The sequence below is a fragment of the Vibrio scophthalmi genome (assembly GCF_040869025.1).
Lineage (GTDB): Bacteria > Pseudomonadota > Gammaproteobacteria > Enterobacterales > Vibrionaceae > Vibrio > Vibrio scophthalmi.
The window spans coordinates 2,362,985-2,420,655 of record NZ_CP134271.1 but is presented as its reverse complement, the minus strand read 5'-3'; the positions used below and the strand labels follow the sequence as shown (position 1 = coordinate 2,420,655).

General features: G+C 44.3%; 50 protein-coding genes, 2 tRNA genes and 3 pseudogenes (2 of these 55 running past the window's edge). 27 read left to right on the top strand and 28 right to left on the bottom strand.

The genetic code is table 11. The features are described from left to right. Positions 1-422, bottom strand: partial view of an aspartate-semialdehyde dehydrogenase gene (gene asd, locus RJD38_RS11165; RefSeq protein ID WP_005593950.1) — the start only. The gene continues 697 nt to the left of window position 1, outside the view; only the first 422 of its 1,119 coding nucleotides appear in the window; the start codon lies at positions 420-422; its stop codon lies off the left edge, out of view. Positions 423-998: 576 nt separating this feature from the next. Here asd and nhaC point away from each other — a divergent pair. Further along, the gene (gene nhaC / locus RJD38_RS11160) at positions 999-2,432 is read left to right on the top strand and encodes a Na+/H+ antiporter NhaC (protein WP_005593949.1); all 1,434 of its coding nucleotides are present in this window, start codon (positions 999-1,001) and stop codon (positions 2,430-2,432) included. 76 nt (positions 2,433-2,508) lie between these two features. Here nhaC and RJD38_RS11155 read toward each other — a convergent pair whose 3' ends face one another. The 3 genes from RJD38_RS11155 to yejK form a co-directional block, all read right to left on the bottom strand. Further along, the gene (locus tag RJD38_RS11155; protein ID WP_065545559.1) at positions 2,509-3,663 is read right to left on the bottom strand and encodes a chemotaxis protein; all 1,155 of its coding nucleotides are present in this window, start codon (positions 3,661-3,663) and stop codon (positions 2,509-2,511) included. Between the two features lie 200 nt (positions 3,664-3,863). After that, a complete protein-coding gene (locus RJD38_RS11150; RefSeq protein WP_005593946.1) occupies positions 3,864-5,207 on the bottom strand; it encodes an Hpt domain-containing protein in 1,344 nt (447 codons plus the stop codon). 201 nt (positions 5,208-5,408) lie between these two features. Then, entirely contained in the window at positions 5,409-6,407 is a 999-nt protein-coding gene (gene yejK, locus RJD38_RS11145; RefSeq protein WP_005593945.1) for a nucleoid-associated protein YejK, read from the bottom strand. Positions 6,408-6,493: 86 nt separating this feature from the next. On the opposite strand from yejK, the gene RJD38_RS11140 reads away from it, so the two are divergent. The 15 genes from RJD38_RS11140 (at position 6,494) to RJD38_RS11070 (ending at position 19,852) form a co-directional block, all read left to right on the top strand. Beyond that, a complete protein-coding gene (locus RJD38_RS11140) occupies positions 6,494-6,718 on the top strand; it encodes a YejL family protein (RefSeq protein ID WP_005593944.1) in 225 nt (74 codons plus the stop codon). Positions 6,719-6,743: 25 nt separating this feature from the next. Next, positions 6,744-8,543 (top strand): DUF3413 domain-containing protein, encoded by a 1,800-nt coding sequence (locus tag RJD38_RS11135; protein WP_005593943.1) that lies wholly within the window; start codon positions 6,744-6,746, stop codon positions 8,541-8,543. Between the two features lie 51 nt (positions 8,544-8,594). Beyond that, a tRNA-Pro gene (locus RJD38_RS11130) sits at positions 8,595-8,671 on the top strand. 329 nt (positions 8,672-9,000) lie between these two features. Further along, a tRNA-Ser gene (locus RJD38_RS11125) sits at positions 9,001-9,091 on the top strand. Between the two features lie 468 nt (positions 9,092-9,559). Continuing rightward, the gene (locus RJD38_RS11120; RefSeq protein ID WP_065545560.1) at positions 9,560-10,216 is read left to right on the top strand and encodes a helix-turn-helix transcriptional regulator; all 657 of its coding nucleotides are present in this window, start codon (positions 9,560-9,562) and stop codon (positions 10,214-10,216) included. Between the two features lie 27 nt (positions 10,217-10,243). Beyond that, complete coding sequence (locus RJD38_RS11115) at positions 10,244-10,627, top strand: RidA family protein (protein WP_005593941.1); 384 nt, start codon at positions 10,244-10,246, stop codon at positions 10,625-10,627. Between the two features lie 39 nt (positions 10,628-10,666). Then, a complete protein-coding gene (locus RJD38_RS11110; protein ID WP_065545561.1) occupies positions 10,667-12,079 on the top strand; it encodes a cation:dicarboxylate symporter family transporter in 1,413 nt (470 codons plus the stop codon). 76 nt (positions 12,080-12,155) lie between these two features. Beyond that, positions 12,156-13,478 (top strand): CoA-disulfide reductase, encoded by a 1,323-nt coding sequence (locus RJD38_RS11105; RefSeq protein WP_065545562.1) that lies wholly within the window; start codon positions 12,156-12,158, stop codon positions 13,476-13,478. 268 nt (positions 13,479-13,746) lie between these two features. Beyond that, positions 13,747-14,454 (top strand): acid phosphatase AphA, encoded by a 708-nt coding sequence (aphA, locus tag RJD38_RS11100; protein WP_065545563.1) that lies wholly within the window; start codon positions 13,747-13,749, stop codon positions 14,452-14,454. A gap of 579 nt (positions 14,455-15,033) precedes the next feature. Further along, on the top strand, positions 15,034-15,477 hold the full coding sequence (locus RJD38_RS11095) for a PTS sugar transporter subunit IIA (protein ID WP_005593936.1): 444 nt from the start codon (positions 15,034-15,036) through the stop codon (positions 15,475-15,477). 10 nt (positions 15,478-15,487) lie between these two features. After that, positions 15,488-15,754 carry a PTS sugar transporter subunit IIB gene (locus RJD38_RS11090; protein ID WP_005593935.1) on the top strand — a complete coding sequence of 89 codons (267 nt, stop codon included), beginning with the start codon at positions 15,488-15,490 and terminating at the stop codon, positions 15,752-15,754. A gap of 11 nt (positions 15,755-15,765) precedes the next feature. Further along, entirely contained in the window at positions 15,766-17,118 is a 1,353-nt protein-coding gene (locus RJD38_RS11085) for a PTS ascorbate transporter subunit IIC (RefSeq protein WP_009387825.1), read from the top strand. A 53-nt stretch (positions 17,119-17,171) separates the two neighbouring features. Then, positions 17,172-18,023: a transketolase gene (locus RJD38_RS11080; RefSeq protein WP_065545564.1), complete on the top strand. Its 852-nt coding sequence runs from the start codon at positions 17,172-17,174 to the stop codon at positions 18,021-18,023. Next, positions 18,020-18,961: a transketolase family protein gene (locus tag RJD38_RS11075; protein WP_005593932.1), complete on the top strand. Its 942-nt coding sequence runs from the start codon at positions 18,020-18,022 to the stop codon at positions 18,959-18,961. The genes RJD38_RS11080 and RJD38_RS11075 overlap by 4 nt, the downstream gene beginning before the upstream one ends. A gap of 162 nt (positions 18,962-19,123) precedes the next feature. Next, positions 19,124-19,852, top strand: a complete 729-nt coding sequence (locus RJD38_RS11070) for a GntR family transcriptional regulator (RefSeq protein ID WP_005593931.1) — start codon at positions 19,124-19,126, stop codon at positions 19,850-19,852. 29 nt (positions 19,853-19,881) lie between these two features. Here RJD38_RS11070 and RJD38_RS11065 read toward each other — a convergent pair whose 3' ends face one another. Next, on the bottom strand, positions 19,882-21,090 hold the full coding sequence (locus RJD38_RS11065; RefSeq protein WP_032073033.1) for an IS4 family transposase: 1,209 nt from the start codon (positions 21,088-21,090) through the stop codon (positions 19,882-19,884). A gap of 234 nt (positions 21,091-21,324) precedes the next feature. Here RJD38_RS11065 and RJD38_RS11060 point away from each other — a divergent pair, with 234 nt between their 5' ends. The 4 genes from RJD38_RS11060 to RJD38_RS11045 all read left to right on the top strand — a co-directional run bounded on the left by RJD38_RS11060 (position 21,325) and on the right by RJD38_RS11045 (position 26,871). Beyond that, positions 21,325-22,233, top strand: coding sequence for a glucosaminidase domain-containing protein (locus tag RJD38_RS11060; protein ID WP_065545565.1), 909 nt, complete (start codon positions 21,325-21,327; stop codon positions 22,231-22,233). Between the two features lie 214 nt (positions 22,234-22,447). Next, positions 22,448-23,599, top strand: coding sequence for a trans-sulfuration enzyme family protein (locus tag RJD38_RS11055; RefSeq protein ID WP_065545566.1), 1,152 nt, complete (start codon positions 22,448-22,450; stop codon positions 23,597-23,599). 3 nt (positions 23,600-23,602) lie between these two features. Next, positions 23,603-25,039, top strand: coding sequence for a Na+/H+ antiporter NhaC family protein (locus RJD38_RS11050; RefSeq protein WP_009387836.1), 1,437 nt, complete (start codon positions 23,603-23,605; stop codon positions 25,037-25,039). 209 nt (positions 25,040-25,248) lie between these two features. Further along, the gene (locus RJD38_RS11045) at positions 25,249-26,871 is read left to right on the top strand and encodes a diguanylate cyclase domain-containing protein (RefSeq protein ID WP_065545567.1); all 1,623 of its coding nucleotides are present in this window, start codon (positions 25,249-25,251) and stop codon (positions 26,869-26,871) included. Between the two features lie 37 nt (positions 26,872-26,908). Here RJD38_RS11045 and RJD38_RS11040 read toward each other — a convergent pair whose 3' ends face one another. After that, entirely contained in the window at positions 26,909-27,826 is a 918-nt protein-coding gene (locus tag RJD38_RS11040) for a histone deacetylase (RefSeq protein WP_065545568.1), read from the bottom strand. 394 nt (positions 27,827-28,220) lie between these two features. On the opposite strand from RJD38_RS11040, the gene RJD38_RS11035 reads away from it, so the two are divergent. Continuing rightward, positions 28,221-28,424 carry a hypothetical protein gene (locus tag RJD38_RS11035; RefSeq protein WP_005593921.1) on the top strand — a complete coding sequence of 68 codons (204 nt, stop codon included), beginning with the start codon at positions 28,221-28,223 and terminating at the stop codon, positions 28,422-28,424. Between the two features lie 52 nt (positions 28,425-28,476). Here RJD38_RS11035 and RJD38_RS11030 read toward each other — a convergent pair whose 3' ends face one another. Together RJD38_RS11030 and RJD38_RS11025 are read right to left on the bottom strand one after the other, a co-directional pair. Continuing rightward, a complete protein-coding gene (locus tag RJD38_RS11030; protein ID WP_065545569.1) occupies positions 28,477-30,420 on the bottom strand; it encodes a DNA topoisomerase III in 1,944 nt (647 codons plus the stop codon). 99 nt (positions 30,421-30,519) lie between these two features. Next, on the bottom strand, positions 30,520-30,855 hold the full coding sequence (locus RJD38_RS11025) for a Grx4 family monothiol glutaredoxin (RefSeq protein WP_005593917.1): 336 nt from the start codon (positions 30,853-30,855) through the stop codon (positions 30,520-30,522). Between the two features lie 377 nt (positions 30,856-31,232). On the opposite strand from RJD38_RS11025, the gene sodB reads away from it, so the two are divergent. From sodB to RJD38_RS11010, 3 genes are all read left to right on the top strand, one after another. Further along, positions 31,233-31,817, top strand: a complete 585-nt coding sequence (gene sodB / locus RJD38_RS11020) for a superoxide dismutase [Fe] (protein ID WP_005593916.1) — start codon at positions 31,233-31,235, stop codon at positions 31,815-31,817. A gap of 123 nt (positions 31,818-31,940) precedes the next feature. Further along, complete coding sequence (locus RJD38_RS11015; protein ID WP_065545570.1) at positions 31,941-32,444, top strand: VC2046/SO_2500 family protein; 504 nt, start codon at positions 31,941-31,943, stop codon at positions 32,442-32,444. A gap of 187 nt (positions 32,445-32,631) precedes the next feature. Further along, on the top strand, positions 32,632-33,294 hold the full coding sequence (locus RJD38_RS11010) for an SDR family oxidoreductase (RefSeq protein WP_009387848.1): 663 nt from the start codon (positions 32,632-32,634) through the stop codon (positions 33,292-33,294). 22 nt (positions 33,295-33,316) lie between these two features. Here the strand turns inward: RJD38_RS11010 and RJD38_RS11005 are convergent, their stop codons facing one another. The 14 genes and pseudogenes from RJD38_RS11005 to RJD38_RS10940 all read right to left on the bottom strand — a co-directional run bounded on the left by RJD38_RS11005 (position 33,317) and on the right by RJD38_RS10940 (position 44,847). Further along, positions 33,317-33,766, bottom strand: a complete 450-nt coding sequence (locus RJD38_RS11005) for a low molecular weight protein-tyrosine-phosphatase (RefSeq protein WP_005593911.1) — start codon at positions 33,764-33,766, stop codon at positions 33,317-33,319. Between the two features lie 172 nt (positions 33,767-33,938). Then, positions 33,939-34,385 (bottom strand): F0F1 ATP synthase subunit epsilon, encoded by a 447-nt coding sequence (locus RJD38_RS11000; protein WP_065545571.1) that lies wholly within the window; start codon positions 34,383-34,385, stop codon positions 33,939-33,941. A gap of 16 nt (positions 34,386-34,401) precedes the next feature. Then, positions 34,402-35,787 carry a F0F1 ATP synthase subunit beta gene (gene atpD, locus RJD38_RS10995; protein ID WP_065545572.1) on the bottom strand — a complete coding sequence of 462 codons (1,386 nt, stop codon included), beginning with the start codon at positions 35,785-35,787 and terminating at the stop codon, positions 34,402-34,404. Positions 35,788-35,807: 20 nt separating this feature from the next. Next, the gene (gene atpG / locus RJD38_RS10990) at positions 35,808-36,674 is read right to left on the bottom strand and encodes a F0F1 ATP synthase subunit gamma (protein WP_065545573.1); all 867 of its coding nucleotides are present in this window, start codon (positions 36,672-36,674) and stop codon (positions 35,808-35,810) included. A 38-nt stretch (positions 36,675-36,712) separates the two neighbouring features. Next, the gene (gene atpA / locus RJD38_RS10985) at positions 36,713-38,254 is read right to left on the bottom strand and encodes a F0F1 ATP synthase subunit alpha (RefSeq protein WP_005593903.1); all 1,542 of its coding nucleotides are present in this window, start codon (positions 38,252-38,254) and stop codon (positions 36,713-36,715) included. Between the two features lie 12 nt (positions 38,255-38,266). Continuing rightward, the gene (locus tag RJD38_RS10980) at positions 38,267-38,815 is read right to left on the bottom strand and encodes a F0F1 ATP synthase subunit delta (RefSeq protein WP_065545574.1); all 549 of its coding nucleotides are present in this window, start codon (positions 38,813-38,815) and stop codon (positions 38,267-38,269) included. Between the two features lie 17 nt (positions 38,816-38,832). Then, on the bottom strand, positions 38,833-39,303 hold the full coding sequence (locus RJD38_RS10975; RefSeq protein WP_009387855.1) for a F0F1 ATP synthase subunit B: 471 nt from the start codon (positions 39,301-39,303) through the stop codon (positions 38,833-38,835). 51 nt (positions 39,304-39,354) lie between these two features. Beyond that, positions 39,355-39,606 carry a F0F1 ATP synthase subunit C gene (gene atpE, locus RJD38_RS10970; protein WP_406734049.1) on the bottom strand — a complete coding sequence of 84 codons (252 nt, stop codon included), beginning with the start codon at positions 39,604-39,606 and terminating at the stop codon, positions 39,355-39,357. A 39-nt stretch (positions 39,607-39,645) separates the two neighbouring features. After that, positions 39,646-39,759: pseudogene (locus RJD38_RS10965) on the bottom strand (F0F1 ATP synthase subunit A); the annotation flags it as partial. 12 nt (positions 39,760-39,771) lie between these two features. Beyond that, complete coding sequence (locus RJD38_RS10960; RefSeq protein ID WP_032073033.1) at positions 39,772-40,980, bottom strand: IS4 family transposase; 1,209 nt, start codon at positions 40,978-40,980, stop codon at positions 39,772-39,774. Between the two features lie 138 nt (positions 40,981-41,118). Beyond that, positions 41,119-42,327, bottom strand: a complete 1,209-nt coding sequence (locus RJD38_RS10955; RefSeq protein ID WP_032073033.1) for an IS4 family transposase — start codon at positions 42,325-42,327, stop codon at positions 41,119-41,121. Positions 42,328-42,420: 93 nt separating this feature from the next. Next, positions 42,421-43,092, bottom strand: a pseudogene (atpB, locus tag RJD38_RS10950) (F0F1 ATP synthase subunit A); the annotation flags it as partial. A 219-nt stretch (positions 43,093-43,311) separates the two neighbouring features. Beyond that, positions 43,312-44,520, bottom strand: coding sequence for an IS4 family transposase (locus tag RJD38_RS10945; protein ID WP_032073033.1), 1,209 nt, complete (start codon positions 44,518-44,520; stop codon positions 43,312-43,314). Between the two features lie 39 nt (positions 44,521-44,559). Next, positions 44,560-44,847: a hypothetical protein gene (locus tag RJD38_RS10940; RefSeq protein ID WP_367971275.1), complete on the bottom strand. Its 288-nt coding sequence runs from the start codon at positions 44,845-44,847 to the stop codon at positions 44,560-44,562. Positions 44,848-45,282: 435 nt separating this feature from the next. On the opposite strand from RJD38_RS10940, the pseudogene RJD38_RS10935 reads away from it, so the two are divergent. Both RJD38_RS10935 and cobO read left to right on the top strand, forming a co-directional pair. Next, positions 45,283-45,360 (top strand): annotated as a pseudogene (locus RJD38_RS10935) (hypothetical protein); the annotation flags it as partial. Positions 45,361-45,388: 28 nt separating this feature from the next. Further along, positions 45,389-45,994, top strand: coding sequence for a cob(I)yrinic acid a,c-diamide adenosyltransferase (gene cobO, locus RJD38_RS10930; RefSeq protein WP_005593892.1), 606 nt, complete (start codon positions 45,389-45,391; stop codon positions 45,992-45,994). A gap of 110 nt (positions 45,995-46,104) precedes the next feature. On the opposite strand, the gene RJD38_RS10925 is transcribed toward cobO, so the two are convergent. The 3 genes from RJD38_RS10925 to apbC all read right to left on the bottom strand — a co-directional run bounded on the left by RJD38_RS10925 (position 46,105) and on the right by apbC (position 50,366). Continuing rightward, entirely contained in the window at positions 46,105-48,234 is a 2,130-nt protein-coding gene (locus tag RJD38_RS10925) for an AsmA family protein (RefSeq protein ID WP_065545576.1), read from the bottom strand. Positions 48,235-48,406: 172 nt separating this feature from the next. Then, complete coding sequence (gene udk / locus RJD38_RS10920) at positions 48,407-49,048, bottom strand: uridine kinase (RefSeq protein WP_005593888.1); 642 nt, start codon at positions 49,046-49,048, stop codon at positions 48,407-48,409. Positions 49,049-49,292: 244 nt separating this feature from the next. After that, positions 49,293-50,366 carry an iron-sulfur cluster carrier protein ApbC gene (gene apbC / locus RJD38_RS10915; RefSeq protein ID WP_065545577.1) on the bottom strand — a complete coding sequence of 358 codons (1,074 nt, stop codon included), beginning with the start codon at positions 50,364-50,366 and terminating at the stop codon, positions 49,293-49,295. A gap of 158 nt (positions 50,367-50,524) precedes the next feature. Between apbC and metG the strand changes: the two genes are divergently transcribed. Then, entirely contained in the window at positions 50,525-52,582 is a 2,058-nt protein-coding gene (gene metG, locus RJD38_RS10910) for a methionine--tRNA ligase (RefSeq protein ID WP_005593883.1), read from the top strand. Between the two features lie 438 nt (positions 52,583-53,020). On the opposite strand, the gene udp is transcribed toward metG, so the two are convergent. From udp to RJD38_RS10895, 3 genes are all read right to left on the bottom strand, one after another. Beyond that, a complete protein-coding gene (gene udp, locus RJD38_RS10905; protein WP_005593880.1) occupies positions 53,021-53,779 on the bottom strand; it encodes a uridine phosphorylase in 759 nt (252 codons plus the stop codon). Between the two features lie 299 nt (positions 53,780-54,078). After that, complete coding sequence (locus RJD38_RS10900; protein ID WP_005593878.1) at positions 54,079-56,385, bottom strand: zinc/cadmium/mercury/lead-transporting ATPase; 2,307 nt, start codon at positions 56,383-56,385, stop codon at positions 54,079-54,081. Between the two features lie 62 nt (positions 56,386-56,447). Further along, positions 56,448-57,671 carry the 3' portion of an MATE family efflux transporter gene (locus RJD38_RS10895; protein WP_040757849.1) on the bottom strand. The gene runs 237 nt beyond the window's last position, so only the last 1,224 of its 1,461 coding nucleotides appear in the window; its start codon lies off the right edge, out of view; it ends in the stop codon at positions 56,448-56,450.

The following is a 57,671-nucleotide window of genomic DNA, read 5'->3' as shown; positions in this document are numbered from 1 at the left end:
AGCATCAAGCTCACGGTACAGTTACCACCAACAAAGGTGTTGGTGCCGCCGAGAATACCTTGTTGGATCTGTGCGTGGTTGACAGGATCAAGAGTGATAATCGAATCAGATGCCATACGTAGCGTTGAAGCGGCATCAATCCAGTAGCCTTTCCAACCCGCTTGGCGAAGTGCTGGGTACACTTGCTCGGTATAACCACCACCTTGACAGGTGATAATGGCATCTAGCTGCTTTAAACTTTCGATATCGAAGGCATCTTGCAGATTTCCTGCATCTTTATTGGCAAAAACAGGTGCCGGAATGCCAATTTGCGATGTACTGTAAAATACCGGCTCAATGAAATTGAAGTCACCTTCTTCAACCATGCGTTGCATTAGCACAGAACCAACCATGCCACGCCAACCAACTAAACCTACTCTCATCATCTACTCTCCATGTATTCTTTAAAATGGGTATTTCTCAAAAACTTCTCTTTGTCCATATTTCAATTTTCAAACAAAAATCTCAAGTGAAAAATCATTCTTTGCTACAACTTTTACGATTATTTCTACAATTTAACCATAAAACGGTCATTTATAGTATGAATTGACAGCTTCCTTCCGCCCACTCAACCGCTCGCCTAGTAAAAAACACACGTTACATCTGTAACACATAAAGATCACACCACAAAAAAGTTAACGCATCACAGGGTTAACATTATATAAAATATTTAACTAAAAAGACCCCCATATTGAGCTAGATACAATACATAAATGAAACACACTCGATATATTCGTCTATTTAGGGTAAAGTCCGTGCTATCAAAAAGGAGTTAACACTCGTATCAATCACTTAGCGCAAACAGAATCATTCTGTAAGCAAATCGAACCCACAACCTTTACGCAATCACACGATTACGACCAAGTTAAAATCTTGGCCTCGGTGTCTGTTTGCCCTAAATTTTTGTCTGGTTTGCTGTGTTTTGTGATGAACGGTATTAAATAGCTAAGAGGCTCGCGATGACGCAACGTACACTTCGCCTACCAAGTTTGACACAAGTAATTGTTTCTCTTGGTTTATTCCTACTAATGGCATTTTCGTTTACCGCCAAGTTCAATTTGCCTATTCAGCTTGCGCTGTATATTGGCTGGTTCATTATTATCGTATTGGGCTTACGACTTGGGCATAAATACAAAGAGCTAGAACAAGCGGCTCTAAATGGCATTTCTAATGGTTTAGGCGCGGTACTGATCCTACTCGCCGTTGGTGCACTCGTCGGAACTTGGATTTCTGGCGGTATCGTACCGACCATCATTTACTATGGCCTAAAAGCGATCCATCCTTCTATTTTTCTACTCGCTACCATGGTGATCTGTTCTCTAACCGCTTTGGCCACGGGCACCTCTTGGGGAGCGGCTGGTACTGCGGGTATTGCGATGATGGGAATTGGCCAAGGGCTTGGCGTACCTGCACCGATTACGGCGGGTGCTATCCTTTCTGGTTGTTACTTTGGCGATAAGATGTCACCGCTGTCTGATTCCGTGATTTTAGCTTCTTCAATGTCAAACGTTGAAGTGGTCGAGCACATTAAAGGCATGCTACCTATCGCGCTTATCAGCTACATCATCACTGGTATTCTGTTTACACTGTTCGGCTTCCACTACGCGGGTAACATCGACATGTCACAAGTAGACGGTGTGATTGCCGCGATGGATCAACAGTTCTACATCACGCCATTCTCGTTTGTTCCGGTCGTTATTGTCTTAGCTTTACTCGCCATGCGCATGCCTTCATTCCCAGTGATCAGCTTTGGTTCTTTACTGGGTATTGTTTGGGCAGTGATGATCCAAGATGTGAATTTCCTAACTGCATTTCAAACCGCATGGGAACCGTACTCGATTTTATCGGGCGTAGACTTCATCGATTCAATCTTAAACCGTGGTGGCATGTCTTCAATGCTGGGGTCGGTTGCGGTTATCGTGTTTGGTTTAGGTTTTGGTGGCTTACTAGATAAAGTAGGCGTACTAGAAACGGTGGCGAAAATGTTTGAACGTCGTGTAAACAGCGCCGGCTCTTTAGCTACCTCGACCATTGCTACCGCGTTTATGGGTAACGTCTTTGGCTCTGCAATGTACGTGTCGCTTATCCTTACGCCAAAAATTTGCGCCAAAAATTACGACCGTCTGGGCTATAAACGTAAGAACCTTTCACGTAACGCGGAATTTGGCGGTACATTAACCTCGGGCATGGTGCCATGGAGTGATAATGGCATTTATATGGCAAGTATTCTGGGCGTCGCAACCCTCTCTTATGCGCCATTTATGTGGCTCAGCTTCGTTTGTATTATCGTGACCATCGTGACCTCGTACTTAGGCTTGTTCGTGGATAAATGCGAACCAACTGCACAAGCAAGCGAGGAAGAAGAAAGCGGCTTGCAGCAGCAAAACGCCTAACCTTTCCGTTACCGATGAAAAAAGAGCGCCTAGGCGCTCTTTTTTGTTATCCCACAATCGCCTGTTAGCGACTTATTTACTGCTTTGCTTTGACAGCAGATCGTTTACCCAGCAGATAGCCTAGACCCAGTGGGGCAAAGAAAATTACGCCAATAAACAGCACAAAGTAAAGGATGGTGCTTTTGATTAACTCGATAAGTTTATCCATCGCAAGGTTCACCACCTGTTGTGAAACGTGGTCTAAATCTTGAGCAAACTTCTCTCGCTCATGGCTAATAATTAGCGCTACTTCTTGCCGCTCTCTTGCTACCATCGCCTCTAACGCTTGGCGCTCAACACTCAATTGCGCCAATCTAGCCTCGGTTTTTTGATCAATGTCTTCCACGAGCGGCTGCAATTGCAATGCCATCTGCTCAGCTAAATCGCTCATGTACTCGGGGTTGTTTTGGATAAAATCGTTCAGTGCATCTGACGTCACTTTTAAACTATCTAAAGCTTGATTAACCTGCTCAATACTGGCCGTGCTATTTAACGCCAGTAATTGCGCTTTCCACGTCATGATTTTCGGTGTTTGCTCAGAGACTAAGCTAAGGCGATCAGAAACATCCCCTATCGCTTCAGGCATTGTGCCCAACGTCGTGACCGCTTCTTCTTCACTGATGTTATTGGCCTCGAGCCATGCGCGATAAGCGGGCGTACGAATTAAGCTAAGATCGGCGAAGGGGTAAGTCGCCACAAACTGGGTAACAAACTCATTTGATTGCGCATACACGCTCGGTTTGAGCAGTGCTTTGGCGAGCTTATCAATCTCTTTGGCAAGATGCGCTGAGACTTGTTTCGCTTCATCACCAATAAACAGGTCTTTTCCCCCACCTTGCGCGAAAAATTGATTCATTTGATGGGTAAATACCCATGTATCAATTAGCCCTGCCATTGGCGAGACTTGGTAAGCAGCTGCTTGCAAACCTTCTTCAGCGTTGATTTTCCATAACAAGATATAAGACTGATAGAGCTGATCTTTAGGTTCATACTGTTTATGCAGTACATCTGCCGCTTGCTCAACTTGGGCAAAGAATTGCTGAGCATATTCACGCGTCATGATACGCATATTGAGCTCTTGCTGGGTCAATGGAACGGTTTGGCTGTCAATTTTGACTTCCAATAATGAACACCCGGAAAGCGTTACCGTGAGCGATAAAAATGCGCCTAATAAACATCGACGGAGAAACATACTGTCACCTACAACTACTTTATCTAACTTTGAACAATGCCAACCGAATTAAGTAAACCCGTTCAAAGGCTTATTGATGGTGACATAAGCCTGTTTATACATCAGTTTGCTTAAGTTTAAGTCAGAGTACCTTTAAATCACTGAGTTATTTATCAACGAATGAGAGAATAACGTACGATATTTCAATATTGCTGTCAGACTCACGCTTCTTCCGTCAGAAATCCCTTTGCTTCTTTAATCGCTTGGCTCAAATAGACATCCAATGTCACTAATAGCTCGGCGACCTGAGTGCTGTCTTTTTGAATCGCCTCTTCTACCTTACCAGCAATATCGCGTAAACGATCGGCACCAAGATTGCCACCCACTCCTTTAAGGCTGTGTGCTTTGCGAATCGCTTCCTCTGGTGCATCACTGAGTAAGCGGGTTATTTCGGCGACATCGCGCTGATGATCTTCAACGAACACCTCCAACAACATACAGAGTGATTCACGATCATCGCCTAATGAGTCCAGCATCAATGGAAAATTAATTTGGCTTTCAACCCCTGCAGGTTCACTCTGTGAGATAGATTGCGGCTCTTGCTCGCCATTACTGGCCACAAAATTAACAATATTGGCTTGCTCTGGCTTGATAGCGACGGAAGGCGCTTGCTCTTCCAATTGAGATGATGTCATCGACTCTGTTTGTTGTTTTTGTGGCGAGACTTGAGTGCGACGAGTTTGTGTTTGCGACTCCGTCTGCGAATTAAGCGATGATGACGATACGACTTGTGCGGCAAACAAAGTAAAGCTGCGATACCACAGTGCCATTAATAGCAGCATCACACTGCCACTCAGCAGTGCGCCGATGATGAAATGTTTTTCCAGTAACAAATGATATTGGTCACCGATCGCGGTCACTTCATTATGCACGGAGTGACTTACCAGTTGAGAGACCAAATACGATCCTTGCGCATAGCTGCCCATGACCTGAGAGGTATTGGCTAAGATAACTTGCAGTTGCTGCTTATCTTCTGCCGCTAATGACAAGGATTGGGTGTACAAATTATCTAGGTCGCGATAGGCAACGGAAGCTTGGGAGGCATCAGAAAAGAGAGCCTCAAAAACATAAGCACTTAAACGGTAGTAATACGACTCAAGATCTGATTGCTCTGCATAGGCAAGACGCTTTGCTTGCACCTGAGTAATCAAATCAACCAAGGCGAGCTCTGTATTGATAAAAGCATGACTTTGTTCAACAAACCATTCCGTAGTAAACAACAATTGTTGGACATCTGGATTGAACCATTCTTTGGCTGACGCTTGCGATAATTGCTGGTGCAGCTGTTCAATCTTATTCAGATTGTTGACCTGCTGCTCGACAAGATTGACGCGATAAGGGGCGTCGAAAAAGAGCCGACTGCGGAACTCTTCAATACTGTCACCCAGTTGGGCAACCTTGACCATCTTTGCTTCCGTTTTATGGTAGTTCACCACTAAAGCGGTGAGCGCAATGGCCCAAATTAGAATTAATCCCCAGCCAAGCATCAGTTGTCTTTTTTGCATGTCCACCTACACATGGTTAATTCTCTAAAATACAAGAATATACGCAAAGTGGCCGTAATGCAGGTTAGGACGGACAAAATGTCGCCAAGCGCAGGTTATCGATAAGAAATGTAACAAGTACAAAGGTAGGCAAAAACCCTTAGGTAATAAAAAGCCCCGCATGAGAGGCGAGGCTAAATAATCATTATATAAAACGATTTATCATTTACGTGTCAGCTGATCACGTAGATTTGGCGGTGTGCCTTTAATGGTCAGTGTATCCGTTTCTGGATCATAAAATACGCGCTCACCTAAAAGCATGCTATCGAAGCTCATGTTAATACCACCGCCGGCACCCACGTATTTAGTGAGTTTGCGTACGGTTGAGCGATCGGCAGGGAAGCTCTCTTCCAGCTCATAACCGTGATCTTGAGTAAACTGTAAGAAGCTTGAGCCATCTTCTGCAGGTGGTAATTCACCAGACAACTCTTTGATTTGCACTTCATCGCCAGATTTAAGTTGGCCACTGCAGTAATCAAACACTTGTTTTTTATAGCTGTTTGCATCTGATTTTTCTAATTTAGAATCAGTACAAAAATCTTCTACCGCTTGCATCAATACTTGGTTTTGCTGCTTAGTATCAAGACCGATATCGGCTTGTAGGAAGTCGAGGAAAAAATCAGCCACTTTACGGCCAACACGACCTTTGATGTAAGTTAAGTAACGATTTGAATCTTGATCTGTTTCAAAGCTCGACAGATCAATGCGTGCGGCGATATCCATTTTTGAAAGGTCAAGATAGTCTGTTGCACTAATATCTAGGCCTTCTGTTACTTTCAAACTGTGGTTTGAAGGAATAATACCGACAAATAAATAATCCGTCGCCAATGACTGATATTCAGCAAAAACTAAGATACCTTCGTCTGCAAATGGGTACTTAGACAATTCATCTTTAAGACGATTTGCGCTAACTTGTGAGAAATCATAAAAATTTCGATCTTGCTTGCGAAGTTCTTGCAACCAGACTTGAAATTCGCTGTCTGATTTAAAGGAACCGAAACCTTTACCTGCTTTCGAGTTAAATACACGATGCAGCTCAGCAACAAGGTTTTCACTAGAGGTATCGTTCGCCAACGCGTCTGCGCGGAAGTTAACCACCAGTTCTTCGGATTCGTTTTTTTGCAGTTGATGTAGGATAACGTTAGAAAGATAGAGGCTCATGATGAAATTTATCGTCGTTCTAGGATTCAGTTGCTCGGCATTGTAGGTTATCATAAGCCGCTTTACTATTCTTCATTAGAGTCTTTATGCCGATTACATCTAAATACAGCGACGAAAAATTTGAAAACATTTTGACCGAAGTTGCGGCTGTGCTAGCTAAGCACGGTGCTGGTCCAGATTTATCATTAATGATCGCTGGTAACATTGCAACAAACGTAATCAATGAACGTGTTGGCCAAGGTCAACGCAAAGCAATTGCTGAAAAATTTGCTCAAGCATTGTTGTCTTCAATTGACGACAAAGCACACTAATTAGAACCGGAATTTAGAACAGTACATGGTAGATAACGGAAATACATACGGAGAGCGCGTTTCGCGTTTGGTTGGTTGGGGCCATTGGTTTGCGTTTTTCAATATTATCGCAGCCATGCTTGTCGGTACCCGATACATCACTCAATCTCCGTGGCCTGAGACACTACTCGGTCAGTTTTACCTCGCGGCTTCCTGGGTTGGCCATTTTGGCTTCTTGGTGTTCGCGCTTTATCTGCTGGTTCTATTTCCACTGACGTTCATCATTCCGTCACGTAAGCTATTTCGCTTAGTGTCGGTCTGTTTGGTGACTATAGGCTTGACGCTGCTGCTTATTGACACGCAAGCCTATCAAACCATTAATCTTCACCTTACTCCCGTAGTATGGGAAGTCCTATTTTCTGAAAACAGTGGTACCGTAAGTGCCGATTTACAGCATCTATTCGTTGTATTACCGCTGATTTTCTTAGTTGAGTTGGCGCTATCTGAATGGGTGTGGCGTAAGCAACGTAAACTATCGCACAAGCATGTCGGACGCCCGATTGCTGCGATATTTTTCATCTGCTTTACCTCAAGCCACCTGATCTACTCGTGGGCGGATGCGCATTTCTACACCCCAATCACCTCTCAACAGGCGAATTTCCCGTTGTCATACCCAATGACGGCGAAATCCTTTATGGAAAAACATGGCCTACTTGATCGAGAAGAGTACCTCAAGCGACGCGCTGAGAGCTTGGGTGAGTCAGAATTGGTTCGCTACCCACTAGAACAAATCGAATTTAGTCGCCGCGCCAACCCACTTAATGTACTGGTTGTAAGCGTCAACAATTTGCGTGCTGATGCGTTAAATGCTTCGGCCATGCCTAATACTTTCCAATATTCCTTAGATAACTTGAGCTTCAATAATCATTTCAGTTCAAGCAACGATAGCAATGGTGTTTTTGGCTTGCTCTACGGCTTGCCAACGAGTTACGCAAGCAGCATTAAAGAACAAGCGTCACTGCCAATCGTATTGTCAACTCTGCAAGATCAAGACTATCAATTTGGTCTCTTTAGTGGTGATAACTTTGAAGACCCACTGTACAAAGATATCGTCTTTAATGGTCTTGAACTGCAATCGATTGAAACGGCTAAGGCAAAATCTTCTGACATGTTAGCAATCAATGCTTGGGCCGATTGGGTGCAAGTGCAAGATGGCCAGCCTTGGTTTAGCTTTATTGAGCTCACCACGCTCGATAACTTTAATGATTATTCGCACTCTGCTGGTAACGCGAGTGAATCACTCAGTGCCAGCTATACGCAATCTGTTAGCATCGCAGATCAAGAATTAGCGACGCTGTATGCAAAAATTGAAGAGCTAAAGCTATCTGATTCAACCGTAATTATCGTGACGTCAAACCATGGTACTGAGTTTAATGAGACGGGCTCAAATAGCTGGGGTGCAGGCTCTAACTACAGCCAATACCAACTTGAAGTGCCGATGGTGATTCATTGGCCAGGTAAAGTTGCTGGCCAGTATAACCACCGAACCAGTCACCTAGATTTATCTGTCACATTACTGCAAGATTTACTGGGCGTTTCATCTAATCCGTCAGATTACAGCAGTGGTCGCAATCTGTTTGATGAACGTTCACGTAAGTGGATTCTAGCAGGCGATCATCACGAACTCGCGCTGATCACCAACAGCAACACCACTGTGATCGATAAGTTTGGTAACTATAAGCTCTATGATGCGAACTACCAGCGCTTACGTGATGAAAATCCCGCACTACCTGTACTGATGCAAGGCTTGACCGAATTGCAGCGCTTTTACACAAAAAGCAAATAAATCAGTTCGTTATATTGACGCCAGCAGACCGACTCGTTAAATTGAAGCAATCGGACTGTAGCGCAGCTTGGTAGCGCACCGTCATGGGGTGTCGGGGGTCGGAGGTTCAAATCCTCTCAGTCCGACCATACACCTTTAAAAAGAGAGCTTCGGCTCTCTTTTTTTGTTTTCTGCTCGTCCTAAAAACACCACTAGTCGAATCTCAATAACTTGTCAGCCGGACGACTCCCCATAACGATTGCTCCTGAGCCTAATAAATCCAGAAATCAGAGAACTAACCAGCTTCATCCATAACACTATCTGTTCAGCAAATAGGCTTGTTTTTATTTCAAAATCAAACATATAGAACACAAAACAAGCAAATAAAAAATAAAACCGTTAAATCGCTCAAAAACAAGGCAAACAATCAATTTAGGGGTTTACAAGGATCTCCGACCTATATATTATGCGTCTCAACGGAGAGATGGCTGAGTGGTTTAAAGCACCGGTCTTGAAAACCGGCGTGGGTTTATAGCCCACCTAGGGTTCAAATCCCTATCTCTCCGCCACATTTAGAAAAGCCCGCTAAGCAATTAGCGGGCTTTTTGCTATTTGAACCAATCACAAGACTCGGAGACTTTACCAACCAGAGCTCATAGCTCTGTTGTAAAAAGCACAGCCAGTCCAAGGCAATTTTAAGTGATGGTCTAATAAGAGGAATGTCTTCCTTTATGGTAAGCAACGATTTATAGGCGCGATAAGCCAAACTTTCAAACTTGCTGAAGATCATAAAATAAGTAGAAACCTCTCACTTTAGTGCTACTTTTTTAAACTATGATTTAGTTTAAAAAATTCAACCAACACCAATGAAAAATAGTGATATCGTTCGAAAAACAATCACACCAGCCACCCATTTGCGCCCATTTTAAGTGACCTAGGACACTTAATTTTCAGTTTACAAAAGTTTACTGCTATTGCCGAATTACCACTAAAGAGTTAGCTTAGCTGCATAAAGTTTAATTTTGTAAACCCAGACCATGAATGTAAAACAAGTTCGATTTACTGATGAAGATCGCGAGTACCTCAACAACTACTTTCGCGTAGCTGACACCATCGCAGATTTAATTGGCGCCCATTGTGAAGTGGTTATCCACTCCTTTGAAAGCGTGGATCATTCCGTGGTTAAAATCGTCAATGGTCACCACACCGGACGCAAAATTGGCTCACCTGTTACCGATTTAGGTTTAAAGGTTTGGCGCACATTCGATCAAACCGGTGAAGTATCACCTAAAAGTTATTTCACTAATGCCACCGACGGATCTCTTCTGAAATCGACAACTTGCATCTTGGCGGGGCCAAATAAAAAAGCCATCGGTATGTTGTGCATCAACATGAACTTGTCTTATCCGTTTCCTGAAATTGTCAAAACTTTACTGCCACAATCAGGTGCCTCTTTAGTGAACGAGAACTTCAGCAACAATGCTAATGATGTCATCAACCAAGCACTCGATACTGCCATTGCGGAAGTCGAACTCGATGAGTCCATTACGATGAAGGGACGTAACAAAGCGATCATTCGCTGCTTGTTTGACAATGGCATTTTTGAGCTTAAAGAGACGACCACACAAGTATCCGAACGACTTGGCATTAGCCGCCAAGCTGTTTACAAATTTATTCGCGAATTCAAATCATAAAAAAGTTAATCATTTAGGAGTTACATAGTGAAACAAATCATTGCGACTGAAAAAGCCCCTGCGGCTATCGGCCCGTACTCTCAAGGTACCGCATACAGCGACTTGGTGTTTACTTCAGGTCAACTTCCTCTTGTGCCTGAAACCATGCAATTTGTTGAAGGTGGTATCAAGGAGCAAGCACGTCAGTCTCTAGAGAACTTGAAAGCGGTGCTTGAAGCGAGTGGCGCTGGTCTAGACAGCGTGTTAAAAACAACTTGCTTCCTATCTGACATGGAAAACTTTGCCGCGTTTAACGAAGTATACACTGAGGTTTTTGGCACTGAGAATGCACCTGCACGCTCTTGTGTTGAAGCGGCAAGGTTGCCAAAAGATGCTTTGGTTGAAGTTGAAGCAGTTGCCTTCAAGAAATAACCATTATCAGCAAAATATGGGTATCAATAGGAGATTCTCATGAGTGTTTCGTTTATTGGATTAAGTGTTCTGTTTTTTGGCTTCTACGCCTTACTGTCAAACTTCAAAAAACAGAAGAAAAGTTTTAACTTCCGCGTACTGAGCGCCCTTGCAGCCGGCCTTTTATTTGGTGGCGCAATTCAACTTGTTTTCGGCGTGGGTAACGTCGCGACTAGTGGTTTTGCTGAACTAATTTCAGTGTTCGGTAAAGGCTACATCAAGCTGCTACAAATGATCGTTATTCCACTTGTTTTCGTGGCAATGATCTCTTCAATCATGAACGTTGAAGGTGGCGGCGCGCTGTCTAGAATCGCACCAAAAATCATTGGTATTCTACTTTTCACTTGTGCGATTTCAGCAGCCGTTGGTATTGCTGCCATTTACCTATTTGGTATCGATGCAAACGCATTGGTTAGCACCATGGGTACTAACAGCGCAATCGAAGCGCGTGGTGATTCACTGATCGCAACGCAAAACGCGATGGCGAACAGCGGTCTATCAGGCATGGCTCTGTCTATCATTCCAACCAACATCTTCGACATGCTAACCGGTTCTCAGCGTACATCAACGCTATCAACCGTTCTGTTCGGTATGTTCCTTGGTTACTGTATCCTACAAGTTAAAACTCGTAAGCCTGAAAAAGTACAAAACTTTGTTGATTTCATCAACGCGGCTAAAGAAGTGGTTCTTTCAATGGTTCGTGAGATTCTAAAGCTAACGCCTTACGGTGTGTTTGCTCTGATGACGACGTTCATGATGACCAACGATTTGTTCGCTTTAGCTGAAATGGGCCGCTTCCTAGTTGCAAGCTATGTAGCCATCGGTGTGATGTTCGCTATCCATTTCGTGATGGTGTCAATGTTTGGCTTATCTCCAGCTAAATTCATGAAGAAAACGTGGCCTGTATTAGTCTTCGGCTTTGGTTCTCGTTCAAGCATGGCCGCTATCCCTCTTAACGTTGAAGCACAAACACAACGTTTAGGTGTAGATGAAGAAACCGCAAACATGTCTGCCACCTTCGGTACCAGTATCGGTCAGAACGGTTGTGCGGGTATTTACCCTGCAATGCTTGCTATCATGGCAGCACAAGTGATGGGTATGCCAGTTGATATGAGTTTCATCCTGCAGCTGATTGCCGTTATCGCAATTGCTTCATTCGGTATCGCCGGTGTTGGTGGCGGTGCAACGTTTGCCGCAGTGGCTGTATTGACTATCATGGGTCTAGACATCACGGTAGTAGCGATTCTGGTTTCAATTGAAGCTCTGATCGATATGGCACGTACTGCGCTAAACATCTCAGGTTCAATGCTATCAGGTGTGTTAACCGCGAAGAAGAATGGCTCACTCAATCTTGAGCAATACAATTCAGACAATGGCGCTGTTAGCGCTAAAGAGAGCGAAGCGGCAGCTTAATCTCTTGGTTTAAGAAAGAGCATCCACTTTGGGTGCTCTTTCGTTTTTCAGAATTTCAGTTATTTAGGTAGTTAAAATGAAAGTTGTTGTCATTGGCGGTAATGCCGCAGGTATGAGCTTCGCTGCAAAATACAAAAGAAATCAACCATCAAGCGATGTCATCGTGATTGAAAAACGCGACTACATTTCGTTCGGCGCTTGTGGCCTACCTTACTTTGCAGGTGGCATGTTTGATGACACGGAACGTATGATTTCTCGTACACCTGAGCAAGCTATTCAATCAGGTTTAGATGTTCGCGTTAACACCGAAATGGTGGCGTTGAATCGCACTGAAAAACAAATCACGCTTCGCCATAACGAAGCAGAAAGCGTGTTGGATTACGATCTGCTGATTATCGCAACTGGCGCTCGTCCTATCCTACCTGCTTTTGGTGAATACAACCCAGAGCATGTCTACACTCTTACCAGTCAAGAAGATGGCCTGGCGGTTAAAGAAGCTTTTAAAGACCGCAGCAAACAGCGCGTTTGTGTGATTGGTGCAGGCTTTATTGGCCTTGAAGTCTTTGACGCAGCCCATGGTCTGGACAAACACGTCACCATCATTGAGCGTGAACAACACATCATGAGCCGCCAATTCAGCCCAGAAATGATCACGGTTGTGGAAGAGGCTATTCGTGAATCAGGTGCCGATCTGAAAACCGGTTGTAGTGTTTCCGCTATTGCTGATGCACCACAAGGCGGTTATATCGTATCAACAGACAATGGTGATGTTGAAGCGGATATCGTACTCCTATCACTCGGTTTTAGACCAAACACAGAAGCATTCGAATTGGCTAAAGCGACCAACGGAGCACTGCTTGTCGATGAGTTTGGTGCGACGGAAGATGCTCACATCTACGCAGTCGGTGACTGTGCGGTTGTTCATCATATGGCGCTTGGTCACTCAATGTATTTGCCGCTGGCAACAACAGCCAACAAACAAGCTCGTATGATGGCAGATAACCTTGCAGGCAAAGACACCCATATGACCGGTTTCTTAGGCTCATCATGCTTAAAAGTATTGGATTACGAACTCGCATGTACCGGTGTCTCTGAACTGTTGGCCAAAGAGCATAATATGGCCGTCAAAGCCTCGACGATTGCAGATAAAAACCAAACTGATTACTACCCGAACCAAGAAGATATTAAGGTTAAGTTAGTGTACCACCCGGAGACACACGTTCTATTAGGTGGTGAAATCATCGGTAAAAAAGGCGCGGTGGGTCGCGTGAATGCACTCGCAGTCGCGATTGTGGCCAAGATGACCACTGAACAACTCGGCTACATGGACTTCTGCTACGCGCCACCTTTCTCACGTACGTGGGATGCACTAAACGTGGCAGGTAACGTCGCTAAGTAAACTCATTCGACACTTAAATAGCATTCTAAATTAACCAATTAATACAGGGCCTTCTGGTTAGATGGCCCTTTATCTTTAGGCTCTTCAATGCCTTTTGTCATCCATTGACACGTCAAGAAAAAAACCAACAATATTACATTACGAATACACTACATAAAAATTGTGATCTGAACTGCATAACACCAATATCCTGAAGAGTAAGCTGCGGGCGTCAGGCGATACCGGCCTAGACATCCAAATTTAAATACGCTCATCCAAAGGAACAATCATGCGATTTACCAAACCTTTAACGCTTGCGATCAGTGCCCTTCTATTAAGTTCATCTTTCGTTTCAGCCGCACCACTAGAAACGATTGATATGCAGTCTTATATTGCTCAATCTCCAGCCACTGGAGCTTACCAAGATATCGATTGGGTAACCGTTTCTGATATTCAGAAAGAGCTACCTAAACACCCAATTACCGTGGGCTTAGATATTGATGACACCATGCTATTCTCATCACCTGCGTTCTACTATGGTAAACAAAAATACTCTCCAAACTCTTTCGATTACCTTAACAATCAAGAATTTTGGAATGAAGCTAGTACTGGTTTAGATCAGTTCTCTATTCCTAAAAAATCGGCGCTTAAACTCGTAAATATGCACCTAAAGCATGGTGACACGGTTTATTTTGTTACTGGTCGGACGGCCCCTGAAGGTCAAGAAACCGTAACCACATTGATTCGCAATCTATTCCCTGCTGAATACCGTGACCAAATCAAACCGGTTGTATTTGCTGGCGGTTTAGAGAAAGAAAAACAACTGAAAACGGCAAATATCACGATGTTCTACGGTGATGCTGATGCCGATATTACGAGTGCTCAGCACGTTGGTGCAAAAGGTATTCGTTTCCTACGCAATGCTCAGTCAACCAACAATCCAATGCCTCAAGCAGGCAAATATGGTGAAGCAGTATTGATTGATTCGAACTACTAATTCATTCGATTTTCGAGCCACCATTCATCAATTGATTCATGAATGGTGGCTTTTCATTTTGTCGTGTCTATTTCTGTATGGATTAACGGCTTAATAACATGATTGAGTCGCACATGGACCCGCGTACAATCACCCACCCTATGGAAAAAATACAGAGCAGATAGCCACAACCTCTTCTTAAACCGATCGCTTCCATTTAATTTATTCCTGTTCGCCGCTTTTATTTCTCTTTACATCTCCTTCTGTTGTTATTTTTATTAAAAAAAAATCAACACTAGCAACACTTATCCACCACCTAACTAGAACATTGAATTTAATTTTTAATTCAAATTAATACTTCCTTGATATTTCACATAGCACCAAGTACTGACGAATAAAACCCACACACCTCACAAGTTTACCCCCACATATTAGAGATAAACACAAAACTGTGATTCCAAAGACAGCAATGGAAATTAAATTTTAACCCTTGGATTATTGAGAGAATTATCACCTTATTTATTTTTTAACTCTTATAGCATTACCTGTATAGACAGCTTTGATGGTGTATATCAAGGTTAACGTAATAAAGGTAAACATATGCTTTCAACTCTCCTTACTGAACAGCGCATCTCTATTGTTGATGACATTTCAAACTGGCAGGATGCCATTCATCTGGTATGCCAACCATTAATTGAGTCTGGTGATATTCAACCTGAATATGTTGATGCCATCATCAATTCAACTCTAGAACTTGGCCCTTACTACGTTCTTGCCCCGATGATTGCTATGCCACACGCTCGTCCAGAGCAAGGCGTTAACAATAATGCTCTATCCCTACTTGTGGTTCGTAATGGCGTTGAATTTCACAGCGAAGATAACGATCCAGTAAAAATTCTTTTGTTGCTAGCGGCTAAAGATAGCAACCAACACATCGAGCTGATCACCTCTATTTCAGAATTCTTCTGTAGTGAAGAAGATGTATTAGAAGTGTCAAAGGCTCTAGAAAAACAACAAATTATTGAAACAATCAAAAAATTCTGAGGATAAAACTATGCGTATTATGGCTGTATGTAGCACTGGTCTAGGTTCTTCTTTCATGATCGAAATGAAGGTTAAAGAAGTGATGCGTGAATTAGGTATCGATGCAGAAGTTGAACATACCGATTTAGGCTCTGTAACCCCAGACATGGCTGATGTTTTTATTTGTACAAAAGATCTTGCGGACAGTATTCATGCTGGTGATGTTATTTCAATTCCAAACATTACCGACAAAGCAGCAATGAAAGAAAAAATCGAAGCTTACTTAAATCGTAACTAAAGGAACTTATTATGCTCCATTTTATTACTGATATTCTTAGCACCCCTGCAATACTGATTGGTTTAGTCGCCTTATTAGGTTTGGCTATCCAGAAAAAATCGAGTTCTGATGTTATTAAGGGCACGATTAAAACCATTCTTGGCTTCATTGTTATCGGCGGTGGCGCTGGTATTCTGGTTGCCGCAGTTACTCCAATGGGTGTACTGATGGAAGAAGGCTTCAGCCTTCGTGGTGTGATCCCAAACAACGAAGCAATCTACGCAACTGCAATGGCGGATTTTGGGGCGGCAACTTCAATGATCATGGCATTCGGTATGGTGGCAAATATCTTCTTTGCTCGTTACTCAAAATTTAAGTTCATCTTCTTAACTGGTCACCACACTCTGTACATGGCATGTATGATTGCCATTATCCTAAGTGTTGCTGGCTTTAGCGGCGCGATGTTGGTGTTCTTAGGTTCAGTGAGCTTAGGTCTAATCATGGTGTTGTTTCCAGCGATGGCACAGCCATTCATGCGTAAGATCACCGGTAGCGATGATGTTGCATTTGGTCACTTCTCAACGGTTGGCTATGTTGCTTCGGCTCTCGTTGGTCAAGTAGTCGGTAAAGGCTCAAAGAGCACTGAAGAAATGAATCTACCGAAGAACCTTGTGTTCCTTCGCGACTCTTCAATTTCTATTTCGCTAACCATGGGTGTGATCTACTTAATCCTTGTTCTAGCCGCTGGCTCTGAGTTTGTTACCGAAAACCTAAGTAATGGCCAAAACCCAATTGTTTACGCCATTCTGACTGCAATCGGCTTTGCTGCGGGTGTATTCGTTATCCTACAAGGTGTACGTCTAGTACTTGCTGAAATCGTACCAGCCTTTACCGGTATTTCACAAAAATTGGTACCAAATGCAAAACCAGCACTAGATTGCCCTATCGTATTCCCTTACGCACAAAATGCGGTACTTATCGGTTTCCTATGTAGTTTCTTAGGCGGCTTGGTCAGCATGGGTATCTTGGGTGTGATGGAGCTAACGCTTATCCTTCCAGGTGTGGTTCCTCACTTCTTTACTGGTGCAACAGCAGGCGTGTTTGGTAACGCAACTGGTGGTCGTCGCGGCGCTGCAATCGGTGCTTTCGTCAACGGTGTGGTTATTACGTTCCTAACACTATGGCTACTGCCTGTACTTGGCGACCTAGGCTTTGCCAACACAACATTCTCTGATTCTGACTTCGCAGTTACAGGTATCTTCCTTGGCTACCTAGCAATGATTGGTAAAGAAGCAGTAATCATCGGTATCGCACTTGTTGCTGGTGCTGTACTAAGCACTAACTTCTTAGGCAAGAAATCTGCTGATACTGCAGAAAACATCTAAATTCCTAGCGGGCTGTTCCCCCAGCCCGCTCTCTCCTATTTTCCGAGGTTATTATGCCTACTAATGAAATGCAGTCTCCACTCGACCTGCGTCAAATCGAATCGTTTAATTTATCGATTAAAAAAGAACTTTCTAAAGCATTATTAAATATGGGCTACGGCCACTTTGGTGGCTGCCTATCTGTCACTGAAACCTTAGCTTGTTTGTACGGTCGCTACCTAAAACACGACCCACAAAATCCGCAAATGAAAGACCGCGATCTATTTGTTCTTTCTAAAGGCCATGCTGGCCCAGCACTGTATGCCACACTCGCGCTACGTGGGTTTTTCGACCTTTCTTGGCTGCAAACTATCAACGCTAATGGTACTAACCTACCAAGCCACGCTGATATGAATAAAACGCCTGGCGTCGACATGACCACTGGCTCTCTGGGCCAAGGTATCTCATGCGCGACAGGTATGGCTGCGGGTTCAAAATCGAACGTTTTCACTATCGTCGGTGACGGTGAGCTACAAGAAGGCCAATGCTGGGAAGCGATTCAATTTGCTGCCCACCATAAGCTGAGCAATCTCGTTGTTTTTGTTGATAACAACAAGCGCCAACTAGATGGTGACATTTCTGATATTCAAGAATCTTTCGACCTACAGAAAAAGTTTGAAGCTTTTGGCTTCCAATCTCTGGCTGTTGATGGCGCAAATGTAGGCGCTATTTGTGATGTTATTGAACAAGCCCTCGCGACCACTGATCGCCCGACCGCCATCATCCTAGATACGGTTAAAGGCCAAGGCATTCAAACGGTTGTCAATATTTCAGCTAACCACCACCTACGTCTAGATGATGAACTTCGTGCCGCTATTGAAACTGACATCGCTCTGTTAGACAAAAAAATTGAGGAGCTAAAATGAACAAAGAACTTCGAGTCATTCATGCGGAAATGTTAATTGAATTAGCAGAGCAACACGATGACGTAATGGTATTAGAAGCCGATTTAATGGGCAGTATGAGCACACGTAAATTTGCCGATGCTTTCCCGAATAATTTCCTGCAATGTGGTATCGCAGAAGCGAATATGATCGGTGTTGCCGCTGGACTAGCAGCGGTAGGTAAAGTGCCTTTCGTTCATTCATTTGGCTGTTTCGCAACACGCCGTTGTTATGATCAAATCTTCCTTGCGGGTGGTTACGCGAAGCAACATATCAATATTTTTGGTAGTGATGCGGGCGTTACTGCAGTCACTAACGGTGGCACTCATATGCCATTTGAAGATACTGGTCTAATGCGCCTCGTGCCAAACGCTACTGTGATTGATGTGTCTGATGAGCATGTATTACGCGCTGCTATGCGTTACGCATACAACAACAAAGGCGTTAACTACATTCGTTCTACTCGAAAAGATCTTCCACACTTACATCAATCGGAAGCTGATATTGAAATTGGTAAAGGTAATGTACTAAAAGATGGTGAGACCATTACCCTTATCGCGTCTGGTATTTGTGTGCACGATGCAATGCAAGCCGCAAATATGATTGAAGCACAAACGGGTCATAGTGTTGCTGTAATCGACATGCACACAATCAAGCCACTTGATAGTGAGTTAGTCGCTAAATTCGCGGCTAAAACAGGCTGTGTGATTACCATTGAAAACCACAATGTCATTGGTGGCTTGGGGGATGCTGTCGCTTGTGAACTTCTTTCATCTGGTGTTGCGGTAAAACAGTTCCATAAACTCGGCGTACAAGAACAATATGGCCAAGTTGGCTCATTGGATTTCTTAAAAGAAACTTATGGTATCAGCGCAGCGAAAATTACCGAATTCTGCCTAGAAGTTCTAAATAAGCGTTAATCTTTGTTTCATTTAGGTTTCATTGATGAAATCTAAATGGCTTTTTTAAATGCTTAGTGTCACTTATACTGACGACTGGTTTTATCTAGACCCAGTCGTCAGTTTGATCTTAGCTCAAATTTTTCCTTATTTTCTAGTCGTATATAAATAAATAGAATACTTATGACGTTAGCGTTAACAGGCAAAAAGCAAATTGTTGTCGAGTTTATTGAAAGCAAAATTGCTGACAATAAAATACCGGCAGGTGAAAAGCTCGATACCGAATCAGGAATAGCTAAAGCCTTAGGTATTACTCGAGCGACCGTCCGAGAAGCAACACGTTATTTGGTTGAAAAAGGCAGTATCTATCGCGTTAACGGTTCAGGCCTTTACGTCGGTGCACCAAACAAACAAAGCAGCGGCAATTTCCATGTTCTCTCTCCATTCGACCACCAAGCTCAGCAAGCCGGGCAAAGCGCTGTTCGCCAAGTACTTTCCAGTGCGATTATTGAAGTTCCTTCGGTGCAAATCGCTCACGCTCTTAGAATAAAACCGAATGAAAAAATTTATTACCTTGAGAGGCTAATGAGTTTTGGCAACATGCCTGTTTCATTCGAAAAAATTCATATTCCAATCAACGTTTGTGATTCATTTGAATTCAATAAAGTCGAAGAATCAAAATACAGTTATATGGAGCAATTAACAGGCAAGAAAGTCCAGTTAAGAGAGCAAGATATTTCTGCCTTCAACCTTAGCGATGCTGGGCTCGCTCAATTACTCAAAGTCGACGAAGGGCAAGCAATGATTGAACTGCGTGAACTGGTTTCTTTTGATGATGGCACACCATTTGAATATACCGTCGCGACCATTAACAGTGATTTATTCAATATACATCAAGTGGTCAGAAGGTAGATAGAAAGGCATAACGCTGAGGGATCCCCTCATAATTTCCCCAAAGCACAACCATGTTTGAATAGATTTTGAGCAAGCAGGGTTGCAGCCGCGAGCAAGTCTTCCCTCGTTATTGTGTAGCCAGAATGCCGCAAAACTTCCATCCCTAAGCGCACTGTTGAGAGTACATTTCGATTTTTGACAGTGTTAGCTTGGAAGTGCTTATCCCAACCTTGTTTCTGACCATGAACTCCAGCAAGCCAAAATGTCAGTTGAAGCATTAGGGCGATTAGCAGCATGATATCAAAGCGCTCTGAGCTGCTAGTTCGGCTATGACGGAGGCCTAAACCGTAGGCTGGGCTTTTCAAGTCTCGGAAGGTTTCTTCAATTTGCATACGCTTCGAGTAGAGCCTAACAAGTTGCTTTGGTGTTCGGATTTCAACGGGCAAGTTAGTCGCTAAAACCCATGGTTCTTTTGTCGAAGCGGAGTAGATTTTAGGTGACGGATGATGACAATTAGTCCGTGTCGAACGCTGATTTTTTCGGCCTTTAGGACGTGATTTATACAGTGCAATTTGACATGAAATTGGGTTGCTCTTAGTCAACCTCTTATAGCCTAAAGTCTTTGAGCGACTTGAGGATATGCTATGTAAGTTGCTGATAGGTTGCCAGTTTTCCGCACCTAAATCTGCATATTGCACTTTCCCTCTGACTCGACTTAACCAGTACCAACCTAGCTTTTCAACGGATTTATACCATGGCACTTTAAAGCCAGCATCACTGACAATGAGCGGTGTAGTGTTACTCGGTAGAATGCTTGCAAGGTCGGCTAGAAATTGGTCATGAGCCTTCTTTGAACATTGCTCTGAAAGCGGAAAGGCTTTCTCATAAAGAGTAATAGAACGACCATGTAGTGCCACCGAAGCCCGCAATACCATAAGCCGTTTTTGCTCACGAATATCAGACCAGTCAACAAGAACAATGGGCATCGAATTACCTGAACAGATAAAGCTGGCATGCCAACGGTATACAGCGAGTCGCTCTTTGTGCAAGTGACGATTACCTAACAATCTGTCGATTCGTTTGATGTTATGTTTTGTTCTGGCTTTCGTTGGCAGGTTACGACCAAGTTCGGTAAGAGTGAGCGTTTTACATTCAAGTAATGCGTGGCAAGCCAGCGTTAAACTGTTGAGTCGTTTTAAGTGCAATTCAGGGCAGAATTGGTAAAGAGAGTCGTGTAAAATATCGAGTTCGCACATCTTGTTGTCTGGTTATTGATTTTTCTCAGAACCATTTGATCACATGACAAGATGTGCATCTACCTTAAATTTATGATTTTTATCAAAATCATTAGGGGATTCCTCAGGGCATAACGCTGACGAGCTCATCAACTATCTAGTAACTATTTGCATAATATGGAATTCTGGGAGGATAATGTTCGCCTATACTAATTTAGGTTTATAAGCCTAATGATAAACAAAGGAATGGTAACGATGTCCTTATTAAAGCCTGTTTTTGCAACTTTTGCTTGTTGTTCTCTGTTGGTTTCAACGTTCACTCTCGCTCACGATAAGCTGCCTCTTTCTCCTGATCAGCTCAGCCAACCTTACCCAAATATTGAAGTGCAAACGCTGCACTCAGCACCAGAACTGATTACGCTATTTAAACAGCACCATTACCAACTGGATAACGTCGCAAAGAGCTCAAGCTTACCGGCATACTTTATTGAAAACCTCCCAGATGATCTCAACAACCTGCCGGTAGAGCAAAAAACATCCGGGTTTATTCGCTTACTACTACCAACCATCCAAGCGGTTAACGATCAAGTTTTAGCCGTTCGCGATCAAATTGAAGCGCTTGCCGATAAACCTGCAAGCGAGTGGTCAAGCAGTGAAACGCAATGGCTCAATCAGCTCTATGCTTCATACAACGTCAAATCGAATAACATCCAAGATCTTCTGCTGCATGTGGATATTATTCCCGTCGGTATGGTGCTAGCGCAAGGCATCGATGAAAGTGGTTGGGGAACCAGTCATTTCGCCATCAAAGGTAATAGCTTGTATGGTGAACATCTTCCTGCTCATGGCGGTAAATACCTCACAACTCCAGGCGGACATGTCAAAGTTGCGGCGTTTGATAATCTTTATCAAGGCACGGCCAGCTATATGCACAACCTCAATACCACCGGTGCCTACCAAGAACTTTGGCAACTACGCCATCAGTTACGTGGGCAAAATAGGCTAACAGGCCATGCACTTGTGCAAGCCTTATCACACTACTCTACTCGTGGTGAAGCCTACGTAGACAATCTACGCGCACTCATCAAACACCACCAGCTCGACAGCTTCGATAATGTCAAACTCGATAGTCAGCAAAGTCTGCGCATTCGCTTCACCCACTAAGCCATCTCCGTTCCCACATAAAGCAGTACCCAGCACAAGTGAAGGTACTGCTTTATCACTCACACCTCTGTCAAAATTCGGTCATAAAAGCCATTCTTACCCTAACGGGAAGAATAAAACGCTTACTCCTTGCCACTGTTACAGATTAAAATAGCGACCAAAGCACCTACTTTATTTTTATGTTTACTCACACCAGAGTAAGCAAGGACGTCTTATGAAAAGCAATAAAATTGCCACCATTGCCATCCACGGCGGAAATCAGACAGATAAAGGCAACAATGCCATCTTTCCACCAATCGTGACCGCAAGCTCATTCATTCAACCGAATCTCGGTGAGAGTGGTGAGTTTTTCTATTCACGCTGCGGCAACCCAACACGCAATGCTTACGAAACGGCATTAGCCGAGCTTGAAGGTGGCATTTATGCTACGGCCACCGCGTCTGGCATGGCGGCAACATCACTTGCTTTAGAGGTGCTATCTAAAGATGCGCATGTGATTGTAATGTCTAGCGTTTATGGTGGAACGTATCGCTTATTTGAAAGCTTACGTACTCGTACCTCTGGCTTAGAATTTAGCTATGTGAACTTAAACGATCTCGATGCCGTTACTGCTGAAATTCGCGATAACACGGCATTGATTTGGATTGAAACGCCAACAAACCCATTGCTAGAACTGGTCGACGTTGAAGCGATCTGTGATCTAGCCAAACAACATAATATTAACACTTGTGTCGATAACACTTTCTCGACTGCGTGGAACCAACGCCCATTTGATCTTGGTGCTGATATGGTGATGCTCTCTACGAGCAAATACATTGGTGGTCACTCCGATGTTATTGGCGGCGCTTTGATTACCAATAACCCGGAATTAGCAGCCCAAATCAACGCTTATAAGACCACGGTCGGCGCTATCGCTTCACCATTTGATTCTTATCTTGCACTACGCGGCTTAAAAACCCTGGATGTTCGCATGGAACGTCACTGTGCTAACGCACTAAAAGTCGCAAAGTTCTTAGAAAATCACCCGAAGATCACGGAAGTTCATTACCCAGGTCTCGCATCTCATCCACAGCATGCATTGTGTCAACGTCAGATGAAAACCGGAGGGGCGGTTGTCACTATTCGACTTGCCGGTGGTGAAGAACAAGTAAGACAGTTCATCGCTAAACTACGTTATTTCGTGTTAGCAGAATCATTAGGTGGCGTAGAGAGCATGATCAATCACACCGCTTCAATGTCACATGGTTCGGTACCAAAACAAGAGCGAGAAGCGATGGGGATTTACTTTGAAACCTTACGTCTTTCGATTGGTATCGAAGATGCTGATGACCTTATCGACGATCTACAACAAGCATTAGAGGGTTAAGCAATGGTTGATTACGGTATTTGGACCATTATTACCCCCTTGGTTACGATTGGTCTGGCGATTGTGACCAGACAGGTGATTCTATCTTTACTGGCAGGTATTTTTGTCGGCTTCACTGTGCTAAATGGCTTTAATCCGCTACTCGGCGTGGAATCGACATTAGATGGTATTGTCGGCATTTTTGCCTCAGCCAGTTCAACAAGAACCATTTTGTTCTGCTTTATGGTTGGCGGACTGATCCGTCTTATCCAAGTCACAGGCGGCACTAAAGCGCTAGTGCGTTATTTGACCGAAAAAGCCAACATCATCAACAACAAAAAAGCAGTTCAATTACTGGCAATGTTCATTACCAGTGTCATTTTCATTGAATCATCAATTTCTATCATGGCCGCAGGCACATCCACCAGTGAGTTGGCCAAGCGCTACGGCGTATCACGCGAAAAGATGGCTTATGTTATTCAAGCTTCGTGTGTGTCTGTGTGCTCGAGTATTATGATCAATGGTTGGGGCGCAGCAATGATGGGCGTTATCGGCGTTCAAGTCTCGAAAGGATTTCTTGATGGCGAACCCTTTGCCATTTTAGCGGGTTCAATGGTGTACAACTTCATGGCCTGGCTATCGCTAGCGTCCGTTTTGTTTTATATCCTATCGGGTTTCAAATGGGGCTCAATGGGTGAATCGGAAGTCAGAGCCGCCAGTGGTAAAGAACTGCGTGACGGCGCTTTCCCGATCACATCGGAAGACGATGTGAGCATTGTCGAGTCGGCTCAGGATAAAGAATCACTGCTTAACTTTTTAGTTCCGCTGATTCCCACCATCTTGATGGTTCCGATTGGTTTGTACATTACTGGTGGAGGCGACATTTCCAATGGCTCAGGCTCAACCTCTGTCTTTTGGGGCGTGATGCTAGGAACGCTGTGCTCATTTATTTACTTCGTTGGTAAGAAGCTTTTGACCATCGACAGCTTTTTTACTCACTTATTTGATGGCTACGCCTCGATGATCCCACTTGGTGCGATCATGACACTGGCTTTCTTAATGGGTAACATCTCGGGTGATCTCAATACCGGTGCCTACATTACCCAAGCGATCGACGGCGTGATCCCTTCCGGTTTCTCAGCTGCCTTCGTATTTTTAATTGCCGTTGTGATGGGGATCTCTACCGGAACATCATGGGGCACCTTCTCCATCATGATCCCAATCGGTATTCAGATTGGCGCCGCAGTCGGTATTGAACCACAATTGATGATTGGAGCTGCCATCTCTGGTGCAATTTTCGGTGACATGACATCTCCAATCAGTGATACCGGTATTGTCTCTTCTATGGCGACGAAAAACGACCATATCGATCATATCCGAACTCAATTCCCCTACGCGATCGTGACCGGGATAATGGCAACGGTACTCTTTACCATCTGCGGTTTTAGTATGCTGGGCTAGCCCTCAACTGAGCCTCTACTAATAAAACCAGCGCTGAAATGCGCTGGTTTTTTTATAGGAAACGATTACTTCGTAAGATTCCAAAAACCAATAACTCTTTGCTATTGAGAATACTCAGTTTTTTGCATATTTCACTACCCAAACCCCAGCCTGCTACCTATAATCTTCTGCTTTTTCCCCACCCGCCAACGACAAACTATAACCACTGAATGAACCGTTTACCTATCTCTGAATTCCGTTTTTACATTTCTCGATTCATCGCAATCTTTCTCTTATTGAATTGCATGTTTATCGCCATTTTTTACTACGACCTAAATTCGGAGATGGAGACACGTGCCAGTAATATTCAAGTGCAACAAAAAGCGCTACTGGAAGGTAAAAAAGATTACATCGAGTGGGTAATGAGCTCAGTGGTAAAAGAAACCGCATTACTGGCAGATATTTTGACGCAGCGGAAGATCTATCAGACCGCGGCTCTACCAGATAGTGAACAAAAACAGTGGCAACTTCACCAGTTTGCCAATGCCCTTAAAGTGATTAGCCATCGTAAAGAGATCTATGACCAAATCCGCTATCTCGATATAAAAGGCAATGAAGTCGTTCGCATCAATTTCAATGATGGGGTACCGACTATCGTGCCTAAAGAGGCACTGCAAAATAAACAACACCGTTACTATTTCGATGAAGTACTGCGGCTCGGCTGCCGTAAGATCTATGTTTCCCCTCTCGACCTCAATATGGAACATGGTCAAATTGAAATACCATTCAAGCCAATGATTCGCATCGCAACGTCAGTATTTGATGAATCGGGTACTAAACAAGGTGTCGTGATCATCAACTATTTAGCACATTACCTGTTGGACGGGCTTGAGCTGTTTAATCTTAATAGTGGTACTAACTATATGCTGGTTAATAGTGCTGGTGAGTTTTTGTACAACCGTGCCAAACCTGAGCTTGAATTCGCCTTCATGTTCGACGCATCAAAATCAGCAACTATTTATGCGCAGTTTCCTACGGTTGCCGAACAAATAAAACAAACTCAAAAAGGTCAATTTGAAACCACAAACGGCCTCATGACAATCGAGTCTGTAGGCAGTCTTGGCCGTGATAACCCTTATTGTTTTCAGGAATATCACGTTAATGGCAATGATTCAACAAGATGGAAATTGGTTTCGTTTAGTCCGTTTAACCAGCAGTTAAACCTGCATAATGCACTGATTTCGCACTCTACGCTGTTTGTTCTTGGCCTTCTTATTAGCTCGATTCTTGCCGCCCTAATCACCCACTATCAACTGCGCAAATATCGTGACGACAAGCGAATATATCACCTTGCGCACTACGATAGCTTGACTAATTTACTCAATCGCTGGGCATTTAGGAGTAAATCTGAGCAGCTCATTCGTTCCTATACGAAATGGCAAAAGCCGTTATGTTTGATTTATATCGACCTTGATGATTTTAAATCTATCAACGACAGATACGGCCATGCGACCGGAGATAAGGCATTGATCCACGTTGCGGAGATGATGACCAAAACCTTTGGCAATAATGCACTACTTTGCCGATTAGGCGGAGATGAGTTCGCCGTGCTATTGCACAATGACAAGCATCTCAACCAGCCAGAACAATTGGCCAACAAACTCATCCAGACGCTGCAAGCTCCGATCGAGGTCGCACCACAGGTTTATGACCAAATAAACATTAGTATCGGGGGGATTGTAGAGCGCTCTGCACACACCCATCTCGATGAATTAATGCATCAAGCAGATATGGCGATGTACCAAGCCAAACATGCAGGAAAAAACTGTGCGGTCATTGTCACTACGAAATAGTTACCGCACAATTGTTACTGCCGCCTAAGCGGCAAATTTATAATAGGAAAAGATCTGCACTCGCAGACAACAATTGCATGTGCATTGGGACTAAATCTTGATGCACAGTGCGGTAACCTCCGCCCACCACACAAGCAATCGGAATGTTGCGTTGCTGCGCCAATGCAAGAATAAAGCGGTCACGTTGATATAAGCCCTGTGTTGAGATATTAAAATAACCAAGCTCATCATCTTGATGAATATCGACACCCGCATCGTAGATAATCACATCTGGCTGATACAAGTTAATGGCTGTTTCAACCACAGAGTAGAAATGCTCAAGAAATTCGTTATCTTGTGTCTCTCGTGCAAATCCAATATCAATATCCGAATTTGGTTTTCTAGCCGGGAAATTTTTGTCGCAATGAAAAGAGAGCGTGATAATACGTTCATCATCGCTACACATGGTTGCGGTACCGTCACCATGGTGTACATCACTGTCCACAATCAAAACTCGATCTATCTTTTCCAGCGTTAATGCTTGTTTGGCACTGAGAACCAAATCGTTAATTAAGCAAAATCCGCTACCAAAATCATAGTGCGCATGGTGATAACCACCACTTAGATGGATAGCGATCCCCTGCTCGATTGCCAGTTGCGTCGTCAACCAAGTACCACCCGCCGAAGTAAATGTGCGTTCAATCAACGCTTCACTCCAAGGGAAACCAATTCGACGCATTTTCACTGCTGGTAACTGGCCAGTTACCAAAGCACCAATATAGTCAGAGCAGTGATACTGGCTGATCGTCGCTTGAGTTAAAGGCTCAGGTTGATACACCATAAAGCGATCTGCCCACTCTCCTTGCATTTTGTCAGTAAGCGCATGATAAAGAAGACGATATTTATCGATTGGATAACGATGTCCCTCAGGGAGAGACAACTGAGAGTAGATCGGATGGTAGATGACTGGAATCATGGATAGGCAAGTATTCACATCAAAATCAAGATGAACTATGTTAACAGCTTGCTATTAATCGACAACTTAGATTTAATGTAAATAATTATCAATTAGATTTGTAAGTTATGCGCCCTTCTCGTTTAATGCTTTTGCTTGGCGTCATCGCCGGATCAATCGGTGCTGTGATGGCCTTTATTACCATGATGGTGATCTCTGCAGCAGTCAGTTATTGGTTGCTAATATATTGAAGGTTAAGCCTTATTCATACACCGCCAGTGACCTTTATACTTTCCGCTCTCTAATGCTGTCATGGCATTTTTAAACGTAAAATACATTATTTTTTTCTGATTGCTTGAATTTTTTGCGCTTCGCTCCAGACTTATTATGATTTCACTCAATAAGGAGCATAAGCATGGCTGACCGACATTTGGTTAACTTTAGTGAAGATCACGAACTAAATTATTGTTTGAGAAGTACAGGTAAACGGCAAACCCAAGCCAATAGAGATGCCCTTGTCGATTTAGGTCGACAGGTCAAAAATCAATTAGGCAAACGGGTATTAACACAAACAGACGTAAAAGGAGCCATCGTTGATAACGAAAACCTGTTTGATTGATCGATAAGCGGCATCATCACTATGCCGCTTTCATCAGCACAATATTATCGTTCTATGATTTCTTAGCGGATGGTGCTTTTTTTGTACTGCGCTTACGACGTTTGAATGCAGGCCTTTCCACCTTGGGCAAATAGCGCAAGGATTCTGGTACGACGCCCTGTTTTACGTGTCCCATCAATACATCCATTCTCGCGAGCAAATCACTCATAAAGGGTTGATATGCTTGATTACGTTCTGCCATCGCTTGCAACTGATGCTCCCAATGCGCCGTCATATCCGGATAGGTTGACTCATCGGGTAAAGCATTAACTAAGCCTCGACCGGCGGCAGAGCTTAAAATGCTTTTACCTTGGCGCGTTAATAATTGGCGCTTGAATAAGGTATCCAAAATACCTGCACGAGTCGCTTCTGTACCTAAACCGTCAGTATCACGCAGAATTTTTTTCAATTCTTTATCGGCAACAAAGCGGGCAATCCCCGTCATCGCTTGTAATAACGTCGCTTCAGTAAAATGCTTAGGTGGTTCAGTTTGGTGTTGTTTTAATTCGCCTTCACGGCAAGTCAATACTCGCCTTTTTTCCAATGGCGGAACGCTGTCAACACCGCTATCTTCATCGTCACTTTTCCCCATCAGGGCTTTCCAGCCAGCTGTCACTAATTGACGCCCTTTGGCGATAAATTTTCCACCAGCAATATCAAACACCAATTTGGCTTCCGCATAGATGGCTGCGGGATAAAACTGGATCAGATATTGTCTTGCAATCAGTTGGTAGACTTTCATTTCATAGGAAGAAAGCGCATTCACCGCGGCTTTTTTAGGGGTGGGAATGATGGCGTGGTGGGCATCGACTTTTTTATCGTTCCACGCTTTCGACTTTTGACTTAGATTGGCGCCGTTAACCGCGGTTGCCAACTCTTGGGCATTATTGGCAATCGCCTCACACACTGACGGTGCTTGAGCAAAATGTTCTACGGGTAAGTATCGACTATCAGAACGAGGGTAAGTGATCAGCTTATGTTTTTCATATAGAGACTGACACGTATCGAGTACCTGCTGGGCACTCATGCCAAAGCGTTTGGCGGCATCAATTTGCAGCGCAGACAAAGAATACGGAAGTGGCGCAGTTTGCTTGGTTTGCTTCTGCTCTGATTCAATCACAGTGGCCGGTTGATTGACAATCCGGGCGGCAACGTTTTCAACTAATTTTCGATTGAGCACGCGACCTTCTTCATCCTGCCATGGCTGACACGCTTCACTTGGTTGCCATTTAGCTCGAATATCGAATCCACCAAATTCGCCTTGATGAGGGATTAATGCATGTAAAGAGAAGTAATCACGCGGAATAAAGTTTTCAATTTCCTCATCGCGACGCACCACCAAACCTAATACCGGTGTTTGCACTCGGCCAACAGACAGTACGCCTTGATAGCCCGCTTTTTGCCCAAGCAAGGTATAAGCTCGGGACATATTCATACCATAAAGCCAATCCGCTCGAGAGCGTGCTAATGCAGAAACTGACAACGGAATAAAGTCACGGTTACTGCGCATGCTAGACAAGGCTCGCTTGACCGCAGGTAAGTTTAAATCGCTGATCAAAAGACGCTGAGCAGACTCTTTTTTGCTCTTAGTGACTTTGCAATAATCAAGTACCTCATCCACCAGCAACTGCCCTTCTCTATCAGGGTCGCCTGCATGAATAATTTGATCGGCATCTTTGAGGAGTTTACGCACCACTGTCAGCTGTTTGCTGGCGCTTTTACGCGGTCGGAGCTGCCATTGTTGCGGCACAATAGGTAAATCAGCCAGATTCCATTTTTTATAGCGCTCGTCATAAGCGTCTGGCTCAACCTGCTCTAGCAAGTGGCCAATACACCACGTCACCACGTCATTGTTACCACAGCGAATAAACCCTTGATCGTTTTTCTTTGGCCCGGGTAGAGCCGCCGCAATAGCGCGACCAAGGCTTGGTTTTTCAGCGATAAACAGACGAGACATAAATTAAATCTGCACAAATAAATAAGGCCACATTATCCAATGTGGCCTTAATAATTCAAGAAAAACTGTGAATTTAAACAGTATTTTCAATAGTAATGCTTATTCAGCGTCACCTTGTACGCGTGCTGCCGCTTCTTTCACTAATGGTTGAAGCTCACCTTTTTGGAACATTTCCATGATGATGTCGCAACCACCGATTAGCTCACCTTCAATCCACAATTGTGGGAAAGTTGGCCACTGTGCGTAAGCTGGAAGCTCAGCGCGGATATCTGGATTTTGCAGAATATCAACGTAAGCAAATTTTTCGCCACAGCCCATAAGTGCTTGTGCAGCTTGAGAAGAGAAACCACAGCTTGGTAGTTTTGGTGAACCTTTCATGTAGAGAAGGATTGCGTTCTCAGCGATTTGCTGCTTAATTTTATCAATAGTTTCCATTGCTTCCTCTTGATGGCGTTACTGCAATATATCGCCATATTCTAAACCATTAGCGCAGAATAAAAAGCACAGAATATTTAAGGAATTAGACTGTTTGTTTCCTAGCTATGACGAAAAGTCATCGTAAAAGAATGTGAATAGTGCCCACGTTTACAACATTTTGCTGCTAATCCCTTGTATTTTGTGTGCTTTAATAAACACTTAGATGCCAACTTTCGCCTAGATAATTTACATTTGCATGCTTTTATTCAGACAAAAACTTGCTAAACTAGGCGGCAAGTCAGTCGAATCGACCTAGGCCGATTCGGATAAAATAACAATTAATTGGAAGCAATCGAAAGAGGTCACTCTTTCCACCTATAATGGAGAACCGAGCAATGGCATTCGAACTACCAGCTCTTCCTTACGCAAAAGACGCGCTAGAACCACACATCTCAGCTGAAACGCTAGATTTCCACCACGGTAAGCACCACAACACTTACGTTGTTAAGCTAAACGGTCTTATCCCTGGCACTGAGTTTGAAGGCAAAACACTAGAAGAGATCGTTAAAACTTCTACTGGTGGCGTATTCAACAACGCAGCTCAAATCTGGAACCACACGTTCTACTGGCACTGCCTAGCGCCAAACGCAGGTGGCGAACCAACAGGCGCAGTTGCAGATGCAATCAACGCGGCATTCGGTTCTTTCGAAGAATTCAAAGCAAAGTTCACTGATTCTGCAATCAACAACTTTGGTTCTTCTTGGACTTGGCTTGTTAAAAAAGCTGACGGTTCTCTAGAGATCGTGAACACCTCTAACGCAGCAACACCACTGACAGAAGAAGGTACAACACCTCTTCTAACGGTTGACCTGTGGGAACACGCTTACTACATCGACTACCGCAACGTTCGTCCTGATTACATGGGCGGCTTCTGGGCACTGGTTAACTGGGATTTCGTTGCAGAAAACCTAGCAAAATAATTTAGCCTAAGCGCAAATTGATTAAAAAGCCTGCATCTAGCAGGCTTTTTTTATTCTGGTAACAAAATTACTTAAAGTTTCTCGCCCTCTCGCCGTTAATTTAACTGAGCAGAGAGGAACAAAATGCCAGTCGAAACCATTAATAACATCAGCACCATCAGCGAGCTTCATTTCAGCCGTGGTATTAACCACGCTGTCCATGAAGGGCGTCGTGCCGACTTTGCATTACTGGTCTCAATGTTCTCTAACGATGTGCGTGATAACACGCCGGTCGAACAAATTGACACGACTGAAATTACCGATTCCTCTTTGCGGCAACGCTTCGATCTGCAAGCACCGCAACAACTCAGGTCCGATCAAAGCTCTTACCAGATCTCTGCACAACAGGCACACCAGTTCCACCATGGTGGTTTAGCCAGTGCAAAGTTGGCGCACTATCTGGTGCCGGAAGTGCTGGTTTATCGGCCGGAACAAACTCACGATCTCCCCGAAGAGGTTTACCATAACCTTTCCGTTCACCAGCAGAGTCAACTCGGCAGTAAAGTGGCGAAAAAGCTGATGCCCTTTGATTTATATAATCAGCTGGTCACAGCTCAACGTACCTATCAAATTCAAACTCAAGCCTAGTCCTCGTTGCTCTCAAATAAGTGACACATACTGTAACGCGGTAACAGAATGTGAATAAACGCAAGTTATGGACACTTGGTGAAATATATACACAACTTATTTGACCTTATTCACATCTAAATAACATTTTATCTACCATTCTTTGTGAACAGAATTTTCGTCCAATTTTATATGGAGATGTTTGTTTATGAATATAGGAAGCGCGGTGATATTAGTGACAACCGCAGGATCACAAACTGGCAGCACCTTAGCGGGACACTTTTCATCACTTGGCGCAACGGTGGTTGTGTGTGATACAGATAAACGTCTACTCAACGAAACCTATCAACGTTGTCGTGGCGTAACCGATAATGTTCATCAGTACCCGTTAGACGATCATTCGATTCAATCTATCCACCAACTGTTCAACTTCATGGACAGCACCCTGAATTCATCGCCCGATGTATTGATCAACAGTTTCACAGCCGAAGCGATGCCGGACATTTTTGACCAAGGGGCGAGCCACGTATTTTCACAGCACCTTGCCATGATGGCCAATACTCTATTTAGCTTTGGTCAAGCCACAGCAGAGCGTATGCGAAATGAGAAAAAGAATGGCGTGATTGTGAATGTTATTGGCCATACCGAGAATAAGGCTATCACCGGATTTGATAATGCTTCCTCTATGGTGGCGGGATTTACCCAGAGCTGGGCGAAAGAATTAACGCCATTCAATATTCGAGTTGGCGGGGTCGTTCCTTGCAGCGAAAAAAATGGTCAGCACTGGGCTGAAGTACAAGATGAAGTGATCAGAAATACCGAATATATCGTTGCTAATGATTATTTCAGCGGCCGTGTCGTGGCCGCCTAATCGCCAAAATCAATAAACTAACTCATGACTGTTGCAGTATTTGCTCGGCCGCTTCTTCCAGCAGGTCGAGCACCAACTCAAAGCCCTGCTCTCCGCCATAATAGGGATCGGGAATCTCTTGATGTTCAGATTGTCCATAACTTAGATAGAGCTTAATTTTGTCTTGGTATGGCTCAGGACAAATTTCGTTTAGGTCGCTAACATTGGCACGATCCGCGGCTAAAATAAGATCAAAATACGCGAAATCAGCCACTTCAACTTGTCTCGAGCGAATCCCTTTAAATGAGTAACCACGGCGCTCGCCTGCTTCTCTTGAGCGCGCGTCAGGAAGGTTGCCTTGGTGATAGCCAATTGTGCCAGCAGAGTCGATTTCTACTTCTAAGCCAAGTTGCTTCGCTTTAGCGCGTAACACCGCTTCACCTGTGGGTGAGCGACAAATATTGCCCATGCAAACCACCAGTATTTTCTTCATCTTGAGTCCCTTGCCGTTATTCTTTAATGCCATTTCACTGGCCTGTCTTTATCATAGCGAGATAAGCCATCAGCACAAATGTCCTTTAGCGGAAAGTGAAGATAAGTGTTGTTTGCGATAAAAAAAGGATTGAGTTTGTACTCAATCCTTTTTATCAACTTGATGTGACTGTTTAGTGGCGCTTAAAGCGACCGACCAATTCTACTGCTCGTAATTGAGCCAAGGCTTTGCTCAGTTCCAACTGTGCTTGCTCAAAGCTCACACTCCCCACTTGAGAGTGGTTAATGTTGTCTAATGCCATTTGGCGGGCACCTTCAGCACGAGCTTGATCAATCTCCCTGCCATGCAGCGCTGTATCCGCCAGCACTGTCACCGTATCCGGCTGCACTTCCAGCATTCCACCTGAAATATACAAGATGATTGGCTCTTGCTTAAGTTCAGTCACAAAACTGGCAACACCCGGTTTAACGTTACTGATCAGTGGCGAGTGACCAGGACGGATCCCTAACTCACCACTGGCACCAGAAATCGCTAAGGCATGAGCTGGACCAGAAAAGATCGTACCTTCAGCACTGACAATTTGAAGATCAAAGGTATTCTCACTTACTGCTATCGCCATATGTACTCCTTAGCCGTTATAGTTTTTTGGCTTTCTCTAGCACTTCATCAATTGAACCACAGTACAAGAAGGCTTGTTCTGGAATGTCATCATATTGACCTGCTAACAAGCCTTTAAAGCCTGCAATGGTATCTTTAAGCGGAACAAAGACACCTTTTTGTCCAGTAAACACTTCGGCTACGTGGTAAGGCTGAGTAAGGAAACGCTCTACTTTACGTGCGCGCGACACCAGTTGTTTATCTTCTTCTGATAGCTCATCCATACCCAATATCGCGATAATGTCTTTCAGCTCTTTATAACGTTGCAGCGTCATCTGTACATTTTGTGCGACTTGGTAATGCTCTTGACCGACAATTAATGGATCCAATTGACGTGATGTGGAGTCAAGTGGGTCAATCGCAGGGTATAAACCAAGCGCTGCAATGTTACGAGACAACACCACCGTCGCATCTAAGTGCGCGAAAGTCGTTGCTGGTGATGGATCCGTTAAGTCATCTGCAGGTACATATACCGCTTGAATCGAGGTAATCGAACCTGAACGAGTCGAGGTGATACGCTCTTGAAGCACACCCATTTCTTCAGCCAACGTTGGCTGGTAACCAACTGCTGACGGCATACGACCTAGCAGTGCTGATACTTCTGTCCCTGCAAGGGTATAACGATAAATATTATCGATAAACAGCAGCACGTCACGGCCTTCATCACGAAAGCGTTCAGCCATGGTTAGGCCAGTTAGCGCAACGCGTAGACGGTTACCCGGTGGCTCGTTCATTTGGCCGTAAACCATCGCTACTTTATCCAATACACCGGCTTCTTTCATCTCAAAGTAGAAATCGTTACCTTCACGGGTACGTTCACCAACACCAGTGAAAACCGACAGACCAGAGTGAGCTTTAGCAATGTTATTGATCAGCTCCATCATGTTGACGGTTTTACCAACACCGGCACCACCAAACAGACCAATTTTACCGCCTTTGGCAAAAGGACACACAAGGTCGATAACTTTTACGCCAGTTTCCAATAGCTCAGTACTATTCGCTTGCTCTTCGTAGCTTGGCGCCGGGCGGTGAATACCATAACTGAATTTTTCACCAATAGGGCCACACTCATCGATGGGTTCACCCAATACGTTCATAATACGACCAAGGGTTTCTTCGCCCACGGGCACAGTGATTGGCTCGCCAGTTGCGCGTACCGCAAGACCACGGCGTAGGCCGTCTGAAGAACCCATTACTATGCAGCGTACAATGCCACCACCCAGTTGTTGTTGTACTTCTAATACCAGTGATGAAAACTCTTCATCCACTAAACGCAGCGCGTCATACACACGCGGGCCGGTATTATTTTCAAATTCTACGTCAACGACAGCGCCGATGATTTTTACAATTTTGCCGATACTCATTATTAACCTCGGAATGTTCTTTATACCGCTTGCGCGCCGGATACGATTTCACTCAATTCTTGAGTGATGGCCGCTTGTCTGGCTTTGTTGTACACCAAACGCAGATCGTCGATCAGTTGGCCTGCATTGTCGGTTGCCGCCTTCATCGCAACCATACGAGATGCTTGTTCGCACGCGACGTTTTCCACTGTACCTTGGTACACTTGAGACTCGATATAACGTTGAATTAGCTCATCTAAGATCACTCGAGGATCTTGTTCGTAGATATAATCCCAACGTGATTTTTTCTTCGCATCATTATCCAAATCGTCTTTCGGATAAGGCAATAGCTGCTTGATTATCGGTGCTTGAACAATGGTGTTCTCAAACTCATTGAACGCAATATACAAGCGATCAATTTCACCTTGTTTATAGTGTTCAAGCATCGCTTGTACGGTACCGAGTAAATCTTCCAATTTTGGTTGGTCACCCAGCCCTGAAGTTTGAGCCACTACATGAGTCACACCGTGAAAAAAGCTGATCGCTTTTGAGCCAATCAATGTGGTATCCACATCAACGCCCTTTGCGCGCCATTGCTGCATCTCACTGAGCACTCTCTTGAATAAGTTAATATTCAAGCCACCACATAGACCGCGATCTGATGAGATGATGATATAAGCGACACGCTTCACTTCTCGTTCCATCAGAAATGGATGACTGTATTCAAGCGTCCCAGCCGATACATGGCTGATCACTCGACGCATACCGGCTGCGTAAGGGCGGGTCTTTTCCATGTTCTCCTGCACCTTGCGCATTTTGCTGGCGGCGACCATTTGCATCGCACTGGTGATCTTTTGCGTACTGTTAATACTGGCGATCTTCGTGCGAATCTCTTTTGTATTTGCCATAAAAAGCTCCGCTCTTATCTATTTCAAGGATGACGCAGTTACCAAGATTGCAATGCAACAAACTCTTCTAATAGCTTGGTAAGCTCGGCTTCGATTTGTTGGTTAAAATCGCCAGTGGCATTGATTTCTGCCATCAACGCAGAGAAGTTAGATTTGGCATAAGCAATCAATCCTTCTTCAAATACGCCTACTTTCGCCAACTCGACACCGTTGAGGAAACCACGCTCAGCCGCAAAGATGACCGTTGCTTGCTCAGCGACTGACATTGGTGCGTATTGCTTTTGCTTCATCAATTCAGTCACACGTTCACCATGGTCAATTTGACGGCGAGTCGCTTCATCCAAATCAGAAGAGAACTGAGCAAACGCAGCCAATTCACGGTATTGAGCTAATGCCGTACGAATACCACCAGACAGTTTTTTGATGATCTTGGTTTGCGCAGCGCCACCAACACGAGAGACCGAAATACCAGGGTCAACCGCAGGACGCAATCCGGAGTTAAATAACTGGGTTTGTAAGAAAATCTGACCATCAGTAATCGAGATTACGTTGGTTGGAACAAAAGCGGATACGTCACCTGCTTGCGTTTCAATAATGGGTAACGCAGTGAGCGAACCGCTCTTACCTTTGACTTCGCCATTGGTAAAACGCTCAACATACGCTTCGTTTACACGAGCAGCCCGCTCTAGTAGACGTGAGTGAAGGTAGAAAACATCACCAGGGAATGCTTCACGACCCGGTGGGCGTTTTAGTAGCAGAGAAATTTGACGGTAAGCAACCGCTTGTTTTGACAAGTCATCATAAACAATCAGCGCATCTTCACCACGGTCACGGAAGTATTCGCCCATGGTACAACCCGCATAAGGAGCCAAATATTGTAGCGCCGCTGATTCTGATGCTGATGCCACAACGACAATTGTGTTTTCCAGTGCACCGTGCTCTGCCAGCTTACGCACCACATTCGCAATGGTTGAGGCTTTTTGGCCAATCGCAACGTAGATGGCTTTTACGCCTGAATCTTTTTGGTTAATGATGGCATCAATCGCCATCGCCGTTTTACCGGTTTGACGGTCACCGATAATCAACTCGCGCTGACCACGGCCAATTGGCACCATGGAGTCTACGGCTTTGTAGCCAGTTTGAATTGGTGTGTCTACCGATTTACGGTCGATGACACCCGGAGCAATGATTTCAACGGAATTGTATTGCTTCGCGTTGATTTCACCCAAGCCATCAATTGGCTGACCAAGTGTATTCACCACTCGGCCTAAAAGTTCTGTGCCGACAGGGACTTCCAAAATACGGCCAGTACCGGTGACTTTCATTCCTTCGCTAAGGTCTGCGTAAGGCCCCATCACAACCGCGCCAACGGAGTGACGCTCAAGGTTAAGTGCCAATGCGTAACGATCACCCGGCAGCTCGATCATTTCACCTTGCATCACATCAACAAGGCCATTGATGGTAATGATACCGTCGCAAATCGACACAATGGTGCCTTCATTACGTGCTTGCGTACTAACGTCAAACGTTTCAATACGTTGTCTAATTAGATCACTAATTTCTGTTGAGTTTAGTTGCATATTAAATACCTACTACACGTGCAAATTGGTCGCTAGACGCTGAATTGAGGTCTGCAATGAACCATCAATCACCAACTCGCCGGCTTGAACGACTATGCCACCGATAAGACTTTTGTCGATTTTGCTCGTAAGATTGATATGACGATCAAACTTCTTCTCAAGAGCTTGAAGCAGTTCTTCATACTGCTCATCATCTAAAGGCTCTGAGGTAGACACCGTCACATCAAGACGTAAATCGTTGTCATCTTTCAATTGAGTAAAAATCTCGGCAACACTACGCATAACGACTAAGCGCTGATTTTCTGCCATCAGCTTAAGTAAGTTCTGAGTATGCAAATCAATAAATCCATCGCATATCGAGAACAGTAAGTGCAAGAAGTTATCTGCCTCAGATTTTCCTCCCTGCTCTAAAGCTTTCACTTGAGGGCGCAAACTTGGCTGCTCCATCACATTGGCGACGAGGTTTAACCCAACCATCCATTCGTCAAGTGCGTCACTTTCTTTTGCAAAATCAAAAGCCGCTTTGGCATATGGGTAAGCAATGGTTTGAATATCTGACATGTTGCTTCCCTATTGCGTTAGATTTGCTTAATCATCTGGTCAACAAGATCACGGTTTGATGCCGTATCCAGATTTTTGTTGATCAGCTTTTGTGCACTTTGAATGACAAGATCCGCCATTTCAGCTTTAAGCTCTTGGCGAAGACGATTACGTTCAGCTTCAACCTCAACATCACCTTGAGCGACAATGCGTGCTTTCTCTTCTTCAGCTTCTTTTACTGATTCTTCAATAATTTGTGCACGACGTTTTTGCCCTTGCTCTATCAGCTTATTGACGTCTTTTTTCGCTTGATCGAGCATTTGCTCGCAATTTGCTTGAGTCAACGCGAGCGCTTGCGCGGCATCTTCAGTATTGCGTAAGCCTTGTGCGATCTCTTGTTGGCGTTCATCCAGCAATTTGACAAGTGGTGGCCATACATACTTCATGCAAAGCCAAACAAAAATCGCAAAGGATATTGCTTGACCAAGCATTGTTGCGTTTAAGTTCATCTTGCCCCCTAATTAACAGACAGTACTTAGTTTTGATCTGGTTAAGGACAATTACGCGACCGCGAAGATGATGTATAGACCAATACCAACACCGATCATTGGTACCGCATCCACCAAACCCATCATGATAAAGAACTGGGTACGTAGCATTGGGGTTAAATCAGGTTGGCGAGCAACACCTTCAAGATATTTACCTGCTAGGTTACCGATACCGGAAGCAGCACCTGCTGCACCTAAACCAATTAATAGTGCACCAGCAACGTAAAGAACCGCACTTACCATATCCATAAATAACTCCGATATATTTGTATATAATTTAAAACTAGAAAATAAATTTAAATATTAATGATGCTCTTCCACTGCCATCGCTAGATAAACAACAGTTAAAACCATAAATATAAACGCTTGTAGACAAACAATTAATATGTGAAATAGAGCCCAAGGAACACTTAGCGCTGAGGGATCCCCTCATAATTTCCCCAAAGCACAACCATGTTTGAATAGATTTTGAGCAAGCAGGGTTGCAGCCGCGAGCAAGTCTTCCCTCGTTATTGTGTAGCCAGAATGCCGCAAAACTTCCATCCCTAAGCGCACTGTTGAGAGTACATTTCGATTTTTGACAGTGTTAGCTTGGAAGTGCTTATCCCAACCTTGTTTCTGACCATGAACTCCAGCAAGCCAAAATGTCAGTTGAAGCATTAGGGCGATTAGCAGCATGATATCAAAGCGCTCTGAGCTGCTAGTTCGGCTATGACGGAGGCCTAAACCGTAGGCTGGGCTTTTCAAGTCTCGGAAGGTTTCTTCAATTTGCATACGCTTCGAGTAGAGCCTAACAAGTTGCTTTGGTGTTCGGATTTCAACGGGCAAGTTAGTCGCTAAAACCCATGGTTCTTTTGTCGAAGCGGAGTAGATTTTAGGTGACGGATGATGACAATTAGTCCGTGTCGAACGCTGATTTTTTCGGCCTTTAGGACGTGATTTATACAGTGCAATTTGACATGAAATTGGGTTGCTCTTAGTCAACCTCTTATAGCCTAAAGTCTTTGAGCGACTTGAGGATATGCTATGTAAGTTGCTGATAGGTTGCCAGTTTTCCGCACCTAAATCTGCATATTGCACTTTCCCTCTGACTCGACTTAACCAGTACCAACCTAGCTTTTCAACGGATTTATACCATGGCACTTTAAAGCCAGCATCACTGACAATGAGCGGTGTAGTGTTACTCGGTAGAATGCTTGCAAGGTCGGCTAGAAATTGGTCATGAGCCTTCTTTGAACATTGCTCTGAAAGCGGAAAGGCTTTCTCATAAAGAGTAATAGAACGACCATGTAGTGCCACCGAAGCCCGCAATACCATAAGCCGTTTTTGCTCACGAATATCAGACCAGTCAACAAGAACAATGGGCATCGAATTACCTGAACAGATAAAGCTGGCATGCCAACGGTATACAGCGAGTCGCTCTTTGTGCAAGTGACGATTACCTAACAATCTGTCGATTCGTTTGATGTTATGTTTTGTTCTGGCTTTCGTTGGCAGGTTACGACCAAGTTCGGTAAGAGTGAGCGTTTTACATTCAAGTAATGCGTGGCAAGCCAGCGTTAAACTGTTGAGTCGTTTTAAGTGCAATTCAGGGCAGAATTGGTAAAGAGAGTCGTGTAAAATATCGAGTTCGCACATCTTGTTGTCTGGTTATTGATTTTTCTCAGAACCATTTGATCACATGACAAGATGTGCATCTACCTTAAATTTATGATTTTTATCAAAATCATTAGGGGATTCCTCAGCACTTAGCGCCCATTGCACTGAGGGATCCCCTCATAATTTCCCCAAAGCACAACCATGTTTGAATAGATTTTGAGCAAGCAGGGTTGCAGCCGCGAGCAAGTCTTCCCTCGTTATTGTGTAGCCAGAATGCCGCAAAACTTCCATCCCTAAGCGCACTGTTGAGAGTACATTTCGATTTTTGACAGTGTTAGCTTGGAAGTGCTTATCCCAACCTTGTTTCTGACCATGAACTCCAGCAAGCCAAAATGTCAGTTGAAGCATTAGGGCGATTAGCAGCATGATATCAAAGCGCTCTGAGCTGCTAGTTCGGCTATGACGGAGGCCTAAACCGTAGGCTGGGCTTTTCAAGTCTCGGAAGGTTTCTTCAATTTGCATACGCTTCGAGTAGAGCCTAACAAGTTGCTTTGGTGTTCGGATTTCAACGGGCAAGTTAGTCGCTAAAACCCATGGTTCTTTTGTCGAAGCGGAGTAGATTTTAGGTGACGGATGATGACAATTAGTCCGTGTCGAACGCTGATTTTTTCGGCCTTTAGGACGTGATTTATACAGTGCAATTTGACATGAAATTGGGTTGCTCTTAGTCAACCTCTTATAGCCTAAAGTCTTTGAGCGACTTGAGGATATGCTATGTAAGTTGCTGATAGGTTGCCAGTTTTCCGCACCTAAATCTGCATATTGCACTTTCCCTCTGACTCGACTTAACCAGTACCAACCTAGCTTTTCAACGGATTTATACCATGGCACTTTAAAGCCAGCATCACTGACAATGAGCGGTGTAGTGTTACTCGGTAGAATGCTTGCAAGGTCGGCTAGAAATTGGTCATGAGCCTTCTTTGAACATTGCTCTGAAAGCGGAAAGGCTTTCTCATAAAGAGTAATAGAACGACCATGTAGTGCCACCGAAGCCCGCAATACCATAAGCCGTTTTTGCTCACGAATATCAGACCAGTCAACAAGAACAATGGGCATCGAATTACCTGAACAGATAAAGCTGGCATGCCAACGGTATACAGCGAGTCGCTCTTTGTGCAAGTGACGATTACCTAACAATCTGTCGATTCGTTTGATGTTATGTTTTGTTCTGGCTTTCGTTGGCAGGTTACGACCAAGTTCGGTAAGAGTGAGCGTTTTACATTCAAGTAATGCGTGGCAAGCCAGCGTTAAACTGTTGAGTCGTTTTAAGTGCAATTCAGGGCAGAATTGGTAAAGAGAGTCGTGTAAAATATCGAGTTCGCACATCTTGTTGTCTGGTTATTGATTTTTCTCAGAACCATTTGATCACATGACAAGATGTGCATCTACCTTAAATTTATGATTTTTATCAAAATCATTAGGGGATTCCTCAGCCCATTGCATCCACCATGGCATCAATGCAATTAGGATAAATATCATTTCACCCGCATACATATTTCCAAATAATCGCAAACCAAGAGAAATCGGTTTAGAAATTAACGTTACTAGTTCCAGAATAAAGTTTACTGGATATAACAACGGATGTTGAAACGGTTGAGTGGTTAACTCTTTAATAAAACCAACTAGACCTTTTGCTTTAAGCGTATAAAAAATTACTAAGAAAAATACACCTAAGGCCATCGACATCGAAACATTCACATCCGCCGAAGGCAGATCTCTGAAATGATCAAAACCAAGCCAACGAGCAAGAGCTGGAACAAAATCAACTGGGATTAAATCAATCGCATTCATCAACAGCACCCAAACAAAAATGGTGAGTGCCATTGGACCAATTAACTTATCTTTTGATTGGAAGATTTCACCCACCAAGTTGTTTACAAACTCAAACACAACTTCAACGAAGCATTGCAAACGACCCGGAACACCACGCGTACCCTTTGATACCGCGTATCTAAATATCCCAATAAAAAGAAAGCCAAGAATCCAAACCATGAACATTGAGTCCATGTTTAATGCCCAAAAACCCGTCCCCTTGGTCAGAAATGTCAGATGATGTTCAATATACTCATGAGCAGTCTGTACACTCTCCACCTACGCCTCCTTAGCATCATCATCGAGTACTTGTTTGTATAGAAGTGGCGCAACAAAGTAACCGAGGAACGTAATGGCATAGCTGATTAATATCACTACATTTCGCATTTTGAAAAAATGGAAAACGAGTGAAAACGAAATTACCGTATAGACTAGTTTCACAATTCCGCTTAATTGCATTAAATCTTTTAAATCAACATTAGGTCCTGAGGGATCCCCTCATAATTTCCCCAAAGCACAACCATGTTTGAATAGATTTTGAGCAAGCAGGGTTGCAGCCGCGAGCAAGTCTTCCCTCGTTATTGTGTAGCCAGAATGCCGCAAAACTTCCATCCCTAAGCGCACTGTTGAGAGTACATTTCGATTTTTGACAGTGTTAGCTTGGAAGTGCTTATCCCAACCTTGTTTCTGACCATGAACTCCAGCAAGCCAAAATGTCAGTTGAAGCATTAGGGCGATTAGCAGCATGATATCAAAGCGCTCTGAGCTGCTAGTTCGGCTATGACGGAGGCCTAAACCGTAGGCTGGGCTTTTCAAGTCTCGGAAGGTTTCTTCAATTTGCATACGCTTCGAGTAGAGCCTAACAAGTTGCTTTGGTGTTCGGATTTCAACGGGCAAGTTAGTCGCTAAAACCCATGGTTCTTTTGTCGAAGCGGAGTAGATTTTAGGTGACGGATGATGACAATTAGTCCGTGTCGAACGCTGATTTTTTCGGCCTTTAGGACGTGATTTATACAGTGCAATTTGACATGAAATTGGGTTGCTCTTAGTCAACCTCTTATAGCCTAAAGTCTTTGAGCGACTTGAGGATATGCTATGTAAGTTGCTGATAGGTTGCCAGTTTTCCGCACCTAAATCTGCATATTGCACTTTCCCTCTGACTCGACTTAACCAGTACCAACCTAGCTTTTCAACGGATTTATACCATGGCACTTTAAAGCCAGCATCACTGACAATGAGCGGTGTAGTGTTACTCGGTAGAATGCTTGCAAGGTCGGCTAGAAATTGGTCATGAGCCTTCTTTGAACATTGCTCTGAAAGCGGAAAGGCTTTCTCATAAAGAGTAATAGAACGACCATGTAGTGCCACCGAAGCCCGCAATACCATAAGCCGTTTTTGCTCACGAATATCAGACCAGTCAACAAGAACAATGGGCATCGAATTACCTGAACAGATAAAGCTGGCATGCCAACGGTATACAGCGAGTCGCTCTTTGTGCAAGTGACGATTACCTAACAATCTGTCGATTCGTTTGATGTTATGTTTTGTTCTGGCTTTCGTTGGCAGGTTACGACCAAGTTCGGTAAGAGTGAGCGTTTTACATTCAAGTAATGCGTGGCAAGCCAGCGTTAAACTGTTGAGTCGTTTTAAGTGCAATTCAGGGCAGAATTGGTAAAGAGAGTCGTGTAAAATATCGAGTTCGCACATCTTGTTGTCTGGTTATTGATTTTTCTCAGAACCATTTGATCACATGACAAGATGTGCATCTACCTTAAATTTATGATTTTTATCAAAATCATTAGGGGATTCCTCAGCATTAGGTCTGTATTTTGCTTTACGGCTAGCCACAAACATCCCAAACATACCTGGAATAATTGCTAAGAAAACACCAATCAACGCCGATTCAATATTTAACTCTCTATGAAATGAAGATAACACCTCAAATGCAACTGCAAAAAGACCGAAGGTCAATTGGCATAACATTATTTTCCTCATCGCCAATAATATATCTTTACTAGCAGTACTTTCTTTCATAGTTATACCTTTTAGTCTCGCTCTATTCTATCTAACGATAAAAAGAATCAATGAATATAATTATTCGCAGTGCCTTCCTGTTGCGAAAAATAAACTACTCCTAATTTCTAAATATGGAAATTGCAAAAATCGAGCTTTATCATTCCATTTCTGAGCGGATAATAATTTGTAAATAATGGCCATTAACGACCCAAAAACACACAGCAACATTAATTTGATTCTATTTTTCAATACATTAGAAGCAAGGTGAGTATTTGTGTTGATGATAATTCACTCAGTTAACACCGCTAATCTCGCGCATTTTTAGTCAAGTATTGATGCTAACTCGCCAAATTTTTGCTTGTTTCATTATTTAAAAGTTACTTTCCACTGCATAAATACGCTGATTAATTGGATAAATAGGACAAATGGAAGTGATTAAAGGCTGGAAAGGATGACGTTTTTACCCTCAGTTACTTAGTGTTGAAGGCTAGATATCAGTTTTTCTGCACACCGCATTGCTCTATGATGTAGCCAAACCAATGCATAGAAAGGAATTCCCATGTCAGTTGAAGAGACCAAACAAGCCCGCCATAAAGCCAGACAACAAAAAGTAAAACAAGAGGTCGATGCGCGTGTCGCTGCCGCCACTGAAGAGAAAGGCTTGCTGCTTATCATCACTGGTAACGGTAAAGGTAAATCAACATCAGGCTTTGGTACCATAGCGCGCGCAGTCGGCCACGGTTTAAATTGCGCTGTCGCCCAATTTATCAAAGGAACTTGGGATAACGGTGAGCGTAACTTACTTGAAAAGTTGGGTGTTGAATTTCAAGTTATGGCGACCGGTTTTACTTGGGAAACGCAAAACAAACAAGCGGATATCGATGCCGCACAAGTCGTTTGGCAAGAGTGCAAACGCATGTTGCAAGATGAACATCTTGATGTGATTTTGTTTGACGAACTGACTTATATGGTCAGTTATGGTTATGTTGAATTAGATGAGGTCATCGAAGCCCTTAACAACCGTCCTAAAATGCAATCGGTGATCATCACGGGGCGCGGCGCACACCGTAGCCTAATCGAAATAGCCGATACTGTCTCTGAAGTTAAGAACATCAAACACGCATTCGAATCGGGTGTGAAGGCGCTAAAAGGGGTCGATTGGTAAACCATTTTCAATTTCCCTCTTTAACTCACCACTAGAGACTATAAAAAAATCCCCATCAAGTGATGGGGATTTTTATTTCTATCTAAGCAGTTTAATGATCCAATAGAACCTTAATTGAACAAGCCTTTAATCAAACTATTCACTGCTTCTTTAGTCTTTTCATCTTTGATTTTATCGCCCAATTTTTCATCCAGCTTCTCTAAGCCACGATTGATCTCTTTTTCGGCTTTTTGCTTCAGCACGTCATCAAACACCAACTTAAATTTAGGCTTAGACCAAGAACCAGAAACGTTCACTGGGATAGTGAGATCTTTTAGCTCATCGATGTCTTTACCACCCTGGCCTTCTAACGAGCCCACAATTGAAGTGCTGATTGTAAAATCAACCGTCTCTTTGATGTAATTGGCACTACCAGCACCACGAACACGGAGTAGTGGAGATTGCGCATGTAGGTTATCCGTTTTCACCACGCCTTTATTAAGTGTCAATGTTGCGGTCATAGCACTAAAGTCGGTTTTCTTAGCCACATCTTGGCCTTCAAGCGATTGGCCTTTGAATTTCGCGTAGTTTTCACGAATCAATTGTGCCACGTTCAAGCCATTCACGGCGCCATCAGCAAAGTTGATTTTTACCGTACCGACAAGATTCTGCTTAATACCGCTCGGCGTTAAACTGCGACCACGGACATCAACATCGATGTTACCCGTACCTTCTAACTTATCATTGTCTGCGACATCGATAAGCAACGGTTGCACCTTAACACCTGTGATGAATGATTTGGCAGAATAGCTCGCAGGTGATTTGCGTGCATCTAACGTTGCGGTGGCTTTAATTGAACCATCATAGAGATTGGAATTAAATGACGTCAGCTTAGCGACACCGCGATTCACACTAAATTTCGCCGTTACATTCTGCATTTTTGCATTGGCAGCTTTAAATTTATCAATGGTGATCGCACCAGTCACATCCAGTGATTTCAGCGCAGAAAGATCAGGCTCTTGCTCTGTGGTTGCCGCCGCTGGTGCAGAAGATTTTTCTGCCGCAGGCTTACTGCCTGATTCAGAGTTAGCGACGGTTTGCTCACTGCTACCTTGGCCTAAAAATGCGTCCACATCGATATCTGGACTATGCAGATTGAACACAATCTTAGGGATCTCTGTTAACGTGACATCGAGCTTACCGTCAAATTGCAGTGCGTTTGCGGTCAACTTCTCCAGCACGAAGCTCAAATGGTTCTTGGTAAGATCAAACGAGAGATCAGAAGCCATATCCACTTTCATTGGTGACTGAGGCAAACTTGCGCCTTCAAAGTTAGCATCGAGAATCAGCTGACTCATCACCACTTTAGAAATCGCTTTGTCTACGGTAAGCTGGGCGCTACCTTTCAGGTTTAAACCTAACTCTGCCGCCGTACCTTTCACGGCATATTTCAACGCGTTCGCTTTATCAAACTCGAAAGTCGCCAATTCGATTTTCGCTTCATCAATTTGATTATTCGCATCATTGTAACTCGCATCAAAGGCGATATTACGCAGAGCGTATTGGCTAAAACCTTTGGCCAAATTCAGTTCAGCGGAGCCTTGTGCGGTGAATTTTTGTTGGTTGGTTTCACCTTTGGCAGCAAAATCGGCTTTACTCCACTGATCAAATGCAAACTCTGATAAGGTCAATGACACATCATATAGCTTGGTGTGGCTACCTGTTTGCTGATCTTGAATATCCAACAGAGCATTAGTGATCGCAACACCCGCTAAACTGATGCTCCAATCACTCGCTGGAGATGCTGCTGGCGCAGATTCACTGCTACTGCTTTCTTGATTCGCGGGTTCTTGTTGCGCTGATGCTTGATCTTGGCTCAACGCATCAATATTTTTAACACCATCTTTGCGAGTTTCAAGGTAGAACTCAGCCCCATCTAAGGTGATTTCACCGATGTCCAGCTGCTGGCTAAAGAGCGGCATAACCGAAACATCCACACCTACTTGCTCAACCTTAAACAAGTTAGGCTGAGTAAAACCTTGCGGGTTTTTCAGCGCGGTTTGGCCTAGCGTAAAGCCAACAGATGGGAAGAATTTCCAACTAATATCACCGTCGATAACTAAATCTAAGCCGGTTTGTTGCTTAGCTTGTTCGACGATAAGAGGTTTAAATTGATTAGGGTTAACCAGCAATACCAGTGCGAGTACTACCGCAAGTATTGCTACAACAGGAATAGCGATTATTAACGCGAGCTTTTTCATCAGCAGTGTCCTTACTTCACAGCCAAAGGCCAAAAATAAACAGGGATTACGGCAAGTATAACCCTTCACGGCGAGGTTTACGCTAATCAGCGCTGACTTGCGGCAAAAAAAAAGTGGCACTTAAAGTGCCACTTATCTAAAAATTAATAAAGTCTCTATTGCGAGAGTATTGTTAAGATTTCAACAATTTAGCAATGTGAGCTTTTAGTACATCGATAGCAATACGGTTTTTACCACCACGAGGAACAATGATGTCCGCGTGTTGCTTAGAAGGTTCAATGAATTGCATAAACATTGGACGAACTGTCGCTTGGTACTGCTTTAGTACTGATTCCATCGTACGGCCACGCTCTTCTACATCACGCTTAACACGACGAAGTAGGCAGATATCCAGTGGGGTATCCATGAATACGGTCGCATGCATTAGCTTACGTAAGCGTGGATCCGTCAACAGTAAAATACCTTCTAAAATGATCACTTTTTTCGGTGTCATAGTGGTGGTATTGGTCATACGAGTATGTTCTGTGTAGCTATACTCTGGCACTTCAACCGCTTCACCTTTGATCAGTTTCTCTAGGTGGTCACACAATAGATTGTGATCTAGCGCATTCGGGTGGTCATAGTTGGTTTTTACACGATCTTCCATGCTCAAATGAGTCTGATCGTTGTAATAGCAATCTTCCGTAATCACACCAATTTGATGATCGCCTACCTTCTCACGAAGTTCATTATAAATAGTGCTTGCGATTAGGCTTTTACCTGAAGCAGAAGCGCCAGCAATACCGACGATGACACATTGATTATTATCAGACATTATTCTTGCACCCGATGAATTGATTGGTGATCTGTGGCCTGCTAAAAGTGTGGCATGGAATGGTTAGCAGTGCCTAATTAAACCGCCTGATTATAGGGAGAACCCTGCCGAGATTCCAGCAGGGAATAGTTTTATTCTCACGATAAAGCAAAAAAGGAATAAGCAAAACAAACGCAAACGTTTAACCAATATAAAATTTGCTATAGCTGGCTTGAAACTGCCCACTCCTTATATGAAACCGACGTTATAACAGGGTGATATCAATCGCTTCCGGCTTCACTTCACCACGCCAAAACATCCGTGCACAAACCGATTCAGCCAACGCCATGTACTGTTCAGTATGCTCAGAGTCTGGTCTTGCAACTACGGTCGGAACACCATTATCAAGATCTTCACGCACGTGAATATGCAGCGGAATTTGCGCCAAAATATCCAAACCGTATTCCGCTGACATTTTCTCTGCGCCACCCGAACCAAAGATGTGCTCTTTTTCGCCACAATGGCTACAGATGTGGTAACTCATATTTTCGACTAAACCGATCACTGGCACTTCGATTTTATCAAACATCGCAGCCCCTTTGCGGGCATCGGCTAAGGCAAGATCTTGCGGCGTGGTCACGATTACCGCGCCTGTCACCGGAATTTGTTGTGACAAGGTTAGCTGGATATCACCGGTGCCCGGCGGCATATCAATCACCAAATAATCGAGATTTGGCCACTCAGTTTCATTGATCAATTGCGCCAAGGCTTTTGAAGCCATTGGTCCACGCCAGATCGCCGCATCCGATTGAGAGACTAAATAGCCAATCGAATGAGTATAAATGCCATGCGCTGCGATCGGCTGCATCCATTTGTTATCACGTACCTCAGGTTTTGCTTCCACTTGGCCAAGCATGATCGGCACTGATGGACCATAGATGTCGGCATCCAACAAACCCACTTTCGCGCCCGATTGGGCGATCGCTAAGGCTAAGTTGACCGAAGTGGTTGATTTACCCACACCACCTTTACCAGAACTAACCGCGATGATGTTTTTCACCCCTTTAACCGCTGTGGTTACCTGAGTGTGCAACGCTTTCGGCGCGATACTAATTTGAAACTCAAATGGACTTACTTGCTCGGTACGAACTTGATGTTCAATCCAGCACTGCATCGCAATGGCAAGATCATTGGCCGCGTAAGGAATTTGGATGGCGAAAAAACCATTGGGATCAACCTTGACTAAATTAGGCTCATCAGCCCAACCTGGGGTTAAATTTGGATGACGAAACTCGTTCAACCAATCACAGAAATCTTGCTTTGAAGTAAATTGGCGCATAGGCCCTCCTTATCACTTCATCGTACCACCGAGTAAAGCGCTACAGAACCCCAAAAAAACTAGGGTAATCGATTCGCTGACACCTTGGAGTTAGAGGTTTCATGAGTTAGTATTATCCATCAAATTTTTATACCTATCGAGATAAGCGAATATTAAGTATGGCAAACGATCCAAGAAAATTGCTGGTAACTTGCGCCCTTCCGTACGCTAACGGTTCGATCCACCTAGGTCACATGCTTGAGCACATTCAAGCTGACATCTGGGTTCGTTACCAACGCCTACGTGGCAACACTGTAAATTTCATCTGTGCTGACGACGCTCACGGCACGCCAATCATGCTTAAAGCTCAACAGATGGGTATCTCGCCAGAAGAAATGATCGCAGCAGTAAGCGAAGAGCACCAAAAAGACTTCGCTGGTTTCGATATTAGCTTTGACAACTACCACAGCACGCACTCTGAAGAGAACCGCGAGTTGGCTTCTCACATCTATCTTGAACTGAAGAAAAATGGTTTTATTTCAAGCCGTACAATTTCTCAGCTGTTTGACCCAGAAAAAGAGATGTTTCTTCCTGACCGTTTCGTAAAAGGCACTTGCCCGAAATGTAAGTCAGAAGACCAATACGGCGACAACTGTGACGCTTGTGGTGAGACATACAGCCCAACGGAACTGATTAACCCGAAATCAGCCGTTTCTGGCGCAACACCAATCATGAAAGACTCTGAGCACTTCTTCTTCGATCTGCCTCAGTTTGAAAGCATGCTGCAAGAGTGGACTCGCTCTGGTTCGCTACAAACTGAAACCGCAAACAAGATGCAAGAGTGGTTTGAATCTGGCCTGCAACAGTGGGATATCTCACGTGATGCACCTTACTTCGGTTTTGAAATCCCAGGCGAGAAGAACAAATTCTTCTACGTATGGCTAGATGCACCAGTTGGTTACATGGCTTCATTTAAGAACCTATGTGACAAAACTGACGGTCTGGATTTTGATGAGTACTGGAAAAAAGACAGCACTACAGAGCTTTACCACTTCATCGGTAAAGACATTGTTTACTTCCACAGCCTATTCTGGCCTGCAATGCTTGAAGGCTCTGGTTTCCGTAAGCCAAACAACGTGTTCGTACACGGCTACGTAACGGTAAACGGCGCGAAAATGTCTAAGTCAAAAGGTACGTTTGTTAAAGCAAGCACTTACCTACAACATTTAGATCCTGAGTGTCTACGTTACTACTACGCAGCAAAACTAAACAGCCGTATTGACGATCTAGACCTTAACCTTGAAGACTTCACTCAGCGTGTTAACGCAGACGTCGTCAACAAGATTGTTAACCTTGCTTCTCGTAACGCTGGTTTCATCGCGAAACGTTTTGAAGGCAAGCTATCTGCAAACTTTGCAGAACCTGAGCTATACAACGAATTCGTTGCAGCGGCAGAGCGCATCGGTCAACTTTACGAAACACGCGAGTTTGGTCGTGCAATCCGCGAAATCACCGCACTAGCTGACAAAGCAAACCAATACGTGGATGAAAAAGCCCCTTGGGTTGTGGCGAAGGAAGAAGGCAAAGATCAAGAACTACAAGAGATCTGTTCTGTTGGTATCAACTTGTTCCGCGTTCTGATCGCTTACCTAAAACCAGTAATGCCTGAACTTGCAGCGCGTACTGAAGCGTTCCTAAATGAAGAACTGACTTGGGAAGGTATCGCTCAACCGCTAACGGATCACGAAGTGACTAAGTTTAAAGCGCTATTTAATCGCATCGATCCTAAGAACATCGAAGCGATGATCGAAGCATCAAAAGAAGATGCTGCGGCAGAAATGGCAGCGAAAGAGCAAGCAGAAGCGGCAAAATCAGCAGGCGAAACAGAGCTAAGCAAAGATCCTATCGTAGACGAAATCGAATTTGACGATTTTGCTAAAGTGGATATTCGCGTAGCACGCATCATCTCATGTGAAGCAGTGCCTAAAGCAGACAAGCTATTGAAGTTCCAGTTGGATATTGGCGGCGAAACGCGTCAAGTATTCTCTGGTATCAAATCTGCGTACACACCTGAAGAGCTAGAAGGCAAGCTGACTGTTATGGTCGCTAACCTAAAACCTCGTAAGATGAAGTTTGGTATGTCTGAAGGTATGATCCTAGCAGCAGGCCCTGGTGGCAGTGAGCTTTGGATTCTTGAGCCGCACGAAGGCGCTCAACCTGGCATGCGCGTAATGTAATTACGACATCCCGTTTAAAATCCTCGCTCCGGCGGGGATTTTTTTTAGCTCTATCTCACTCCTTCTTAGCCCTTTCTCTCGCCTCTTAAATCTCAACTCTCACTTCTTCTTTTCTCTTTCTCTCACCTCTCTTTTTCTCAATTCTTCCCTGCTCTTGGTCTCGATTCTTGCCTCTCTTATTCTCGCTTCTTCTCTGCTCTTGCTCTCGATTCTCGCCTCTATCATTCTCGCTTCTTCCCAACTCTCGCTCTCGATTCCCGCCTCTCTTATTCTCGCTTCTTCCTAGCTCTTTCCCTCGATTCCCGCCTCTCTTATTCTCGATTCTCACCTCTCTCACTCTCGCTTCTTCTCTACTCTCTAAGACAACAAAAAAGCCACCTTTTAATCAGGTGGCTTTAAAATTGACTGCACTAGCAGTAGTGCCTAAATGGCGATGCCTTAAAGCATTTTACGCGCCGCTTCTACCACAACTTTGATAGAACGAGCTTCGGTCTCTTTTAGCGTTGCGTGATCTGGGATTTCTTTTTGGGTACGGTTGATGATCACACCAGCCACACAGCCCGCTTTTAGACCTGAACTTGCACACATAGTTAGTAGTGTTGCAGATTCCATCTCAAAGTTCAGCACGCCCATCTCTTGCCACTCTTTCATCGAGCCTTGGAAACGGTGTACAACACGGCCAGTAAAGGTGTCGTAGCGCTCTTGACCTGGGTAGAAAGTATCACTTGAAGCGGTAACGCCCATATGTACTGTCGCACCAGACTCTTCTACTGCCGCTTTCATTGCTGTCGCAACAGCAAAATCTGCAACTGCAGGGAATTCCATTGGGGCAAAGTGTAAGCTCGCACCATCTAAACGCACAGAGCCCGTGGTAACAATCATATCGCCTACATTCACATGTGGCTGAATTGCACCAGTAGTACCCACACGCAAGAAGGTACGCACACCAAGTTGTGCCAACTCTTCTACGGCAATTGAGGTCGAAGGACCACCGATACCCGTTGAGCAAACAACAACAGGTTTACCATCGAGTTCCGCACGGTACAGCGTATATTCACGATGACTAGCTAGAAATACTGGGTTCTCCATCTCTTCAGCAATTTTTTGCACTCGAGCAGGATCGCCAGGAATGATCGCCAACGTAGCACCAGCAAGATCAGCTTCAGTAACACCTAAATGGAATACAGCTTGGGACATAGAGAACTCCTTATAACAGCAAACGCCAGACTAGCTTCACTGTGTTAATTTATTGGGTACCAAACCACTCTAACCAACAACTAAACAATAAAGAGTGACAAGCGTCACATCAAGACAAGTAACAACATTCACACTTACACACAAAAACGTTTGGCATCACAATTAAACCAAACTTGAGGTCAACTCATTGCATAAAAATGATAGCCGCGAATCGAAATTGCGTGGCTATCAGTGAATTACTCTGTTTGGTATTCAATCTGGTTGGCATTAAATAAAGGTAGCTTAAATACCGTTAACCACTAGCCATCTTGCTTGCTTTTAAACTTCAACAAACGCAATGCATTTAAGGTCACCAACGCAGTCGCACCACTGTCTGCCAATACCGCAACCCATAGCCCGGTGATCCCGAGTAAGCTGGTCACGAGAAAGACACTTTTTAGCCCCAGAGCCAAGAATACGTTCTGGCGAATGTTATTCAATGTTGCACGTGACAGTTCAATCATCGCTGGCAATTCGGTTAAACGGTTATGCGTAATTGCAGCATCTGCTGTTTCTAGCGCAACATCTGTACCGCCACCCATCGCAATACCAATACTGGCCGCTTTCATTGCTGGCGCATCGTTAATACCATCACCGACCATCGCCACATTTCGTTGCGCAGAGAGCGATTCTACATAGTGCACTTTATCTTGTGGTAATAAGCTCGCTTGATAATCGATATCAATCTGCCCAGCCATCGCTGCCGCACTACGCGGGTTATCGCCTGTGAGCATGATGGAACTAATGCCGAGATCTTTCAGCGCTTTTACCGCTCGTTTTGCATCTTCTCGTAGCGTATCTTGCCAAGCAATTAAGCCCATCACTTGCTGGTCCTGCAACGCAACAATCACGGTTTTCCCCTGCCCTTCTAGCTCTGTAATGTGCTGTTCAAGCTCACTACCCAGCGCCATCGACAGTTTACTTGGCGCAATCGCTTGATAAGTCACACCAGCAATGACACCACGAATACCGCTACCTATTAGAGCTTGTTTATCGTCGGCTTCCGGTAAGCGTATACCTTGTTGCTTAGCGTGATTGACCAAGGATGTTGCTAGAGGATGGCTTGAGCCGACCTCGATTGCCGCAATAGATTGAAGCAGCTCAAGATCATTAAAACCGTTCACGCTGATCACATCGGTGACTTCCGGCTTACCTTTCGTCAAGGTGCCGGTTTTATCAAACGCAATGGCTTCAACATGACCAAGCTGTTCTAACGCTGCGCCCCCTTTGATTAAGGCTCCACGACGCGCCGCCGCCGCTAAACCAGATGTAATCGCGGCAGGAGTAGAAATCACCAATGCACACGGACAAGCGATCAGCAACAATGCCAAACCACGGTATACCCACGTCTCCCATGGCTGAGCAAACAGTAGCGGTGGCGTAATGATGACAAACAATGACACCAGCATCATCAACGGGGTATACCAACGACTGAAGCGATCAAGGAAGCGTTCCAAAGGCGCTTTACGCGACTCGGCTTCTTCAATTAAATGCAGAATACGGTCGATGGCATTTTCGCCCTGTTTAGACGTAATGGTTAAGCGCACCACTCTATCGACAACCACCGCGCCCGCCATAACAGCATCTTGCGGCAAGCGCTCCACCGGGATTGATTCTCCGGTTAACGCACTCTCATCAAAACTCGCCGCAGTATCAAGTAGTCGTCCATCTGCTGGTAAACGCGAGCCAGGGGCAACTTCAATCACATCTCCGGGATTGAGCTCACTTGCGGAGACTTCAATACGTTGTCCATCGACAATTTTAGTGGCGTTTTCTGGCACCAACTCCATCAATGCTTGCACACCACTGCGTGCACGAGAGGCGGCAAAGGCTTCCAATCGCTCACCAATTAGAAACAGCAGTAATACCATTGCTGCTTCAACGCTTTCGCCTAAATATAGCGCGCCGAGAGCGGCAACACTCATTAAGGTTTCAATGGCAAATGGAGTGCCTGATTTCGCCAGCATAAGTGCTTTTTTACCAATTGGATAAAGGCCAGCTAAACAGGTAAGAATAAACAGCCACTCACTCACTTGAGGGAAGCTTGGTTTGATGATCGCAGCGAAGGCCATGGCTGATGCGATTGCAACAATCTGACCATTTTGTTTGAGCACCGCAAGCCAACCTGTTGGTTTCGCAGGCGATGATTTTTGATTTGGGGCAGTAAAGGTAAAACCGGTATCAGTAATGGTTTGCTCGACTAACGCCGCAACACCTACATCATTAGATTTAATCACCAATTTTTCAGTGGCGAACAGCACTTTCGCTTCGATAATGCCGCTGACTTTATTCACTGCGGTTTCTATTTTTCGCGCACAAGCAGGACAATCCATGCCTTGAATTTTCCAACTATGCGTAAATTGGGCTTGGCTTAGGGAGCCGGAATCGCTTTCCTCATCGGTAGGATCGCTGCCGCTTGCACATGCAGAACTGCTACAGCAATCCACATCACTGGTCGTGACGCTGGCCATTTTAATCGTATTGATTTTTGGACTTGAGCAAGAGCTTGCTTGAGTTGGATTCGTTGCAAGCTTTGGCGAACGACATCCTTCATGTTTGGTGCACATATTAGATTCTCCTATCACTGTACACCATTAGCATAAACCTTGGAGTAGACTCCAAGGTCAAACTATTTTGCGGATTTTTGTAAAAAATCTTTGTTGGCGGCCACATCTTCAATTAGAACCGCATCGTGGCTACAAAATGGCGTGGTATTGAGACTGGTTATTGATGGGTCTTGTGGGTCTAATTCAACTGCCTCACCTTGCATCAAGTCACGAATGTGTTTTTGTAATACCCACAATGCTATCAAACCAAACACTACTCCTCCCAGAGCTTGACCATAAAGCACACCTAACGCACCAAACCAGTGCGCGCCAAAATAGACAAATGGCAAGGTGCCTAAAGTGGCTTTACCTAAATTCAATGCCGTCGAATAAAGCGGTTTGCCGAGATTATTGAATGAGGTATTGGCAACAAACTGCATGCCATTAAAAATAAAGCTTAGCGCGACATAGGTACAAAATGTGCCCACAATCAACGCCGCATCACCAGTAAGGCTAAAGCCTTTAATTACATACTGCTGAGAAAAATAGAGGATCACACAAACCAACAAGGTGTAGACCGTAGTCACTAACAAGGAGTTATTTAAAGTCTCTTTCACCCGATCAAATCGTTTAGCGCCAAAGTTTTGTCCAATGATCGGGCCAACCGCGCCTGACAGCGCAAAAATCACTGCAAAACAAACTGGCGTTAGGCGGCCAATCACCGCAAGCCCAGCGACAAAATCTTCACCGTAAGGCGCAATCGACGAGGTGACGATGGCATTACCAATTGGGGTAGCGATATTGGTGATAATCGCAGGTATCGCGATGGCAAGAATTGCTTTGGTATTGCACCGCCAAATTGAAAGCGAAGGTTTGGCAACCAAGTCATGCTTTTTGATCAGCGGATACAAGGAGAATGCCAGTACGGTACAACGCGCAATCACCGAGGCAAAAGCCGCACCTTCGACATTCCACAGAAAAATAAAAATAAAAATTGGATCTAGAATGGCATTTACGATGCCACCGGACAACGTCGCCCACATTGAACGCTTAGCATCACCAGCAGCTCTAAGCCCAGCCCCTGCCGCCATGCCAAGTGCCAGAATCGGTCCACTAGGAAGTAAAATCTGTAGATAAGCTTGCGCGCGCTCCGCCACAAACCCCTTCGCCCCCAGAGCGGCGAGTAGCTCGGGAATAAAGGCAAACATCACCGCGCTGACCACACAGCTGATCAGAAATGCGGTCAACATGATGCTGCTGCTCAAAGCTCTGGCGTAGGTGAATTGCTTCGCACCAATGGCCTTAGA

Coding starts and splice junctions, on each gene's coding strand:
- yejK (WP_005593945.1), bottom strand. CDS start 6,407: ATGAGCCTCTATCTTTCTAACGTTATCCTACATCAACTGCAAAAAAAC.
- RJD38_RS11065 (WP_032073033.1), bottom strand. CDS start 21,090: ATGTGCGAACTCGATATTTTACACGACTCTCTTTACCAATTCTGCCCT.
- aphA (WP_065545563.1), top strand. CDS start 13,747: ATGCGATTTACCAAACCTTTAACGCTTGCGATCAGTGCCCTTCTATTA.
- atpG (WP_065545573.1), bottom strand. CDS start 36,674: ATGGCAAATACAAAAGAGATTCGCACGAAGATCGCCAGTATTAACAGT.
- RJD38_RS11060 (WP_065545565.1), top strand. CDS start 21,325: ATGTCCTTATTAAAGCCTGTTTTTGCAACTTTTGCTTGTTGTTCTCTG.
- atpA (WP_005593903.1), bottom strand. CDS start 38,254: ATGCAACTAAACTCAACAGAAATTAGTGATCTAATTAGACAACGTATT.
- RJD38_RS11025 (WP_005593917.1), bottom strand. CDS start 30,855: ATGGAAACTATTGATAAAATTAAGCAGCAAATCGCTGAGAACGCAATC.
- cobO (WP_005593892.1), top strand. CDS start 45,389: ATGTCAGTTGAAGAGACCAAACAAGCCCGCCATAAAGCCAGACAACAA.
- RJD38_RS11005 (WP_005593911.1), bottom strand. CDS start 33,766: ATGAAGAAAATACTGGTGGTTTGCATGGGCAATATTTGTCGCTCACCC.
- RJD38_RS11000 (WP_065545571.1), bottom strand. CDS start 34,385: ATGGCGATAGCAGTAAGTGAGAATACCTTTGATCTTCAAATTGTCAGT.
- RJD38_RS11045 (WP_065545567.1), top strand. CDS start 25,249: ATGAACCGTTTACCTATCTCTGAATTCCGTTTTTACATTTCTCGATTC.
- atpD (WP_065545572.1), bottom strand. CDS start 35,787: ATGAGTATCGGCAAAATTGTAAAAATCATCGGCGCTGTCGTTGACGTA.
- RJD38_RS10945 (WP_032073033.1), bottom strand. CDS start 44,520: ATGTGCGAACTCGATATTTTACACGACTCTCTTTACCAATTCTGCCCT.
- RJD38_RS10940 (WP_367971275.1), bottom strand. CDS start 44,847: ATGAAAGAAAGTACTGCTAGTAAAGATATATTATTGGCGATGAGGAAA.
- RJD38_RS11105 (WP_065545562.1), top strand. CDS start 12,156: ATGAAAGTTGTTGTCATTGGCGGTAATGCCGCAGGTATGAGCTTCGCT.
- RJD38_RS11140 (WP_005593944.1), top strand. CDS start 6,494: ATGCCGATTACATCTAAATACAGCGACGAAAAATTTGAAAACATTTTG.
- RJD38_RS11035 (WP_005593921.1), top strand. CDS start 28,221: ATGGCTGACCGACATTTGGTTAACTTTAGTGAAGATCACGAACTAAAT.
- RJD38_RS11135 (WP_005593943.1), top strand. CDS start 6,744: ATGGTAGATAACGGAAATACATACGGAGAGCGCGTTTCGCGTTTGGTT.
- RJD38_RS11010 (WP_009387848.1), top strand. CDS start 32,632: ATGAATATAGGAAGCGCGGTGATATTAGTGACAACCGCAGGATCACAA.
- sodB (WP_005593916.1), top strand. CDS start 31,233: ATGGCATTCGAACTACCAGCTCTTCCTTACGCAAAAGACGCGCTAGAA.
- RJD38_RS11150 (WP_005593946.1), bottom strand. CDS start 5,207: ATGCAAAAAAGACAACTGATGCTTGGCTGGGGATTAATTCTAATTTGG.
- RJD38_RS11050 (WP_009387836.1), top strand. CDS start 23,603: ATGGTTGATTACGGTATTTGGACCATTATTACCCCCTTGGTTACGATT.
- RJD38_RS11085 (WP_009387825.1), top strand. CDS start 15,766: ATGCTCCATTTTATTACTGATATTCTTAGCACCCCTGCAATACTGATT.
- RJD38_RS11055 (WP_065545566.1), top strand. CDS start 22,448: ATGAAAAGCAATAAAATTGCCACCATTGCCATCCACGGCGGAAATCAG.
- RJD38_RS11015 (WP_065545570.1), top strand. CDS start 31,941: ATGCCAGTCGAAACCATTAATAACATCAGCACCATCAGCGAGCTTCAT.
- RJD38_RS11030 (WP_065545569.1), bottom strand. CDS start 30,420: ATGTCTCGTCTGTTTATCGCTGAAAAACCAAGCCTTGGTCGCGCTATT.
- RJD38_RS10955 (WP_032073033.1), bottom strand. CDS start 42,327: ATGTGCGAACTCGATATTTTACACGACTCTCTTTACCAATTCTGCCCT.
- apbC (WP_065545577.1), bottom strand. CDS start 50,366: ATGCGCCAATTTACTTCAAAGCAAGATTTCTGTGATTGGTTGAACGAG.
- RJD38_RS10925 (WP_065545576.1), bottom strand. CDS start 48,234: ATGAAAAAGCTCGCGTTAATAATCGCTATTCCTGTTGTAGCAATACTT.
- metG (WP_005593883.1), top strand. CDS start 50,525: ATGGCAAACGATCCAAGAAAATTGCTGGTAACTTGCGCCCTTCCGTAC.
- RJD38_RS11075 (WP_005593932.1), top strand. CDS start 18,020: ATGAACAAAGAACTTCGAGTCATTCATGCGGAAATGTTAATTGAATTA.
- RJD38_RS11110 (WP_065545561.1), top strand. CDS start 10,667: ATGAGTGTTTCGTTTATTGGATTAAGTGTTCTGTTTTTTGGCTTCTAC.
- RJD38_RS10975 (WP_009387855.1), bottom strand. CDS start 39,303: ATGAACTTAAACGCAACAATGCTTGGTCAAGCAATATCCTTTGCGATT.
- nhaC (WP_005593949.1), top strand. CDS start 999: ATGACGCAACGTACACTTCGCCTACCAAGTTTGACACAAGTAATTGTT.
- RJD38_RS11120 (WP_065545560.1), top strand. CDS start 9,560: ATGAATGTAAAACAAGTTCGATTTACTGATGAAGATCGCGAGTACCTC.
- RJD38_RS11155 (WP_065545559.1), bottom strand. CDS start 3,663: ATGTTTCTCCGTCGATGTTTATTAGGCGCATTTTTATCGCTCACGGTA.
- RJD38_RS11080 (WP_065545564.1), top strand. CDS start 17,172: ATGCCTACTAATGAAATGCAGTCTCCACTCGACCTGCGTCAAATCGAA.
- RJD38_RS11070 (WP_005593931.1), top strand. CDS start 19,124: ATGACGTTAGCGTTAACAGGCAAAAAGCAAATTGTTGTCGAGTTTATT.
- udk (WP_005593888.1), bottom strand. CDS start 49,048: ATGTCTGATAATAATCAATGTGTCATCGTCGGTATTGCTGGCGCTTCT.
- RJD38_RS10900 (WP_005593878.1), bottom strand. CDS start 56,385: ATGTGCACCAAACATGAAGGATGTCGTTCGCCAAAGCTTGCAACGAAT.
- RJD38_RS11090 (WP_005593935.1), top strand. CDS start 15,488: ATGCGTATTATGGCTGTATGTAGCACTGGTCTAGGTTCTTCTTTCATG.
- RJD38_RS11095 (WP_005593936.1), top strand. CDS start 15,034: ATGCTTTCAACTCTCCTTACTGAACAGCGCATCTCTATTGTTGATGAC.
- udp (WP_005593880.1), bottom strand. CDS start 53,779: ATGTCCCAAGCTGTATTCCATTTAGGTGTTACTGAAGCTGATCTTGCT.
- RJD38_RS11040 (WP_065545568.1), bottom strand. CDS start 27,826: ATGATTCCAGTCATCTACCATCCGATCTACTCTCAGTTGTCTCTCCCT.
- RJD38_RS10960 (WP_032073033.1), bottom strand. CDS start 40,980: ATGTGCGAACTCGATATTTTACACGACTCTCTTTACCAATTCTGCCCT.
- RJD38_RS10980 (WP_065545574.1), bottom strand. CDS start 38,815: ATGTCAGATATTCAAACCATTGCTTACCCATATGCCAAAGCGGCTTTT.